At 38.6% G+C, this 57,671-nt stretch carries 47 protein-coding genes and 1 other annotated feature (2 of these 48 only partly in view); of the genes, 16 read left to right on the forward strand and 31 right to left on the reverse strand.

What is annotated here, in order from left to right; all coding sequences use genetic code 11:
• From NDQ71_RS03515 to NDQ71_RS03530, 4 genes are all read right to left on the reverse strand, one after another.
• Positions 1 to 567 carry the beginning of a TonB-dependent receptor gene (locus tag NDQ71_RS03515; RefSeq protein ID WP_301562261.1) on the reverse strand. Its footprint begins 1,785 nt before the window's first position, so only the first 567 of its 2,352 coding nucleotides appear in the window; the start codon lies at positions 565 to 567; the stop codon falls past the left edge of the window.
• Between the two features lie 120 nt (positions 568 to 687).
• A complete protein-coding gene (locus tag NDQ71_RS03520) occupies positions 688 to 1,995 on the reverse strand; it encodes an EAL domain-containing protein (protein ID WP_301562262.1) in 1,308 nt (435 codons plus the stop codon).
• Entirely contained in the window at positions 1,995 to 2,492 is a 498-nt protein-coding gene (locus NDQ71_RS03525) for a hypothetical protein (RefSeq protein WP_301562263.1), read from the reverse strand. The genes NDQ71_RS03520 and NDQ71_RS03525 overlap by 1 nt, the downstream gene beginning before the upstream one ends.
• Before the next feature lie 156 nt (positions 2,493 to 2,648).
• On the reverse strand, positions 2,649 to 3,692 hold the full coding sequence (locus NDQ71_RS03530) for an alkene reductase (RefSeq protein ID WP_192540526.1): 1,044 nt from the start codon (positions 3,690 to 3,692) through the stop codon (positions 2,649 to 2,651).
• 124 nt (positions 3,693 to 3,816) lie between these two features.
• Between NDQ71_RS03530 and NDQ71_RS03535 the strand changes: the two genes are divergently transcribed.
• On the forward strand, positions 3,817 to 4,398 hold the full coding sequence (locus NDQ71_RS03535; protein ID WP_192540525.1) for a TetR/AcrR family transcriptional regulator: 582 nt from the start codon (positions 3,817 to 3,819) through the stop codon (positions 4,396 to 4,398).
• 72 nt (positions 4,399 to 4,470) lie between these two features.
• Entirely contained in the window at positions 4,471 to 4,866 is a 396-nt protein-coding gene (locus tag NDQ71_RS03540) for a DUF2750 domain-containing protein (protein ID WP_192540524.1), read from the forward strand.
• Positions 4,867 to 4,945: 79 nt separating this feature from the next.
• Here the strand turns inward: NDQ71_RS03540 and NDQ71_RS03545 are convergent, their stop codons facing one another.
• On the reverse strand, positions 4,946 to 5,458 hold the full coding sequence (locus tag NDQ71_RS03545) for a gluconokinase (RefSeq protein ID WP_301562264.1): 513 nt from the start codon (positions 5,456 to 5,458) through the stop codon (positions 4,946 to 4,948).
• Between the two features lie 152 nt (positions 5,459 to 5,610).
• On the opposite strand from NDQ71_RS03545, the gene gntU reads away from it, so the two are divergent.
• Positions 5,611 to 6,954 (forward strand): gluconate transporter, encoded by a 1,344-nt coding sequence (gene gntU / locus NDQ71_RS03550; RefSeq protein WP_192540523.1) that lies wholly within the window; start codon positions 5,611 to 5,613, stop codon positions 6,952 to 6,954.
• Between the two features lie 41 nt (positions 6,955 to 6,995).
• Here gntU and gntR read toward each other — a convergent pair whose 3' ends face one another.
• From gntR to NDQ71_RS03615, 13 genes are all read right to left on the reverse strand, one after another.
• On the reverse strand, positions 6,996 to 8,003 hold the full coding sequence (gene gntR / locus NDQ71_RS03555; RefSeq protein ID WP_192540522.1) for a gluconate operon transcriptional repressor GntR: 1,008 nt from the start codon (positions 8,001 to 8,003) through the stop codon (positions 6,996 to 6,998).
• A 409-nt stretch (positions 8,004 to 8,412) separates the two neighbouring features.
• Positions 8,413 to 8,688 carry a hypothetical protein gene (locus NDQ71_RS03560; RefSeq protein WP_225736459.1) on the reverse strand — a complete coding sequence of 92 codons (276 nt, stop codon included), beginning with the start codon at positions 8,686 to 8,688 and terminating at the stop codon, positions 8,413 to 8,415.
• Between the two features lie 10 nt (positions 8,689 to 8,698).
• Positions 8,699 to 11,722, reverse strand: a complete 3,024-nt coding sequence (locus tag NDQ71_RS03565; RefSeq protein ID WP_192540521.1) for a DEAD/DEAH box helicase — start codon at positions 11,720 to 11,722, stop codon at positions 8,699 to 8,701.
• A 46-nt stretch (positions 11,723 to 11,768) separates the two neighbouring features.
• Positions 11,769 to 13,463 (reverse strand): EH signature domain-containing protein, encoded by a 1,695-nt coding sequence (locus NDQ71_RS03570; protein WP_192540520.1) that lies wholly within the window; start codon positions 13,461 to 13,463, stop codon positions 11,769 to 11,771.
• Positions 13,464 to 13,465: 2 nt separating this feature from the next.
• On the reverse strand, positions 13,466 to 14,224 hold the full coding sequence (locus tag NDQ71_RS03575) for an OmpA family protein (protein WP_192540519.1): 759 nt from the start codon (positions 14,222 to 14,224) through the stop codon (positions 13,466 to 13,468).
• Positions 14,224 to 16,314 (reverse strand): anti-phage ZorAB system protein ZorA, encoded by a 2,091-nt coding sequence (zorA, locus tag NDQ71_RS03580; RefSeq protein ID WP_192540518.1) that lies wholly within the window; start codon positions 16,312 to 16,314, stop codon positions 14,224 to 14,226. The genes NDQ71_RS03575 and zorA overlap by 1 nt, the downstream gene beginning before the upstream one ends.
• 96 nt (positions 16,315 to 16,410) lie before the next feature.
• Positions 16,411 to 17,082, reverse strand: a complete 672-nt coding sequence (locus tag NDQ71_RS03585) for a hypothetical protein (protein ID WP_192540517.1) — start codon at positions 17,080 to 17,082, stop codon at positions 16,411 to 16,413.
• A 120-nt stretch (positions 17,083 to 17,202) separates the two neighbouring features.
• Complete coding sequence (locus tag NDQ71_RS03590; protein WP_192540516.1) at positions 17,203 to 18,258, reverse strand: restriction endonuclease subunit S; 1,056 nt, start codon at positions 18,256 to 18,258, stop codon at positions 17,203 to 17,205.
• On the reverse strand, positions 18,255 to 19,847 hold the full coding sequence (locus NDQ71_RS03595) for a class I SAM-dependent DNA methyltransferase (protein WP_192540515.1): 1,593 nt from the start codon (positions 19,845 to 19,847) through the stop codon (positions 18,255 to 18,257). Before NDQ71_RS03595 ends, NDQ71_RS03590 begins: the two co-directional genes overlap by 4 nt.
• Before the next feature lie 51 nt (positions 19,848 to 19,898).
• Entirely contained in the window at positions 19,899 to 20,891 is a 993-nt protein-coding gene (gene rhuM / locus NDQ71_RS03600) for a virulence protein RhuM/Fic/DOC family protein (RefSeq protein ID WP_192540514.1), read from the reverse strand.
• Positions 20,892 to 24,332, reverse strand: a complete 3,441-nt coding sequence (locus tag NDQ71_RS03605; protein WP_192540513.1) for a DEAD/DEAH box helicase family protein — start codon at positions 24,330 to 24,332, stop codon at positions 20,892 to 20,894. It abuts the gene before it with no gap.
• A 70-nt stretch (positions 24,333 to 24,402) separates the two neighbouring features.
• Positions 24,403 to 25,539 (reverse strand): CRISPR-associated ring nuclease Csm6, encoded by a 1,137-nt coding sequence (gene csm6, locus NDQ71_RS03610; protein WP_301562265.1) that lies wholly within the window; start codon positions 25,537 to 25,539, stop codon positions 24,403 to 24,405.
• A gap of 323 nt (positions 25,540 to 25,862) precedes the next feature.
• Complete coding sequence (locus tag NDQ71_RS03615; RefSeq protein WP_301562266.1) at positions 25,863 to 26,393, reverse strand: hypothetical protein; 531 nt, start codon at positions 26,391 to 26,393, stop codon at positions 25,863 to 25,865.
• Between the two features lie 325 nt (positions 26,394 to 26,718).
• Here NDQ71_RS03615 and NDQ71_RS03620 point away from each other — a divergent pair, with 325 nt between their 5' ends.
• Positions 26,719 to 27,576: a hypothetical protein gene (locus tag NDQ71_RS03620; protein WP_301562267.1), complete on the forward strand. Its 858-nt coding sequence runs from the start codon at positions 26,719 to 26,721 to the stop codon at positions 27,574 to 27,576.
• A 1-nt stretch (position 27,577) separates the two neighbouring features.
• Here NDQ71_RS03620 and NDQ71_RS03625 read toward each other — a convergent pair whose 3' ends face one another.
• Positions 27,578 to 28,678 (reverse strand): ISAs1 family transposase, encoded by a 1,101-nt coding sequence (locus NDQ71_RS03625; protein WP_192543258.1) that lies wholly within the window; start codon positions 28,676 to 28,678, stop codon positions 27,578 to 27,580.
• A 264-nt stretch (positions 28,679 to 28,942) separates the two neighbouring features.
• Here NDQ71_RS03625 and NDQ71_RS03630 point away from each other — a divergent pair.
• Both NDQ71_RS03630 and NDQ71_RS03635 read left to right on the forward strand, forming a co-directional pair.
• Positions 28,943 to 30,123 (forward strand): IS3 family transposase gene (locus tag NDQ71_RS03630; RefSeq protein ID WP_192543254.1). Its coding sequence is split into 2 segments (ribosomal slippage): positions 28,943 to 29,201 and positions 29,201 to 30,123, totalling 1,182 coding nucleotides; the frame shifts between segments, so codons are not numbered across the junction.
• A 652-nt stretch (positions 30,124 to 30,775) separates the two neighbouring features.
• Positions 30,776 to 31,432: an inovirus Gp2 family protein gene (locus NDQ71_RS03635; protein ID WP_301562268.1), complete on the forward strand. Its 657-nt coding sequence runs from the start codon at positions 30,776 to 30,778 to the stop codon at positions 31,430 to 31,432.
• Positions 31,433 to 31,622: 190 nt separating this feature from the next.
• On the opposite strand, the gene NDQ71_RS03640 is transcribed toward NDQ71_RS03635, so the two are convergent.
• Genes NDQ71_RS03640 through radC form a run of 4 tightly spaced genes read right to left on the reverse strand, consistent with a single transcriptional unit; the run spans position 31,623 to position 33,370 of the window.
• Positions 31,623 to 31,862, reverse strand: a complete 240-nt coding sequence (locus NDQ71_RS03640; protein WP_301562269.1) for a hypothetical protein — start codon at positions 31,860 to 31,862, stop codon at positions 31,623 to 31,625.
• A 31-nt stretch (positions 31,863 to 31,893) separates the two neighbouring features.
• Positions 31,894 to 32,454 (reverse strand): tyrosine-type recombinase/integrase, encoded by a 561-nt coding sequence (locus tag NDQ71_RS03645; protein WP_182752854.1) that lies wholly within the window; start codon positions 32,452 to 32,454, stop codon positions 31,894 to 31,896.
• Positions 32,455 to 32,464: 10 nt separating this feature from the next.
• Complete coding sequence (locus tag NDQ71_RS03650; RefSeq protein ID WP_301562270.1) at positions 32,465 to 32,884, reverse strand: DUF2787 family protein; 420 nt, start codon at positions 32,882 to 32,884, stop codon at positions 32,465 to 32,467.
• Between the two features lie 12 nt (positions 32,885 to 32,896).
• Positions 32,897 to 33,370 (reverse strand): DNA repair protein RadC, encoded by a 474-nt coding sequence (radC, locus tag NDQ71_RS03655; RefSeq protein ID WP_010557264.1) that lies wholly within the window; start codon positions 33,368 to 33,370, stop codon positions 32,897 to 32,899.
• 125 nt (positions 33,371 to 33,495) lie between these two features.
• On the opposite strand from radC, the gene NDQ71_RS03660 reads away from it, so the two are divergent.
• Complete coding sequence (locus NDQ71_RS03660) at positions 33,496 to 33,693, forward strand: AlpA family transcriptional regulator (protein ID WP_010557263.1); 198 nt, start codon at positions 33,496 to 33,498, stop codon at positions 33,691 to 33,693.
• A gap of 35 nt (positions 33,694 to 33,728) precedes the next feature.
• Here the strand turns inward: NDQ71_RS03660 and NDQ71_RS03665 are convergent, their stop codons facing one another.
• Together NDQ71_RS03665 and NDQ71_RS03670 are read right to left on the reverse strand one after the other, a co-directional pair.
• A complete protein-coding gene (locus NDQ71_RS03665; RefSeq protein WP_301562271.1) occupies positions 33,729 to 35,609 on the reverse strand; it encodes a hypothetical protein in 1,881 nt (626 codons plus the stop codon).
• Positions 35,610 to 35,846: 237 nt separating this feature from the next.
• Complete coding sequence (locus NDQ71_RS03670) at positions 35,847 to 36,983, reverse strand: ISAs1 family transposase (RefSeq protein WP_008466968.1); 1,137 nt, start codon at positions 36,981 to 36,983, stop codon at positions 35,847 to 35,849.
• A 165-nt stretch (positions 36,984 to 37,148) separates the two neighbouring features.
• Here NDQ71_RS03670 and NDQ71_RS03675 point away from each other — a divergent pair, with 165 nt between their 5' ends.
• The 9 genes from NDQ71_RS03675 (at position 37,149) to NDQ71_RS03715 (ending at position 51,746) form a co-directional block, all read left to right on the forward strand.
• Positions 37,149 to 38,024, forward strand: a complete 876-nt coding sequence (locus NDQ71_RS03675; RefSeq protein WP_301562272.1) for a WYL domain-containing protein — start codon at positions 37,149 to 37,151, stop codon at positions 38,022 to 38,024.
• Positions 38,025 to 38,027: 3 nt separating this feature from the next.
• The gene (brxF, locus tag NDQ71_RS03680) at positions 38,028 to 38,522 is read left to right on the forward strand and encodes a BREX-3 system P-loop-containing protein BrxF (RefSeq protein ID WP_301562273.1); all 495 of its coding nucleotides are present in this window, start codon (positions 38,028 to 38,030) and stop codon (positions 38,520 to 38,522) included.
• Positions 38,522 to 42,244, forward strand: a complete 3,723-nt coding sequence (locus NDQ71_RS03685) for a DUF6079 family protein (protein ID WP_301562274.1) — start codon at positions 38,522 to 38,524, stop codon at positions 42,242 to 42,244. The genes brxF and NDQ71_RS03685 overlap by 1 nt, the downstream gene beginning before the upstream one ends.
• Before the next feature lie 63 nt (positions 42,245 to 42,307).
• Positions 42,308 to 45,127, forward strand: coding sequence for a DNA methyltransferase (locus NDQ71_RS03690; RefSeq protein ID WP_301562275.1), 2,820 nt, complete (start codon positions 42,308 to 42,310; stop codon positions 45,125 to 45,127).
• Between the two features lie 18 nt (positions 45,128 to 45,145).
• Positions 45,146 to 47,935: a DEAD/DEAH box helicase gene (locus NDQ71_RS03695; RefSeq protein ID WP_301562276.1), complete on the forward strand. Its 2,790-nt coding sequence runs from the start codon at positions 45,146 to 45,148 to the stop codon at positions 47,933 to 47,935.
• A 3-nt stretch (positions 47,936 to 47,938) separates the two neighbouring features.
• Positions 47,939 to 49,906, forward strand: coding sequence for a BREX-3 system phosphatase PglZ (gene pglZ, locus NDQ71_RS03700; protein ID WP_301562277.1), 1,968 nt, complete (start codon positions 47,939 to 47,941; stop codon positions 49,904 to 49,906).
• Between the two features lie 5 nt (positions 49,907 to 49,911).
• Entirely contained in the window at positions 49,912 to 50,622 is a 711-nt protein-coding gene (locus tag NDQ71_RS03705) for a hypothetical protein (protein ID WP_301562278.1), read from the forward strand.
• An 18-nt stretch (positions 50,623 to 50,640) separates the two neighbouring features.
• The gene (locus NDQ71_RS03710) at positions 50,641 to 51,348 is read left to right on the forward strand and encodes a hypothetical protein (RefSeq protein ID WP_301562279.1); all 708 of its coding nucleotides are present in this window, start codon (positions 50,641 to 50,643) and stop codon (positions 51,346 to 51,348) included.
• Between the two features lie 35 nt (positions 51,349 to 51,383).
• A complete protein-coding gene (locus tag NDQ71_RS03715; protein WP_301562280.1) occupies positions 51,384 to 51,746 on the forward strand; it encodes a hypothetical protein in 363 nt (120 codons plus the stop codon).
• A gap of 45 nt (positions 51,747 to 51,791) precedes the next feature.
• Here NDQ71_RS03715 and NDQ71_RS03720 read toward each other — a convergent pair whose 3' ends face one another.
• The 6 genes from NDQ71_RS03720 to NDQ71_RS03740 form a co-directional block, all read right to left on the reverse strand.
• Positions 51,792 to 52,094, reverse strand: a complete 303-nt coding sequence (locus NDQ71_RS03720) for a hypothetical protein (protein WP_301562281.1) — start codon at positions 52,092 to 52,094, stop codon at positions 51,792 to 51,794.
• A 465-nt stretch (positions 52,095 to 52,559) separates the two neighbouring features.
• A protein-coding gene (locus tag NDQ71_RS03725; protein ID WP_223230517.1) for an IS3 family transposase occupies positions 52,560 to 53,779 on the reverse strand; the annotation gives its coding sequence in 2 pieces (ribosomal slippage) (positions 52,560 to 53,491 and positions 53,491 to 53,779; 1,221 coding nt in all).
• Positions 53,385 to 53,501 (reverse strand) — a sequence feature (AL1L pseudoknot). It overlaps the preceding gene by 117 nt.
• Before the next feature lie 50 nt (positions 53,780 to 53,829).
• Positions 53,830 to 54,495 (reverse strand): hypothetical protein, encoded by a 666-nt coding sequence (locus NDQ71_RS03730; RefSeq protein ID WP_301562282.1) that lies wholly within the window; start codon positions 54,493 to 54,495, stop codon positions 53,830 to 53,832.
• Between the two features lie 19 nt (positions 54,496 to 54,514).
• Complete coding sequence (locus tag NDQ71_RS24370) at positions 54,515 to 54,769, reverse strand: YkgJ family cysteine cluster protein (RefSeq protein ID WP_182760840.1); 255 nt, start codon at positions 54,767 to 54,769, stop codon at positions 54,515 to 54,517.
• Complete coding sequence (locus tag NDQ71_RS03735) at positions 54,769 to 56,202, reverse strand: hypothetical protein (protein WP_301562283.1); 1,434 nt, start codon at positions 56,200 to 56,202, stop codon at positions 54,769 to 54,771. The genes NDQ71_RS24370 and NDQ71_RS03735 overlap by 1 nt, the downstream gene beginning before the upstream one ends.
• Before the next feature lie 73 nt (positions 56,203 to 56,275).
• Positions 56,276 to 57,671, reverse strand: the 3' portion of a protein-coding gene (locus NDQ71_RS03740) for a hypothetical protein (RefSeq protein WP_301562284.1). 101 nt of this gene lie beyond the right edge of the window; only the last 1,396 of its 1,497 coding nucleotides appear in the window; the start codon falls outside the window, past its right edge; it ends in the stop codon at positions 56,276 to 56,278.

The raw sequence follows: 57,671 nt of genomic DNA on the forward strand, positions 1-57,671 counted from the left end.
GCTGCCTGTTTCATGTTTAAAGTAATAACGTGAGGCATTATGATCGCCATTGGTATAAGCAAAGGTGGTGCTTTTTTCAAGGCTTGGATCTTTACTGACAAAGTTAAACGTACCACCTAAAGCCTCAAGTGAGGCAGAGGCGATATCTGAGGTACCTTGGCCTACTTCTACCGTGGCTAAATTTTCGCTGTCTAAATAACGGTTCGCTTTTGCCCCGCCACCATAATTAGAGCCACCATTTGGAATGCCATCAACAGTCATACCTAATTGCTGTTGGTTGCCGTCAATGCTAAAGCCACGCATGGTGATCGTGGTTGACCAATCATCACCACCAAATGCATCACCTTCGTTAATACTGATACCAGGCAAGTTATCAATCACCGCCAATACACTTGATACTGAGCTTTGTTGCTCAATCATTGATTGTTCAATCATACTATTGGCGTAACTGGTTGGTTTAGCCACTACAGTGACTTCTTCTATTTCATTATTATTGGCAAAGCTGTTAGTTGAAAAAGCCAAAGCGATAGCAAGGCTCAGAGTCGATTGTTTTGTCAAAGTACGCATTATTGTCCCATTTGCAATTGTTATTTTGGATGCGGGCACAGTATGGCGGGAATTTGTGACAAAACAGGTACGTATTCTTGACACAATGATTAAACAAATATAGAACTTTTATGGCAACTCTTAGACTTCGTTAGCATTATTGCGGGTTTGGGTAAAGCTTATCACTTCATTACGTAGCATTGCGGGAGCGTACAACCAGCCTTGTGCTGTCGTGATCCCTAAACTCCTCACCCACTGCTCTTCCTCAGGTGTTTCTATGCCTTCGGCTACAACAGCAAAGCCAAGCTTGGCAAATAACTCGGTAACTTGTTGATAAAGAATTCGCCCTGCATCTTGCTGACATTGCAATAAAAACTGGCGGTCTAATTTAACATGCTTGACCGGAAAATGAGTCAGCATAGATAAACTTGAGTAGCCTGTGCCAAAATCATCCAGCACGGTTTCGATATTATGCTCGCGCAGCTTATTTATATTCTGCGTCACGATGATTTGTTGCTCTAGATAGCTTGATTCGACAATTTCGATTTTCACTTGATCAGCAAATTCAACAAACAGCTGGCAAATTTTCTCAACCATAGCGGTGTTGGTCAGTACATCAGGATTAACATTGATACTGATGTTGGGCTTAAAACCCACCTTGCGCCACTGAGTTAAATCACGGGCTGCTTGCTTAATTACCCAGTCATCGATGATATCGGTTTGCTTGTGTATGATCAGGGTATCTAAAAAATAAGGCCCCGAGACACTGCCATCGTTATTGTGTAAGCGTAGTAATGCTTCAAAACCAATTACATGCCCAGAGTTTAAATCGATTTGTGGCTGGTAATACAAGGCAAGCCTTGCGTTTGAAATAGTATTTAGCACAGTGGTCAGTTGTGCGCTGGAAAGGTTCTGCGCTTGTTGTTGCTTGATAAAACGCTGCTCAGAGTCCGCGACAAACCGCTCACTGACATTTAATTGGCTACTGAGTTTATTGAACGCCATTTGGTAATTATTTTTTTCACTGCTTAAGCGTAAAAATGGATAATAAATACAGGCATTACAAATAATCAAAAACACTTGGTATAAAGGCGCGATTGCATCTGTGCCAACCATAGCACCATTGATGATGGTGGGCGTCATCCAACTAATGGTCACTTCTTGGTAATCTATTACGCCACTGGAGAGTAAAAAATAACTGATCAAAAAGTTAAAGCACGGCACTAAAATAAAAGGCACTAATAACATAGGATTTAGAAATACCGGCAATGCAAATAAGATAATTTCGCAAAAGTTAAATAACGAAAACGGGATTGATATTTTTGCGATACTTTTTTCATGGCTACCATTTGGCAACATGAATGCCGCTACGATTAAGCCAATAAAACACCCAGTTCCACCAATTAACACAAAAGTATCGTAAAAGGTTTTTGCCAGTAAACCCGGCACTATATCTTGTTGTAAAAACAGCTGATCAATGGTAATTCGAGCCAGTGCTTAGGCACCAGTTTATAACCCAGCATAAGCAAATAACTGGTTAAAGTTGGTACTAATACAGCGTAAGCCGATGCACCTTCACCGTTGACTGCCAATTCACCATTTGTAAATGTTAAAAAGTCACTGTGCGCACAAAAGCTCACTAACGCTAACATACTGCCAACTACTGCGCTGTTACCAAGGTTCTTAGATAAGTGAAAACCTACCGACAGTGCAACCATCAATGGCAGTAATGTAAAGATGATATTTGAGCTGTGCTCAATAACGCTGTACAGGAAATCGCTGGGGGATAAAATGGCAAAATTAACGGCAAGGTTTAATACTAGAATGGCCAGTGCTGAACTTACAAAATAAGGGATCAATGCAATAAATGCTTCGCGTAATGAAATTATATAGCGCGATTGAGCAAAAACAGAAAACAGTATATTGAGTTGCTTTAGAACCAACACAGTACTTCTCAAAATTAATTTATGTAACCGAGTATAATTTATTTACCCTGCAATTGTTAATAATTTAAAACAACGCTTTAACATGGCCGATATAACGTTGTCATGTGCAAAAAAATACCACCGATAACGGTGGTATATAACTTTTACTAACTTAGCTTAAATAAGTTCAGCTAACATACTTTCATCGTATGCAACAAGCTGTTCATTGTTGGCAATTTTGCTCACATAATCAGGATTTGCAATAAATGGCCGACCAATGGCAATTAAGTCAAATTTATTGTCATTTATCGCCGTGGTGGCACTCTCATAGTCATAACCACCCACGCCAACTAGCGTGCCACTAAAGTGCTCGCGTAAGTATTCAGAGGTAGTTTTATTGCCAAGGCTTGCAAAGCGCATGCTGTCATCAAAAATACCACCGTGTAAGTAAGCCAGTTTGCGCGTGTTTAGCTGAGCAAGTAAGTAATCAAATACACCTTGATCACGTTCATCTTCACTCATATTAAAATAAGCACCAGGCGATAAACGCAGTGCTGTTTTATCTGCACCAATTGCGGCAATAACACCATCAACTACTTCTAACGCAAAGCGTGCCATATTTTCAGGTGTTTGCCCGTATTGATCAGTGCGCTCATTGGCTGCGAAATGTAAAAACTGATCAATCAAATAACCATTGGCACCGTGGATTTCAACACCGTCAAACCCTGCTTCTACTGCATTTTCAGCCGCTTTTGCGTAATCAGCAACTAAACCTTTAATATCTTCAAGGGTGGCCGCTTTTGGTGTTTGGTAAGTTAACTCACGCATCCGTGGTACTGAGCCTTGTACACCAATGGCTGATGGTGCTAAGACTTCGCCGTCAAAAAAGTGTGGATGTGCCACACGGCCTACATGCCATAGTTGAGCAAATATTTTACCGCCGTTAGCGTGTACTGCGTCGGTTACTTTTCTCCAGCCTTGAATTTGCTCGCTGGTAAATAAACCTGGTGTATTCGGGTAACCTTGTGCATCAGGGCGAATAATCGTGGCTTCGCTGATAATTAAGCCCGCATCTGCACGGCGCGCATAATAGTCAACCATGGCTTGCGTTGGTACTAAGTTATCGTCTGCCATACAACGCGTTAATGGCGCCATCAGTATGCGGTTTTGTAATGCTATGCTGTTATTCAGTTTAAATGGTTGCAGTAGTTCTGTGGTCATTTTTTTAATCCTTATCTTGAATATACATTCAAGATAAGGGCGTGCCCTAAAATATTCAAGTCTATTTTTGAATATTTGTTCAAGATTAAGTAAACTGCCTTCACCAACACAATAAGAGAGCACTATGAGAGTAGCCGAATTTGACCGCGAGTATGTACTGCGCCAAGCGATGCTTGCTTTTATGCAATGCGGTTATGCCAAAACCAGTATGCAAAAATTAACGCAAGTTACTGCACTGCATCCAGGCTCTTTATATGCTGCGTTTGGTAATAAAAAAGGTATTTTTTTAGCGGCTATTGAGCAATATCAAACTGATCGTAACCAACAATTCACAGCGCTATTTTGTGAGCATAAACCAGTATTACCTAGCCTGCGCCTTTATTTGGATGCAATTATCAAAGAGTGCGTTTGTGGTGATGCGATGAAAGTATGCTTGCTTACAAAAAGTATTAGTGAAGTTGAAGGGCAAGATTTACAAATAAGCCAAGTACTAATGGCTAATTTAAACGCCTACGAAAACGCCCTTGCCGAACAATTTGAGCGCGCGATAAAAGAAGGTGAAATCCCAAATACACGCACAGCTGAGCATCTAGCTCGTTTTTTAGCGATGGGTCTTTACGGCTTGCGAACCTATGCACTGACTAACCGTAACGAACACGATCTAAGCCAGCTCGCCGACGATTTATACCACGCAATGTGTAATTAATTTTTAACTAATCGACATTTTGTCATAATAGTCAATATACTATACCTAAGCCATTCTAGAGAGAGTCTATTAATGAGTAATGCAACAGCAACCGCATCTGAAAAATTTGAGACTATTCTAAATTTAGGAGCCAAAAAGAGACTGGCTTTTATGTTTGAGACAGTCCACGAATTCAAGCAAGTTTGGATATTAAATGACGACGATGGCTGTGTAATGCTTGCCAACGAAGATGATGATTGTGTACCGGTATGGCCAGAACGCATTTACGCCGAAGCATGGGCCACCGGTGAATGGGAAAACTGCACAGCAAAAGCAATCCCATTAAAAGATTGGCATTCACGCTGGACACCGGGCCTTGAGCAAGACGACTTACTTATTGCCGTATTCCCAACGGAAGAAGACGACGGCACAATTTTATTTCCTGATGAATTTGATTCACAGCTAAAAGCACCTAAAAAACGTTACTAATTAGATAATGTAGAAGTCGCAGCTTACTTGGTTTTCTGCGACTTTAATTACTCCCCTCTAAAAACAAGCACTTTAAAAGTTATAGCGCGGTCGCTTTAAAACAACTTTCAACTACGTCTGCAAATGGTTGGTCTATATCAATAGTAATTACATTGTTTTCATCCGGCATTTCCAGCGTATCAAACTGGCTTTTTAACAGTTCTACTGGCATAAAGTGGCCTCTCCTATCCCGCATTCTTTCTTTCACTAATGCAAACTCACCGTAAAGATGTAAAAAAGTGATACCCACATTACCATCACATATTTGCTGGCGGTATTTTTGTTTTAAGGCGGAGCAAACAATAACAGCCACTTCATTTTTCTTTTCAATACTAAAAGCAGCATCACGAATTCTTTCTAACCACGGCGTTCTGTCATTATCATTAAGTGGCTCCCCAGCAGCCATTTTTAATATATTTGCTTTTGGATGCAGATCATCACCATCAATAAACTTAACATTCATTTTTTTCGCTAATGCTTGGCCAACACTTGATTTGCCAGTGCTTGATACGCCCATAATAATAAATATACGCCCAGTTTTTGTTTGGCTCACTTGATTAACCTCTATTTAATTTTAAATTCATTGCTGTTCAATGTATTTATTATTTTAAGTTACAGGTAGTATGTTACCCGTAACAATTGATTATGTGAAGTTAAACAAAAATTAACCGAAAAATAATTTAAATAGTATTAAGTAGGAAGTATATGTCAGATTTATCTTTAATTTTAACGGCCGTGGGATCTATCTTTTTATTACTTTTTCTCGTAATGAAAGTCAGGCTACACGCTGTTGTTGCTTTGATATTAGTCTCTATGATCGCCGGATTGAGCTCAGGCATGAGCCCTGAAACGATCACCAAAACCATTGAAAAAGGCATGGCTGGCACCCTAGGCTTTGTTGCTGTAGTGGTTGCCTTAGGTGCTATGTTTGGCAAGGTTATGGAAGAAACTGGTGCACTTGATCGTATTGCACATACTCTTTTACACAGGTTTGGTGATAAAAATGCCAATTGGGCACTGACCTTTACGGGTTTTATTTGCGCTTTACCGTTATTTTTTGATGTTGCTGTGGTTCTATTAATTGGTATTGCTTTTGCCGTGGTCAGAAAAGGCGGCGGCAGTGTCATTAAAATTGGCATTGGTTTACTGGCAGGGATCGCATCTTGCCAAGCATTTTTAATTCCGGCCCCAGGTCCTATTTTAGTAGCATCTGAACTAGGTGCTGACTACGGTTATATGATTTTATTTGGCTTACTCGCGGGTATTCCTGCAATGCTACTTGGCGGCCCTATTTGGGGATCTTTTATTTCTAAGTCTATTCATGTTGAATTACCCGAGCACGCTCAGACAGATAACGACACAAGAGCAGGCGTAGGGATACCCAGCTTTGCCCTTGCCCTTGGTTTAATCGCTTTACCTTTAATTATGATCAGCTTAAACACCTTAGGGGGTCGATTTGTGCAAAGTGACTCGAGTATCGCACACTGGCTTGCATTTATTGGTCATCCTTTTACTGCCATTTTAACCGCCTGTTTAATGGCTTTTTACCTGCTTGGTGTTAAACGAGGTGTGCCTAATAACCGAATAATGGAGATCTGCGGTAGTGCCCTACAACCCGCCGGCGTGATTATTCTGGTCACTGGTGCAGGTGGCGTGTTTAAACAAGTATTGATTGATTCTGGCGTCGGCGATGCACTGGGTAATTACCTTGCAGGTTCAGGTTTACCTATTGTTATTTTAGCGTTTGTTTTGGCTGCTGCGGTAAGAGTAATTCAGGGCTCTGCAACCGTTGCTATGCTAACCGCATGTGGCTTGATTACCCCAATGCTTGCGCCTCTTGGTCTAAGTGGTGCGCAGCTTGCTGCAATTACTATTGCTATTGGAGGTGGCTCAATCGTGCTGTCTCATGTTAATGACTCGGGGTTTTGGCTGGCCAGTCGCTACCTTGGTCTTACTGAAATGCAAACGCTTAAGACATGGACGGTGATGGAAACAATTATTGGTACATGTGGTGCGATAGTCGCAATATTGATCTCGCTATTCCTATAGCGACTAAATGCTCAAGTTTTTAGCTTGAGCACTTTTTAATACTAAGCACTTTCACCTAAATGAATTTTATAACCCACATCAAAAACCGACTCGTAATCTACTTCATCCTGTTTGCTATCAATTACGCTCAATAACCTTTCGCCTGCAAGATTACCAATGTGTTGCCGCGGCGTTATTACACTGGCCAGTTGCGGCACCATAGATTGACCAACATCGTGACCATGAAAACCAACAATAGCCATCTGCTGCGGTACTGCGATATTATTTTTTTGACACTCGAAAATCGCACCTACCGCCAAGTCATCATTGGTACAAAAAACACAGTCTGTATCTGGGTAACTCTTGAGCGTTTGCAGTATCAGCTTGGCGCCTAAACTGTATGACGATGGCTTATCTGTCATAATGTCTCTAGGTGTTAATCCCCTTTTAGTCATCGCAGCGGCATAACCTTGCAGTTTAAGCTTGGTTCTCGTATCAAGCCTAGCACCTAAATAAACAATATGTTTATAGCCTTTATCTATAAGAGCGCTGGTCATATCAAAGGCCGCTTTAATATTATCAAAGCCAATTGAATAGTGGATGGGAGGATGATTAATATCCATTATTTCGACAACTGGAATGCCTGCCATTTTTATCATTTGCCGAGTTCGCTCGGTATGAATTGTCTCAGATAATATCAAGCCATCAACATGATAAGACAATAAATATTCTACCCTTTTCTCTTCAATCTCTGGGCTATAACCATAATGCGCGAGCATAGTTTGATAACCTGCCGGTTCAACTACTTCTTCAATTCCTCGGATCACTTGCGCAAACACTTGGTTAGTCAATGATGGAACCAACACGCCGATAGAAAAGCTTTTCGCATTTGACAATAAATCGGGGGCTTTATTAGGTATATAACCAAGTAGGTCAATCGCTGCACTGATTTTACTGCGCGTAGCCTCAGATACTTTCGTAGGACTTTTTAAATAACGACTTACCGTCATTTTAGTCATACCTACAGCATCGGCTATATCTTGCAAAGAGGAGCGTTTACTTTTTTTCATTACAGATAATGTATTTTAAATGTTACCTATAACATAACAATTTCGGTTGCACTTAGCCACTGCAGCGCTCTTATTTATTGCTCATCAAGGGTTTAAAATATGTATAAGCTAAAAAGGACGTCATGAGACGTCCTTTTTTACAACTCCACTTAGCAGAAAATAGACTTATTAAAAGTTATAGCTTGCACCTAACCAATACATTCTACCAGGCTCAACACCTGAGAACCCTTCGGTCACGTATTGGTACGTGCATTAAATAAATTAGTAATATCTGCTCTTAGCTCAACATTTTGGCCTTTAATAAAGCCCCCCTCTTATTCTAGTGTTTGGCTAACCGAAAGTGCAGCACCGCAATATCATTTCGTGGAATAAGTCGGTATACCTCAAGTGTGTCTGCCATGATTAATTGTCATTCATACAGCAAGCGCTGAGTTAGTTCCTGTTGAGATAGCTTTAAACTAACCGGTATAAAAAACGTAAAGCGGCTATTAGCTTTACAAGTGATAATTGCTTTTTCACGCGATTTATAACGGTTATCAATAACCTGCAATTGCCAGTTAAAATTATCGCCGTCACTGATTAGGGTATTTACCCCCGCTTGTTTACCAAGTTCATGTGGCAGACGGGGTAAATCAGCTTTTAAGTATTTATTAAGCGTATTTGAGGCGCTTAGTTGGAGTTTCATAAATTTAACCTCATAACCCCATTGACGACATTAACTCGTGTTCACTCACAACTTCAGGCGTTACTACAGCGTCCCTTAGCATGGTTTTCTTTGCAAGTAGTTTGTCTAGGTTCACATCAAACGAATCGTACTCTGGATGTAGAAGGCAGGGTAAGTGAATAAACACAGGCTTTTTTTGACCTATTCGATATACACGGTCTGTAGCCTGAGCCTCTTTTGCGGGGTTCCAATGGCGCTCTAAATGCACTACGTGATTTGCACCAATAACCGTTAAGCCAACCCCCGCAGCTACAGGCGACATAATTATAATGTTAAAGCCGTCTTTTGCTTCAAAGTCGGTGATCATCCCTTTACGGGACAGCTGATCCTTCTTAGTTGCCATTGCTTTACTATCGCCATTAATAACATGAATATTCAACTCATAAATTTTATCTAGGCATATTTTAAGAACGGCTTGAAGTTTTTTAGTTGTCGCAAAAATTATGACCTTCTCTTGTTTGTTTTTTATATCTGACAATATATCTAACAACATGCGCAACTTTTCAGACTCTTGTAAATTGCGCTGCGCATCTTTTGCATTACTCGGTGGCTGTTTAAAAACCTCATCAAGCCTTGGATGTAAACTAACAGCCCTTAATTGCTGCAGAACTGTTAAAGCATGCCCTCCGCCCTGCTCTTTCGCTTTTTCAGCTCTATAATCTTCAACAATTTGGTTGTAGCTAAGTAATTGTCCGCCGGTCATATTACGCGCGAGTTCAGGTGCAAATGCCATATTGTCGGCTAAATCTTTATGAATGCCTGTTTTTATTGTTTTAGTGGGCATTCCGGTTAGTTCGTCTTCCTTGGTTCGACGTAACATAAACTGGCCTGCAGCATTACGTAAGTCGTTACCAACGTCTAAGCGTACCTCTGCTTTTTCTTCTTCATTAGCACTGCTTATTGGCTTAATCCACCGCTCTCTAAAATAGCCCCAATCGCCTAATAGCCCAGGTTGCGCTGTATCCATTAAACACCAAAATTCGCTTAAACTATTTTCTACAGGGGTACCTGTGGCTAGTAATTTAAAATCAGCTTTTAGTGCTTTAGCTGCGCGCGTTGCTTGCGTATTCGGGTTTTTAATATTTTGAGCTTCATCAAATATTACAATTCCCCAGTCAATAATACATAAAGAAAATTGGTAATCCCGTAGCGTTTGATAAGTTGTAATAACAACACGTTTATCCATATCTAAACGCCTTATTGCTGCATCAGCCCCAACATGCAAAGCGTAACGAATAGATTTATGATCAGCATGCAAATCATTCATTACCGTCGTAAGCTGCATAGACTCTCGTTCAGCCCCTTGAACTTTAAACTCTTTCAAATCCCTTGATGACTGCAGGACTTTAATATCTCTAAATGGGGAATCTTTAAAAGTAGCTTCAACCTCTTGTTCCCAGTTTTCCAATAAGCTAAGCGGTGCAACTATTAATATAGGCTTCTCTGATTTATTGCTTTGCTTCTGCATTGACAAGTACTCAGCCAGCATCACCAGCGTCATATAGGTTTTACCTAGCCCCATATCATCCGCTAGTAAAGCCCCCTGTACTCTATACATATCATCATGGTTATCTAATTGCGCTGACTTAAGTAACGACAGCATCCAGCTAATGCCAGACTCTTGATGAGGGAAAGGTGTTCGCGCTAAATTAGTTCTGTCAAAGTTAATACCTTTATCAAGCTGAGATACCTTATCAACAATATCTTTATTATGTTCTTCGGTGTCTTTAAGCAATAAAGAGACTTGCTCTTTTTTAACTGGCAAATCATCAGTATCAGGTATGTCAGAGTCACGGGATGGGTTTGCTAAATTTTCTCTTACCTCTGCGAGTGTTTCATTAACTCGCTGCTCATCGCGTATATCAATTGACTCATCATCAACAATAACGCTGTCGGCATTTTGCCCTTTAGCTTGCTGGTAGCTTTGCTCAAACGATACAACATCTTCCTCGCATTCAAGCAACTTAACTAATCGCTCTGGTGGTTCACTGTCTGTATTAGTTGAAAACCAGCCATTACTGCCATCGCTGTCTTGACCAAAAGGGATGTGTACCATTTTGCCAATACCAGCAACTCTGAGAGAAAACCCAAGATCGAGGTTAAGAATAGACGCATCTAAAAAAGCTGAAGGAGTTTTAATAAATTCTGCGACTTTATGTGCTGGAATGGTTCTATTTTGAAGTACTTCTTTAACAGCTTGTTTTTTATCGTCAGTCAGTAAAACAATGCGGTCTTTAATTCGCATTACTTGCCCGTCACCCTGTAGCTGAGCTAAACGATTTTGTAAGTCTTCAGGCGATGAGCCATCACCAAAGCTTGGGCTAAGTTCTAAACTTCCATCTGCGTTTTGATTAGCTGTTACTGTAATTTGGTCTGGTTGTATTAAATCAAATTTATCAAAATGTTTTAAATCTAGCTTTAATCCATCTTTAACTGCTTGTTGTAACTTAGCAACAGCCAATACATGATTCAGCTCAGTACGATCATCAGGCGTAAGCGAGGAATGTTCTTCAACCGCTAAAACAGCATTAAGCTGTTCAGGTGTCATTAAATACTGTGTTTGCTCACTAAAGACAAGTATGGGACCTTTTCTTTTTACTGGATATTTTTGCTGGTCGTGTTTTGCAAATAACTGCAGCGTAAAGCTGCTCTTAGTTGTTCTGCCTTGAATATCAACGTCAAAGTCGTTATCAAAAAAGGGCGGTAACCCTAAAACGTCTGCATCTTCAGGATCTAGTAAACATGCTTGCTCACTGTCTAATCTAAAGCCATTAGGTATAGGCTGTGCAATATCTCGCTCTTGTAGCATTTTAAGTACAACATGCTGAATAAGCTGGCAACCTCCGCCCTCACCATTATTTAAGCAATGGAATGAGGCTTCATCAGTGGCAAAATTAACGCCATACGAGTCATACACTAAGGAGTATCGTTCAGCTGCTAAATGACTATTTTTATTTTTAGGCAAAAGCCCTTTTATCAAACTAACAAGTGACATGTATTTTTAAATCCCCTTTTAATATTCCTAGTACGCAATTTACTTATTAAGCAAGTTCCCAACAGAGCCTGTCGTCTCTAGTTACTCTATTTTCAGATAACATTGAATAAAGTTTAGAATTCACAGTTGAGCGGTCAGCCTTCATATTAAACTCACTGTTTAAAACCTTAACGAGCTCTTTGGCGGTAATTGGTTGGTACACTTCTAGAGCGTTTAATAAATTGATTTCCAAAAGATTCTTTTCTTCTACTATTTTTCTTACTACAGGTAATCCATAACGATTAACATATCTTCTGTATTCGTCTTTATAAAAGAGCTTTTCTAAATCGAGCTCAACACCATTTTGAGTTAAAAAATCAATAGCATTTTTTTGCCAAGAAGTCGGCGAGTGTTGAATAGGCATTAACTCGCCTTTTGGATAGTTCTTTTTAAATTCCTGTGGAAAGCTGTGTGTTAAAGAAGAATGGTTTAACTCACTCAAAGAGTAATCGTTAAGCTTCTCACTAGGTAAACCCATATAAATCCATAGCTTAAAGTTATGCGATCCTTCAATGATATGAAAATCACCGCAATCTAAATAAATAATGGAAGTTTGAGCCATTCCTCTTAGGTTTATATAACTGGTTGTTAAACTCTTACCTAGCACTCGCTTAACTGTATGCTCTGCTTGGTTTCCAAGCATTAGTCGTGTATTGCGCACAAACCCATGTTCATAAAGCCCTTCTAAAAAACGCTTACGTGCGGGGAACATTCTATTTAACGCTTCATCGCCGGTGTAATTTGCGTACTCTTCAATGGCACCTAAAAATAATCGTAAGTCTTCTTTAGCAAGCCAGCTTGTCACTGCTTTTATTCTATTTTCACCAATAGGCTTCCACCACTGGCGGTAGTTATTTGCTGTATTAGCAATACGCGGATCACCAGCTAAATTTAGTACAAAGTGTTGCCAAGTTTCACTGGGGGCACCAGCAGAGCGGTCTATAATAATCTCAAGTGCTTTGTGGCCAATGCGTTTACCATCTTCAAACGGCATCATAGAAACACTCGGTTTTAATAGTTCATACAGTATTTCATGTTGCTCACCAACAGGTATTTCTCTTAGCGTATCTAAGTAGTATTGCGCGTGGCAAATATCTAAAAATCGCCCTTGCGGCAGCTCGTTTAAGCGTAGTTTTTTTAATTGTTCGTTTAAGTCTAAATGATTTTGTTTGGCAAGGTTAACCAAAGCCTTAGGAGCGGTTAAATCTAGCAGCCATTTAGCTTGGTTAAGCACCGATAATATTGTGTCACTTGAGTTTTTGCGATCTTTTAAACGCTGCTCTATCTGCTCTATAAGCCACTGCGATAACCGATTAAAAATATTACCATCAGATAAAGTATCAAAATAACGATAAACCAACGAAATTAAATTCATTAATGACGACATACCAAGTTTGGGGTGTTTAGCTTGAATGTAATCTATGGTTTCTTCGTTTAACGAGCCTGTTCTTACTTCCTCTTTATCAATCCATAACTGAGTTAAAACTCGCACACCTTTGCGTTTAAGTAGTGTATTTTTTAATTGCGTAATATCCTTACTTAGCACACATTGCCTGACTTGCTGCTCTAAGGCTTTAAATTCTTCGCCTTGCCCTACACCATCGGCAATTTCCTTAGTTTTTACTGTTAAGCTACTCCACTGTTGTGAAGTACGCACCCAGTCAAACTGGGTAAGTTGTACTAACGGAGGTAATTGCAGCATGGTTATTGCATCTCCAAACGGCTTCTTACCGTTTCATATTCCGCACTGGTAGGCCTGCGAATTGTAAAGCGAATATCAATTCGTCTATTTGTTCTAAAGTCATCCTCAGTTAACTCTTCAACAACCATACGCCTTGTTGCCGCATAGCCACTTACTGAAAAAAGCGGGTTACCTTCTTTGTTGGTTATACCTGCTAAATCATGTTCGCTTGGCAATAGTTTACTCCAAAGCTCCCATAAAGAGATGGCTCTAAATGTAGACAACCCCCAATTCCCTTTACCCAGCATGCCGTAAAAATTTTTACTATCGGTATGCCCTTCAATAAAAATAGTATCGAGAAATTGCTCACGGTTATCTTTATTTATAACCTCAGCAAGCACCTCACCAATTTGAAGTGCAGTGCCTTCAAACTGCGGGCTTATATTAAAAGCAGCACTATCAAACCCTAAAATATCGTTAGGAATACTTAAGACCGTCTCATTTTCACTAACCGTGACTTGTATGCCTCTTTTACGCAGTAAATCAGCGGCTTCATGTAAGATAGTTTTACGTACACCCTCAGCCATGTGCAGCATTTCTAGCTCTTGGGTAAATGCTTGTTGCTTATTTTCAAGCTCTTGTTTGGCTTCCATAAGCTCAACCATTAACACCACAGACGCTAAAACAAATAAAATAAGTAAGCCCGATAAAATATCCGAAAACGACATCCAATACGGGTTTTCTTCATCAACACTTACTTGGCCGGTTCTAAATACCCGCATTAGCTACGCTCCAACTCATCCACTAAATCAGAAATAGAACTCACTGTTCGGCGCATTTGGTCGCTAAATTCAAGCGTGGTGGTATTCCATGTTTCCATACGCTCTTTAACTTGGGTATTTACTTCTGATGAATAACTGCGTAGCCACTCATTCGTTTGCTTTTCAATATCCGACACTTGCTTAGCTAAGGTATTACTTAACCCTTCAAATGAGGCCTCAACACCACTTATAAAGTCAACTTGGTGGGTTTTCATTTCACTAAAACCACTTTGGGCTAGTTTTGCCGTATCGCCAAACTGTTCAGTGGTTGTAACAAGGGATGTTTCTAGCCCCTTCAATATTTTAGCTTGTTCAATCACATGGTTTGCTAATGTATCATTTTGAGCCGAAATACCTTTTATTGTATCCGTCATATCCCCTAAACGCGTATCAAACAATTCTGTAGCTTTTACTAAATTGCCCGATAAGAGACCTATTTGGTTTGAACTGTTACTTAAGTTTTGGCTACTTATAGCAGATGACTCGGCAACCGTTTTAAGCTCCCCTATAACGTCTTTATGCTGTGCAATAACAGAATCCATATGCGTTTGCGTACGTTTTACTGCGTCAGTCATTGAGGTAAGCATTTGGTCTTGTTGTGCTAGCCACTTACCTAACTGCGTTTGTAATTGCTCACGATATTCTGAGTCTCGTTTAGATGCTTCAAGTTGTTGGTTGTTAATTAAAGAGCCAAACGTTTCTTCAAGCGCTTGTTGGCGCTGCTCAGAGCTTTGCATAAAGCTTTGTAAACTTGCCTCTAAGCCTGTAGTAAAGGCTTGTTGTTGGATCGTAGATTTTTCATTTTGGTTCGCTTGCTCATTAAGCCAGCCACCCAATACTGATTGTAAATTATCTACATGGCTTGCTTCTCGCGCAGCTTGCGATTGTTGCTGAGATTCAAGGGCAGTAAACAATTTTTGTTCCATAAGCTGTTGGTGCTCTTGGCTTTTACTAAGCATTGTATTTAATTGTTCATTAAACTGTGTTGACGCACCAAGGTGTTGCTCAGTCATCTGCTGTGCTTGGCTGGCATTCTGCTCAATTACTGCACTCATTTTAGTGCTTAAACCACTTACAGCATCATGCATTTGTTCAGTGGTTTTTTGCATTAGTTCACCTTGATCTTTACCCGCAGCTTGCATACTTTGTGTAAAGTTACCAATAACTTGCTCTAATACGCCACTTGTTTGCTCGCTGGTATTACTCACTAACGACTGCATAGCAGGTGCCATTACATTATTAAGTGCATTGGTAAATGCCTCTTGCATGCTGTCACTTACGCCTGAAATCGTCTCTTGTAGGCGATCACCAATTCGTTCATGCAGCTCTTGAAGCGCCTCACTGCTATCGCTAGTATTTTTTGAAATATCAACTAAAGACTTTTCAGCAGGTAAACGAGGAAACAAAAAGTCTATAGTTTGCTGAATTTTTATCACTTTATTTATAATTCGACGTTCTGTGTTTTTCTCAAAAATATTAAGTAATAAACTAAGCCCTACCCCCCAAACAGAGGTAACAAATGCCATAGCCGCACCGTTAATCATACTGGCTATGCCACCTTTTAGTGCTTCAATTTCGTTACTTTCTATATGCAAGCCTTTTAAGCCCATAGTTAAGCCTAAAAAAGTACCCAGTACACCGATTGCGGTTAAAAATGAGGGAGCTGCTGCAAGTAACCTATTTGAGGTTATACCCGAAGCCAATGTTTTTGGATTAAAAAAATGTTCTGCATCAAGGGTATTATAAATTCTTTGATCACGGTGATCGGCAACTAAGCTTTCATCAAATTCACGCCATAGATTTTTAACTACTTCGTTGTTAGAAGATTTAGCCTTATCTTTGATCTCAATAATATTGTCATAAAGTGAACTGGTAGTTTGAGATGCAACAATATCCTCAACCCCTTTTATTGTTTTTTTACTACTTGCATTTAATTGGAAAACGCGCACAACAGAAAAACCAAAAAGTAACAGCATAACAATTATAAATGAACGCCCTAACCATGCACTTGGCCACAATAAATCAGCATTTAATAACAAACTATCCAACATTACCTGCTCCTATCCCATTAATATCAGGGTACTTCTTAATAACAATTAAACTCATTAAAACTCTGCAGCCGCTATTTTAAAGCAGCTAAGTGTTTATCATTTTTTGCTTGGGTTGGTTAAAAATAAATTTGTGCCGCTGCTTTCAAAGCGCTTATTCCAAATCAAATCAAAATAAATACGGTGATTTAAACCTATATTTGCCGCTTTTTCTTTTAAAAAGTTTTGTATATCTGCGTAGTGCTGTGCTGTTTCTATGTCTTTATATGTAAAGCGGCGTTTGATGCCTAAAGCCTTCGCTTCTTGAGCGGTGAATATAAATTCTGACTGAAATATTTGGCTATCAAGGGGTAAAAATAGCCATTGTGTGGCGGTTTTTCTTGCTGGTGCAAAGTCATCCCCCATTGCTACAAAGTGCTCGAATACAATATCAACGGGCTTTCGTATTTTATTAAACGACTGCAATTGCAAAGGTTTAATATTTTTACTCAGTTCAACAATAAGTTCACTACATAACTCGTTGGCAAGTTCGTTTAACTGCATTTCAGAGGTGAGATTATTTAGTGCGTGTATTAAATAATCCTTCTTTTTAGTTAACACATCTCTAAATGTGTGTGAGGCACCTAAGCAATTATTATTTTTACGATGAAAGCCGCGATAGGTATTTGATGCTAGGCTTTTTAACACCAATTCCGCGTAGCTGAGTAATGGCGTAGGTGTTAAGAAAACCGTATCGCCCACTTCATTCATGCGTTTTACTTGTGCCTGCATCTTTTATTTATCCTTACGCGTGAAATAAACGGCTTGTTTTAAAAGCTCTACGTTGATTATGTTTTTATTTAATTCTCTTTGACTCATCTAACTTCCTTGTTCTTATTTTTATAAATAGCGTTATAGTTCGCCCGCAAAGGCTTTTTGGCTTAGTGAGTTGAAAAGCTCTTTTTTATTAAAATCTAAATTTTTAAATATTAATTGACTCACCAACTTACAAATGACTTCAAACCGATCCTGCTCAGCCTTAGGAGGAACAGCAGAAACCTCTTTCAAAAATAAATTTCGATTTAAAGTTGGCACACCAGCACCCTGAACATACCTCTCTAAGTTTAAAAATCTTAAATACCATTCTATGTATTTAGGATTATTTCCATAAAAGTTAGTAACATAAAGAGCTGTATTTAATGGCCAAAAATCATTTTCTGAATAAATAACTTTACCAATAGTTCCACTTCTACCCGTAATAACTCCTGGTCCTTTAACCTTGAATTCATTATGAGTACCCGTAATTCCATTTGCTGCATATATTGGAATATTACCTTCAAGCCTACTTTGCTTGGGTAAATCATAACCTCTTTTTAATAGTGAGATCTCTTCTATAGGCTTGACAGTCCAGCCTTTGGCAATATCATTTTTATTCCAAGTTACTGGATCACCAAACATATCTAGGAATACGCTGCGTAGGAAGTCGTCGGCAAGTTGGATGGCTTGTTGGCGTTTGCGGCGGATGGTGTCGGCTTTATCTAAAATCGCGGCTATGCGTTTCTGCTCGTCCAGTGGTGGTAATGGGATAAGCTCATCATGAACTAAGTTTCGGTTAAGTGTTGGTACACCAGCCCCTTCAACAAAGCGTTCTAATTGGAAAGCTTTTAACATGTAAAAAACCCATTTGGGATCATTTCCATGGAAATTAGTCACGTATAATGATGTATTTAGCGGCCAATAATCAGTGCTAGTATAATGAACCTTGCCAATAGTGCCTGACCTACCTGTTATAACTCCTGGTCCTTTTATTTTTGCCTCATTATGACTGCCATTTTGACCATTAGCAGCATAAATAGGTACCTTTCCAGCAGTTCTGAGTTTTGTAGGGAGATCATATCCTCTTTTTAGAGTCGCTATTTCTTTTAGAGATCGCAATTGCCAATTACTTTGATTTCCAAAAAAGCTCACAACATACCCTCCAGCTCTTTTAAATCAGCCAGTATTTCATTTTCTAAGCTCACTAATTTACCTAAAATCTCTTTTGGTGGATCGTAGCTTTCTTCCTCGTATACCACTTCTTTGTAGCGGTTGATTGAAAGGTCGTATTTATTGTTGGCTATGTCGTCTTTACTGACCCAGAAATGCTTTTTCTTACCTGATATAACGCGATCATTGCTATCACTTGTCGCGGTCACTTTATCACGCGCTTTAAATTCGCTGATTAGGCTGGGTAAGTCGTTGGCTTTTATTGGCGTGCGCTTATCGTCTAGCGAGAAACCATCGGCTTGTACGTCGTAAAACCATACGTGGTCGGTGCTGCCGCCTTTGGTGAATATAAGTATGGCTGTTGATACACCGGCGTAGGGTTTAAATACACCACTTGGCAGTGAAATTACGGCTTCTAGCTGGTTGTTATCCACCAGCATTTGGCGCAGTTGTACGTGCGCTTTTGATGAGCCAAATAACACACCGTCGGGTACAATAGTGGCCGACTGGCCGCCTATTTTTAGCATGCGTTCAATAAGGGCAACAAACAGCAGCTCGGTTTTTTTAGTTTTTACTTTACGTAATAACTCGGGGCATACGTCTTCTTCGTCTAGGCTGCCTTTAAATGGCGGGTTGGCGAGTATTATGTCAAAGCCTTCTTTTGCCTTTTGCGGGTAGTGCTCTTTAAAGTTTTGGCTTAGGGTATCTTGATAATGAATACCCGGTTGTTTAATGCCGTGCATTACTAAGTTCATGGCAGCTACGCGTAGCATGGTGGCGTCAAAGTCAAAGCCGTTGAACATGTTTGTATCTATGTGGCTGCGCTGCTCTGGGGTAATTAAATCGCCTGAGTAGAGAAGGTTTTCAAGCGGTTTGCCGCTGTCATCAAGCTGTATATTGCCATTTACGTCAAGCACTGGCTCGCGCTCTATGCCCTCGGCTGAGGTGTATTTTTGTAATAGGTATTCGTAACTTACCGACAAAAAGCCACCGGTGCCGGTTGATGGGTCACATATTTGGCTGGTTACATCTGGATCCATCATTTCGACCATGGCGCGTATAATATGGCGCGGCGTTCTAAACTGGCCGTTAATGCCTGCGGTGGTGAGTTTACTTAATAAATATTCGTACAAATCGCCTTTGGTGTCTGAGTTTTCAAGGGGTAAGTCGTTTACCATTTCAACGGCTTTTACCAATAAGCTTTGCTTTTGGATCATCAATTGCGCGTCTTTCATAAACTCGTTGAATACCGCGCCTTCTGGCGATACGTCGTCTGAGGTTTTTGAAAAGTACGGAAACAGCTCATCTTTAACCAGTTTATATAACTCTTCTGCCCCTAAATGGCGCAGGTTTTGCCAACGAATATGTTGTTCGGCGTCGTTAAAGCGGCGGTTAAATGGTTTATTTGTGCGGGCGCTTCGTTTTTCGTCGGCTTGCTCGTTCATGTCGAGCATACGGGCGTACATTAAAAAAGTAATTTGCTCTACTACGGTCAGCGGGTTGGTGATGCCGCCAGTCCAAAATTCTTCCCATAGTTTGTCGATTTTACTTTTTAAAGGTCCGGTTATCATATGTTGTATTTTTCCTATTTTCGGGCTAAAGCCCGACCTACAAATTGTGTATTATTGGCTTAATAAATTTTCGATTAAGCGAATAATGGTGTCTTTTTCTTTTGGGTTTGACTCTGCTACTAATAAAGTAATAGCAGCTAAGCCTGTGTCGTTTATTACCGGTTGGTAATGCTCATTTAACAGGCGTTGATTGCGATTTAAAAAATCGACAAACAAAAACGCTGCGGTGCGTTTATTACCATCACTAAACGGATGGTTTTTAACGACAAAGTACAATAAATGCGCGGCTTTACTTTCTATGCTTGGGTAGGCAGGATCACCGAATACGGTTTGATCTAACGCTCCCCAAATAGCTGCTAAACCATCATCGCGCTCTTGTGCAAATAGCTTGGTAGCTTCTCCTTTGTTTATAAGGTTTTGCTTAAGCTGAGCAATAGCGGCTTTTGCATCATCAAGTGGTGTAAGTGCGCCGCCTAATTCACCTTTTGGAGAATTAAGTAGCCCCTCGTCGTACTGTTGTAGCCATAAAAAGGTTTGCGTGTAACTGGCAATTATATCTACAAGCCCTGCACCAAACTCACTGTTTTGTGGCAAAACAGCAATACGTTTAACGAGTTGTAATGCGTTATCTAACTCTGTTGCATTTTGCGCTAATCGCTCTTGATTTAAGGTGTAGCCTTTTAATAAGTGCTGCTTTAATGTTTTAGTTGCCCACTGGCGAAAGCGCGTTGCTTGGGTTGAGTTAACGCGGTAGCCCACGGATATGATTGCATCAAGGTTGTAAAACTTAGTTTTTGATTTTTGTGTTTTTCCAGCTATTGCACCGTGTTCAGTGGTTTGTTCCAAAATGGAACTAACCACTTCTTGCTCCAGTTCACCAGTCTTAAAAATATTAGACAAGTGCTTTGTAATAGCTGGTCGCTTCGTTCCAAATAAATCAGCCATTTGTGCTTGAGACATCCAAAGTGATTCATCTTTAAATTGAATATCAAAAGATAACGAACCATCTGGAGTTTGGTATATAACAATACCTTTGTTAGCCATTTACACCCTCAGCTCTTTTTCAACAGATTGATTTTTATCGCCCAATTTTACATCAAACTGTTTAATAAATTGCTCTATTACGTCGGCTTGTTGCTGGCTAAATACGCCATCGAGCCCCATGTCGTGTATTTGGGTAAAAGGTGCCTCGTAAAGCTGGGCTATTTCGATTGCGCCGTGGCGAATTAAGTGATTTTTTAACATACCAATAAAGCGCTGTTGTTTAGCATTTAAATGGGTGTGTATTTGCTGCACAAAAATAGTAAAGCTCTGCTCTATGGCGTTTTTATCCATACCGACTATGGTACGCAATATTTTATCAAGCGTCGCGGTTGATTCGGGAAAAAACTCTTTTAATGTATTTAAATCAACACTTGGGTTTTGCGTATGCACCAACGAGCTTAATTGCGCTAAGTCGGCCTCGGTGACTTGTTCGCCATTGCGTATTTTTTTAAGTACGCTGTCGGTTTCAAATAACGGGGTAAGTGTTTTTTCAACCTCTTGGCGATATATTTGATAATCGATAGAGACTATTTTTGTCAGCCTGTCAGCTTCGTGTATTTGATTTTCGTCTTCTTTTATATCAAGCACAAAATCACTTGTTGGCGGCGTTATGCTTTTATTACGTAAATGTATAATGCTGCGTAAATTAATGCGGCTTTGCTCAAGCGCTGCATGGGTTAAATACTGCCAATATTGCTCTGTTTGTATTTCGGCTATTGCAGGTGCTTTACTACGCACTTCGTTTAAGTGCATTTGTAGCGACTCAACCTTGTTCATTACACTTTGTTTAGCTAAATCAATTTGGTTTGCATCAATAAGTAACAACGTTTGAATAGTGGTTAGCTCAAAATCAAATTTATACGCTTCACTTTGCCCCATTATGTTACGCCATTGCATAAGCGGCGCTATTTTTTCGAATAAGTCGCTCACTGCCTGTGGTGCAAATTGATTAAGGCGTTTTAGGTCTTTATAGGTTTCGACCACATGCCAGTTGTCGCGCACAGAAATTGATTCCATTGGCAATAAGTTTATATCTTGGTGTATTAGCGCAATTGTTTGATCAAACACATCTATATTGGCTTTTTTAAGGGCGGTTTGGGCAAGGGTCACCCGCGCTTCAAATAGCTTTTGCAGTAATGATTTAGCTTGTTTTACATCTTCTTCTTCTGGGTTTTCGTCAAAGTATTCAAAGTTTGCCCAGTGGTCGAATATTAAAAAGTGAGTTTTGTGCTTGCCTGGACCATATAAGTTTTCGCATAAGCGTGTGCCACGGCCAATCATTTGCCAAAATTTCACTTTTGATTTTATTGGTTTTGCAAATACAAGGTTTACGCATTCAGGTACGTCTATGCCGGTGTCGAGCATATCGACCGATACGGCTATGCGTACGCTGTTTTCGTCGCTTGATTTAAAGTCGTCGATTAGCTCTTCAGCGCGTTCATACTTTGAGTGAATTACGCGGCAAAAATTAGCACCATGCTGCGGGTAAAGTTCACTAAATAACTGCGCCATTAATTCGGCGTGGGCTATGTTACGGGCAAATATAATTGTTTTACCTGGAAGCTGGCCGTCTTTATCGCGCAGGCCTTTTTCCATTAAGTTGCGTAGTATTAACCTGTTGGTGTCTTTATTTTTAATGGCTTCGTCTATTTGTTTTGCGTCAAAGTCGAGCTCGTTAGGATCAATCCCTTGCTCTTCTAGTTGGGCTATTTGTTCATCGGTTAGGTTGTCTTTTTTAATGCCTTCACGTAAAAACTGTGTGGTGTAACTTACAATTTTGTAAGGAACTAAGTTGCCTTGCTCTATGGCGTCTTCAAGTGGGTAATTGGCTGTTGGCATTTTGTAATCACAGCTAAACAAATCACAGGTTGAGCGCGATACCATTTCTACCGGCGTGGCGGTTAAGCCCACTTCTAGCGCGTCAAAGTATTTAAAAATATCGCCATAAATATTGTAAATTGAGCGGTGCGATTCATCAGCCACGATCAGGTCAAAGTAGCCTACGTCGTACTTGTTCATTATGCGCAGCATGCCTGGGTAAGTCGCGATAAATACGCGCGCACTCGCTGCGGTATTTTTAGCGCTTTTTCCTACAATGTGTACTGGCTCTTTAGTGTGTTCGGTAAAGGCATTACCCGCTTGTTTACGTAGCTCTTTTCGGTCACATAAAAACAGTACGCGCTTTGCCCAACCGGCATCGAGCAAACGTTTAGCAAGGGCAATAGATACGCGCGTTTTACCTGTGCCGGTGGCTTGCACTATAAGCGCTTTTCGGTGTTTGTCGCTAAAGCGCTCACATACTCGAGTTATGGTTTCCATTTGATACAAACGCCCTGCTACTGCGGTATCTATTGGCGTAGTGTTTAGATCTTTTTTAAGCGTGCGCTGCTTTATTAAGTACTGCAGAGAATCTTTTGAATAGTAACCGTATAAGCCACGGCTATTATAGCCTTGGGCGTCATCTAGGATTTTTATATCCCAGCCGTTTGAATAAAAAATAACGGGACGTTGGCCGTATTGGTTTTGCAATGCATTGGCATACAACGTTGCTTGCTCACGGCCTTTTTCGATGTTTTCACGGGCGCGTTTGGCTTCTATTACAGCAAGTGGTTTGCCGTCGTCATCCCATAAAACGTAATCTATGTAGCCAGTGCCTGTTGGCGTTGGTTGCTCATTTACCTTTACTTCTTTGCCTACTTGCTCAGTTGAGCTGGTATCGAGTGACACATCCCAACCTGCGGCGCGTAAGTCTAAATCTATAATGCGTTTGCGGGTTTCGTCTTCATTAAAGTTAAAGCTAGATGTAATTGCACTATTATTTGTTTGCAATTCAGTGAGTTTATTTTGATCAATAACACTTTTAAGTTTAGCCGCTTCTTTTTGAGCCAATTGCTGCGCTTGCTGAGCGGCTTCTAATTCATTTAACGCTTGTTTTAAGCGAAGTTTATTTTCTTCTAGCTGTTTTGATAGTTGCTTATTTTGTTTTGCAAAAGCGGCATCTGTTTGGTTAGTTAATTGAGTAAGTTCGGGTGCAATAAATTCTGGTAAGTCTTTTTGATCGCCATTGGCAAAAGCCATATAAAGATAACAAGAAATAAAGTAAGTTTCTTTTAAAATCCATACCGCTTCTTGCTGACTTACTTTGCCTTCGTGCGCTGCTCTGTTACCGCTTTTACGTATAGCATGCAGTTTATCTTGTATTTGTTGTGGTACTGCTGATTTAAAGTTGTCAGTAATGAGTTTATCTTGAAAAGTCGAATTAGGGTTGGCAGGTAAACAGAGCTCTTTGTAAATGAAGCCTACGACTTTTTCTGCAAAACAACGTAACTTGACTAACGAGCTTTGCGGATCGGTAATCGCATACTCTTCTGCAAAAGCGGCTAACTGGTGTAGTTCTGGCCATTGTTGCTTAATGTGTTCAAAGTTCATTGATTGCTTCATTCTTCGTTACTTCCTTATAAACTAATTTACCAAACTTATTTATTTTTATGCGTTTGCAAGCTTGTGAAGTTTAAACCGTTAGATTTATTTTTATGTTATGTTTTTGGGCACTCAATGCATAATGCGTTGTTAACCCGTATTTATTAGAGCTGATATTTATTTTAGTGACCAGTGCATTTGGTAACATTTTGTTTATTTTATTATTAATACGGCTGCGTGTTTGCTGCACAAAGGTTTTTTCCATGCACTTTAATGTACGGTGCAACCCATCTCTAAAATCTTCTGGCTCTATAGCGAATGTATCACGGAAAACACGTACATCACTGCTATTTTGCTGTAAATGCGTTAGGTACTCTTTGCTGTAGCTCAATGTTTCTTCAAAGTCACGGCCAACTATCAGTGCTGCTTGTTCACTTTGGCTGTATTGGTTTAGCCATAAATAAAAAGCGCATTCTTTGGCGGTAAGTTTAATTTCTACCCCTGCAAAGGTAAGTGTTTTTGCTTTAGCATTTACTTCAAGAGCTAAATCTTTTTTATGTGCTGAGTTTAAACTTGCTACTGTTTGGCTAAACGAGGCACTTTGCATATTAGCAATAAGGGTTTCGTCGATTGATTGGCGCATACGTACAAATGGTATTTCGGCAAGTGTAACTTGGGCATTTTTACAGTTCACTTGTTTGCCATTTTTACCGTCGATCATGTGGTTGTATGGTGTTGGGTAGTAAAAGTCTCTTACAAATTCAAACTCGTCGTTTACAAATACGTGACTGAGTGAATCTTGCTCACGCCCTAATAATGACATTGCATAACCTAAATAGAACGCCATAGTTTTACGTCCACCCGCAATTGAGGCATGAATACTAATGTTATTTTTATTAGTAAGCTCAAATACTTTACGGGTAATAAAATCAGCCATATAGGTTTGTTCTATTTCAGATTTTGCATCATCAATAGGTTGGCCTTTGTTGTCTTCTATTAGCCATATATTTTCATCGGGAAGTTTAATATTGGGAAGTTGGTAGTCTGCTATTAATTTAGCTAGGTGACCTTGCGTAAATAGCCCATCAGTAAGCATAGCCTTGGTGCTTTTTGTAGTAATAACAAAAACGTCTTCAGGCATAGGCTTACCCTGCTGGTGAAGTGCAAAAAGCGTTTCGGTTAATACTTGAGGGCTTGCACCAGTAACTATTAGTAGGATATGTTTCATCAAGAATCCTTTTGTTGAATATTTAGCATCATAGCCAAATTGGTAACTGAATGGAACTTGTTTGAGTTCAATGAATTAAGTTACTAGATTAAGGGTGCGTATTGATATGTTAAATTAGAAGCTTTATTGATAAGCACAAAAAAAGACGTCATGAGACGTCTTAATATTAAATAATGGCGGGAGGGAGGGATTCTTAACAGCCCAACAACCCACTGATTATAAATAAAAATACCGAAAACAATAAACACAAGGAATACCAATAGGTATACTAAAAGTTATTTATTTTTAAAAATAACCAAGGCCTAAAGAAAGCTCAGCTTGCCCTACTCCTCCCAAGCATCTAATAATCTAGTGATCTTACCATCAATAGTTGATAAGTTTTCTCTTATAGCTTTTAAATCAAGGCTATCATCAAAAGCTCTCTGTTTGTGTTTGTAAGGTACTTGTACTTTTGTATCTTTAGAAATCAGCTTAGGGTTTTTTCTAGCGTAATTTATTAGCTTTTCAATATATTTAGATTGAGATATTTCATCCGCGGCACTTAACGCCTTTAGTTTATCACGCGCTGATTTAGACACCTCGAGCTGAAGTTTACAGACTTTATTAGAGATATTCTTTAAGCCTCTTTCATAGCTTTTCCATGCTTTATAGAGCTTATCAAGACTAACTTTTTGACTATCTTCATCATCACTTATACGTTTTATTTCATCTCTAATAAAGCTATCTAATGTGGCATCTGGAGATTTAAAATAACTACTGTAACTGTCATAGCGGCATGCTAGCCAGTTACGCAAATCTTCATTATCTTCATTGACCCACGTCAAAATTTTCTTGCTAGCAATCCGATCTGTCATTAGTTCTTCCCTGTGTTTTACCGTTTGCGGATGTTATCGAAAACAATAATCCAATACCAATTTGTAAGCAACCGCTTTGCGGTCAGAATCTACCTCACCAGATATCTTTTAGATACTAATCAACATCTAAATTAGACTCCCAGCTAGCCACTCAATTAGAGTCTCAATTAGTTTTTTAAAATAAATAAAAAAGTCTAAATGAGAGTCTAATTGAGATTTTGTGTCACGCCTTATTTTTAAAATTACAAAATAACACCCTGTTATTGTATTTATTAATCTATTCTGCTCTACTAGCAGGTATACTCCCCCACATGAAAACAATCAAATGAATGAGTTTTTTACTTTCACATCTAATTTATCCCCATATACAAAGTGGGTGTTAATTCGCTTAATTACAGGGAGAGTAATTGGAGACAAATTATCTAAAGCTGACTTCCTTGAATTAGGGTGCCCACACAATAAATTTAAAAAAGTAATAGAAGGGCTACTAGAAATTAATGCAATCTCTAAGCTCGGATCTAAGCATTTTAAGCGTGGACGACCAACACTTGCATATAGTTTTATCTACGATAGACCCAACGAAATTAGTAAATTCATATCTAACGAAATGCTAACAAAGCTCGAGAAACTTAAACTAAGGGTGCCTGTTAGATTAGTGTGGTCTTTCTTTGTATTAAACCAAGATGAACTTGGGTACATAGAAGGCTTTTCAATGGCTGATATAGATAAAGCATGTGGCTTAGAATCTACTCAGCTAAAAACGGCTATATACCTGCTTAAAAATAAAAACTTAATAAGCCAGCCAGTGACAGGATGTACGATAAAAAAATATGACAATGTGAAGCCAAATGCAAGAAAAGGCTCAATGGGTAGTCAGGCTAATAATTTAAAACGTAGTTCTGTATTTAAAATAAAAAAAGACAATCAAGCATCTCATATATACCTGATGACTGTCCCTTTAACTTTAATAAACTCCCAAACTAAGAATAAAAAATCTAATTTATACACTGGGGGATTTTTACTATTATTACTCGAGGAACCTCATAAAAGAGAGACTCTTTTTATGGAATTACTTCGCTTCGAAAATGATTGGTTAGATGGTGCTCCAAGTAAAAAAAGTGAATACTTTTTCTTGAAACAGCAACCCCCTAATATTTTCAGGGCGGGAGCATACTTTGATTAATTTATAATCCAAAAAATATTCTCGCCCGATAATCATCACTCCAGCTTGCCTTTTTGATTTTGCTACGTTGACTTGGGGCCCCGCATTCGCATTGCCTCAAAATGTTCATTACAAAGCGCCTAAATAAAGCGATGTTTTCAACTGCACCCTCTAACGCTATTCTTGAATCATCTTCTTTGAAAACAACATCTAAAACATAATGCTGGCTATTTTCAATACGCCAATGTTGCCGTATATAATGCCCTAGCATTTTGTGTTTAGGTGACATTGAACTTATGTAATACGACGTGTCTATACTGCACTTATTCTTTACTGTTCTGTGGCGTTCAACTGCGATTATACTTCTTATTGTTGGCCACTTCTGTGCAAGCTCTGTCGGCAGGTTCGCTTTTAATTGATAGACGTAGCGCTCTTCTTTGCGACCATGGATCTCTTGCTTAATGTGTGTGACGACTTTTTCTTTATTTGCATCAAATACTGCTTGAAATGAATTCGATACAGCATCAAACAGTTTGGGTTGATTTTTCTTAACCTGAACAACTACATGTGCCTTTTTATCTGAAATTATTTCGAGTGTTTCACGTTGGCAATGAAGTGCATCCATCGTGATGACACTTCCTTTTACATCAAGTATATCAAGCATTTGACGAACAACACTTATTTCGCCGTTTTTTGTTTTTGTCGGTTTTTGACTCAATACTAACCCTCGCTCAGTATCGTACGCCGTTACTAATTGCAGTGCTGTTTTTCTATCATTTCGATAAGAGCCGCGTAGCACCTTGCCATCAAAGGCAATAATGGGTTTATTTAATGACTGGCGCTGTTCATTTAACCACAAGGCTAAAGCTTCTAATAAGGATTCCGCAACAACACTGCGTAGTATACGTGCTATCGTATGCCGCCGAGGGATACCATGTCTGAAAGCTCGGTACTGTCTGAGCCATGATAGCTTTTCATCACCATAAATTTCAATATCTTGCCATCCCTCACATCCTGAGGATATGGCTGTAATTATCAAGAACATAACATCAATTAGATTATGTTTTTGGTTGATATCAGAACGTGTTTCTTCAATAACAGTAAGGTGGTCTAAGATGCTCAAAATTGAATGCTATAAGTGAATTTTCTCTATTAGATCATATTTTTATTTAAAGTGCGATCCCGCCCTGCTAATATTTTTGGACACCTCGATGATATTTTATTCAAGCTAGCTTCTTGCGGTTTATTACGCTTACTGAATAAAACGGGAAATGTATTTAACCCTATTTCAGAAGAAGATGCATTCAATCTGTAGTGGTACAGTGATTTTGGCCACCCATTAAGAAAGAAATGTTATGCTAATAAGCATACAAATTTGGGTGAAAAAATGACGAAATTAAAACGCGCAACGTATTCTGCGGCAATCAAATTAGAAACGGCTCAGCTTGTAGTCGACCAAGGTTATACGCAAGAAGATGCAGCCAAGGCTATGGGTGTTGGTAAATCAACCGTAAGTAAGTGGGTTACTCAATTAAAGCAAGAGCGTAATGGTCAGTCACTATCGGCTTCACCAATGACGCCCGAACAAATTGAAATTCGTGAACTTAAAAAGCAAATCCAACGCATTGAATTAGAAAAGGACATATTAAAAAAGGCTACCGCTCTCTTGATGTCCGACTCCCTGAACAATTCTCGTTAATCGAGAAGTTAAATCAACGAGAGCATTATCCCATTAGCGTGCTATGTGGCGTATTCGATGTGCATCGCAGCAGCTATAAATATTGGGCTATACGCGATACAACGCCGACACCTGAGCAAGTAAGGTTAGAGGCTGAAGTTAAAGCAATACATAGAATGAGTGGAGGCTCAGCAGGTGCAAGGACAATAGCTACAATAGCGACAAACAATGATTTTGAATTGAGCCGTTATCGTGCTGCTAAGCTAATGGTTAAGTTAAAGCTTGAAAGTTGCCAAATTCCTCAACATTCATATAAGCGCGGTGGTAATGAACACCTTGAAATCCCAAACCTGCTTGATAGGCAGTTTGATGTTATTGAACCGAATACTGTGTGGTGCGGTGATGTAACGTATATTTGGACAGGCAATCGCTGGGCTTATTTAGCGGTCGTTATTGATTTATTTGCGCGTAAAGTGGTTGGTTGGGCAATGTCGTTGTCGCCAGATACTAATTTAACACTAAAGGCGCTTGAACTCGCTTATGAAAGTAGAGGTAAGCCAAGTGGGTTGATGTTTCACTCAGATCAAGGGAGCCATTATACGAGCTTGAAGTACCGCCAACGTTTATGGCGCTATAAAATTACACAAAGTATGAGTCGACGCGGAAATTGTTGGGATAATGCGGCTATGGAGCGATTTTTTAGAAGCTTTAAAACGGAATGGATGCCAAAGGTTGGATATGAAAACTTTAAAGAAGCTAAATATAGCGTAAGCGATTACATAAATGGATATTACAATAATGTTAGACCGCATCATTATAATGCTGGTTTAGCGCCAAATGAATCTGAGGTTAGATACCAAGATTCTAAAACTGTGGCCAAAATTAGTTGACCACTACAATCAGTTTTTAAGTCCTGCAAACTTTGAGTTGCAGGCGGCTATTCATGGCTCCTTAACGTCTGTGCTTTTAGGAAGTTTTGCGAATATACTAGTTCATTATATTCTATACACCTTTTATCTGAATAGATGTGATACGAATCTTCATAATCCCTCCAACAAACAACAGTACTTATCATGGGTAGCGGGCTTGGGTTGTACAGATAAAAATATTGACATAGAGCTCATAAGAACCCCGACCAAAGTTGAGCTTTCAGATATAAGCTCAATAGAAAATTTAGTTATTTCTTCTACTATCGATTTTAGCGATAAAGTTAACATTACCAATACGAACGTAGATTTTAGAGACCCTAAATCGAATTTAAAATCTGGTCAACACCCCGTTTTTCAATGCGTCCCTGATTCCTTTGCGCATTTTTATAAGACAGTTATAACTTCAGAGCGATTATGAGTACGCTAAACAATATCACTGTAATGCGTTAATGAAATTAGCCGTCACAAACTGAGCTGGTTTTGTTAGTGTAAATTTCGGTTTGGTAATATTTATTAGAGTTACTAGTAACGAAGTCATTATCACAACAAATACAAATTAAAAAAATACAACTCACACACCTGATATGAACTAATACATAACAGGAGAAAGATAATGAATAACCCAACCCAATACCCAGTAACCACCTACCCTACTTACAAGCAATATCAAACACTCGCTAGAGTAGATCAACCATTAGTTATTCCCTACTTAAATGCTATTGAGCAAGTCATGCATGCTGCATGTTCTGTGCATAAAAGAACGTTTGCAGTCAGAATTGATTTAAGACTACCTGCTTATTCAAATACAATTGATTTAGGTAGCAATAAAGCTATTACACGATTTATTGCCTCTCTTGAGGCACAAATTAAAGCAGATACAAAGCGTAAAGCCCGTGAGGGTAAAAACCCACACCCTTGTAGTATTCGTTATATTTGGGCAAGGGAGAAAAACACAGCACATAGACAGCATTACCATTGGGTACTACTTTTCAATAAGGATAGATACCACTGCACAGGTAAGGTTGACATCGGTAATGAAAATTTATTTACTAGAATTACAGTTGCATGGGCTAGTGCTTTAAGTTTACCTTTTCATGAAGTACTACAGTTTGTGCATTTACCAAAAAATGCTCATTACTACCTTGACGCTAACAATACAAATTTTAAAGCGGATTACAGCAGTCTTTATAAACGAGCTAGTTATTTAGCAAAGCTTAATACGAAACAATATGGCTTAGGGCACCGTTGTTTTGGTTATAGTCAAAGGTAATATTCTAATTAGGACCTGTGCTTCTCAATACTTGTTCTAACGCCCTTTTGAGACCTTCAACTAGCTTAATAAGCTAAAACCCTTAGTACATGAGGGGTGGCAGGTTCCCAAAATAGCATTACGAGAAGCACTATTTACACTACAAAAGCAAAAAAAGAACGCGCTGCAAAAATGCGTTCTTTGTTTACTTCTAATCAAATAAACTCGCTACACCAGCCAACAAGCCACTAGCAACTGCTAAAGGCACTGTGACCGGTGCTGAGGCAACACCTAGCCCAACCACAACTACTCCCGACACAGCTGCGCCAGCTACAGCACCAGAGCTTACAGCAATGACGGTCCTACTAAGTGAAGGCTCAGAACTGCCGGTTATTTGTTTAGATACTTCATTTCCTACTACACCGCACGTAACGGCTTTTTCTAACGACATAACAAACTTACTCCTATTATATGTAATAAATTTATAGCTCTAACTCTTCAAAGTCTTTATCAATTTCCTCCTGAGTTATTCCAATGTAACGCAGTGTCGTTGCTTCAGAGCTATGGCGAAGCATTTTCATTACACGGGCGATGTCTTGGGTTTTATGATAGAGGTGGTAACCTCGTGTTTTACGCATTGAGTGAGTACCTAGCTTTAAGTTAAGCTCTTCACCCACCAGCGCAAATGCTCTTGTAACAGCCCTGCGTGACAAGGGTCGTGTTATTGAACTTTTAGATTGTTGATTACGATACGATTGAAATAGGTAAACATGGTTGGGATGAGTTATGCGTACTTCGTGGATAAACGCTAATGCTTTCTGATTAAGCTTAATCTCTGCTAGCTTTCCTGTTTTACTCTCAAATATAATTAACCTGTCGTTTTGTATATCCGTAAATTTAACAGACAACAAATCAGATATACGCAATGCTAGGTTCAATCCTATATTCCAAATATGGCTCATCTGCTTAGAGCAACGTTTTTCGAGCAAGTAACTAATTAACTTAACTGTATCAAGGTCCTTAATCGCTTGTACTTCAGCCATAACCAACTCCTTAATAAGTTGTAATACTGACCTGGTAGCAACCTGTGTTGTAATACTCAACAAAGTTAGCCACAAACAAGGTTAAAAGGTCCTTCCCCTCTCGTTCATTCAACCAGCCCACCAGCATGTGATATACCCGCTTAATCACAAAGCACACATCAATCTCTTTTACTAATTCAGAATCAGGTCGGCCCTGGTATGAAAAATCAGTAATGTATATAAGCTCCCAACCAATACCCCGTTTTTCTAGCCTTACTTCGACTGGATGAAAGCCACCAGCTTTAGCACTGTAGTCTTTATCACGAAAATTAATAGTTAACTCACTAGCATTCCCTATCGACTCATCTTGTTTAGTGATGGCATTTACAATCACATCAATAAATGACTCAGGTACATTCAAACCTGGTACTTGTTCTATTTTAATAGCCATACCCTACTCCCTTTAAATTAGGCCATGTTCAGCAAAAGAATAACTGGTTTCACCAATGATGATGTGATCGACTATCGAAACATCAATAAGGTTGAGTGCTTGCTGTAATTTGGTAGTAATTAACTTGTCGGCCTGTGACGGCGTACTGACGCCTGAAGGATGATTGTGCGCAAGTATTACAGATGCTGCATTTAGCGCTAATACTTCTTTAACCACCTCTCGCGGGTATACGCTTGCTGCGTTAATAGTGCCCCTAAATAACTCTTTGTATTCAAGTATGCGGTTTTGGCTATCCAAAAACAGCACCGCAAATACCTCATGCTCAATCAACGCCAGCTTATGCCTTAAATATTCTTCACTGTCTTTCGGACATGTTAAAGCCCCATGCCTAAATTGCTTTTGAGCGATTATGTAAGCAGCAGCTTCAAGTATTTGTTCATCACTTACTGGGTGATCGAATTCGTATAGTGACTTGTTATTTTGCATTGTTATGCCCTCTTAATGGTTTATGCAAAATAGTGATGTATATGTCTAACGCTTTTGTTTCGTCTCAGTAAAAAATTACTACCCCCGGAAAGGATATGTACTAATAACCTGACCGGAGAAATCCCATGCGTTTAATCAAATTAAAAGAAGTTTTACATATCACAGGCTTAAGCCGTTCAACTGTATATCGCTTTATGAGCGCTGGTGGATTTCCAATGAAAGTTGAGTTAGGTGGTAACTCTGTAGCCTGGGTAGAAAGTGAAGTTGAAGAATGGATAAGTGAAAAGATTGGGAAAAGAGACACTGCAAGTACTGCAGCTTAAAGTGCTACCCCATAGCGGGGTAGCTTTAATAAAGCCTACTTGCTTAATTCATAGCAAAGTCTAAAGCCTGTTTTTATGCCTTTATATTTACCTGTACAATCTCGCGGACCAGATGCCCTTAATACATTAGCGTCATCATAAAAAGAGGTTAAACTTGCTGAACGAATACTTACTCCTTCCAAAAGCCATTCTGCAAAAAAGTTCGAGTCTATAAATTCCAACCCATTTTTTTCAAAATTAGTTAAACTCTCAGGAAACCGTAATGTTAAAGCATCAAAGTCACTCTCATTCATATATGGTGGGTGCCCGGGGTACTGCCTACCGTCAGGTGTATGAAAGGTCATATCACTGCCTTTATTAGAATGTGCACTTTTTCCAACTTCATTATCTCTGACAGCTAAGTACTCGTCGTATGCTAGTAATCTTAGTGGAACGTTTGTTTCTTTTTCTGCCCAGCTAATATAAGCCAGCACATCATAAAAAGTACATGTAGCAGCTAAACCTTTATCACACTCACTATTTAATGGGGGTAACGAGTCACCCTTTCTGGTAGCAAAATATTCATGGTTTTTATGTAAAAAATCATTTATTTCATCTATGGTTATAAGCTCTGAAACCATTAGCTCTTTCTCGGCTAGCTTAATCTTTTTAAAGCCATGTAAGCGCTTATTCGAGCTGCGGCTTTCAGTAATATAATCACCAGAGGTTTCATAATAATTTTGTAATATTGCATGTTGCCCTGGATAGTTTTTAGTTAAACCGCCATTAGCATAGTAATGTTGCTCTGCTAAGTGGCTGTCTAATTCACGATTACCTTTATAGTTAAAGTACTCCCAACGCTTAAATCGATAATCTTCAATAAAGCTTGGTATATCTGCCCGTTTTAGGTAATCACCGTATATTTGATGTGTAAAAACCTTATCTCTTTGGTTTTTAATTACAAAGTCATAGTTGCCACTATTGTCAGAGAGAAATATAAGGTTTTCGTTGTAAGGAATTACATTCACCCAACCATAATCACAGGCTTGAAGCCGCTCATTTAACGCTTGTGAAAAAAAATCCATTTGTTTTTTTATTAATTCAATCTCAGATTCAAGCGTGCCCTCTTCAAAATAAACTTCTACCTCTGAATCAGGGCCATAACAATAGGTATCACAAAGGTTGTCCCCGAGTAAGTTATAACAACTGGGGACAGTATTATGATTCTTAACTAATATTAGTTCTGCAGCAGTAGTTACTATTTCTTTGTGTTTAACTGCGGTTGGAGTAGCGTCTTTAGCTTTACCATTAGTGATAAAGTCTATGAAACTTGGTAGGCTTGACTTATCTACTACTCTAAAGGCTATTTTTGCTGATAAACCCTGGGATAAAAGCTGCTGTTGACGCTCATTTAATTGTGTTGTGTCATAGCCATCACGAAAAACCTTTAAATGAATATCGTTGGTAATTATACTTTCCCAATCACTATCAATCTCAAGTGCGTTATTTAGCTCTATCATATCCCAAGCTAGAACGCCTGAAAAATCGAAGTCATGCCCAGTAAATAACTTACTCGGCATCGGCCCTTTTGAGTAAAACAGTCTCTCAGATACTTGCTGGTGGGTAAATTGTGTGTAGCCTAGTTGCATTCCACGGTGTTTATGCTCAAGTAAATTAACTCGTTTATGCAAGTCATGCTTTGCCATAAATGGCTTAAGCTTTTCTTCAAACTCTTTTTCGTAGTTAGCAAACCCACCCTTAATACCGAGGCTTTTCGCTAGTATATTAAGCTTTGTGGTATGAGGGATTTTTTCTCTGTCTCTAATTGTTTTTTTAGCTGAGTATTTTAAGTTCTCTGGTGTTAAACCAGTAATTGGCACTATATGAAATTTTTCTAGAGGGATGTATGTAGTTGGAACTGTAGTATTGTTTTTCATTCTATAACCTTAAAAAATAGTTAAAGCCCCGCTGTATATTTTTAACGGCGTACTTCCGGCTACTAAGTCCAAGAATGAAGTGTATATCGTAGGTGTGATGAAAAACGATTTGAGTGCTTTGTTTTGTAAGAAGTACATTACAAACCGCAGGTAAGCCTCTGCCCTTGATATGCACATTAATTGCAAAAACTTTTAATGTCAAATACTTATTGTAGTAATTTAAGAAACAAAACACGGCTAGCGCATTTTAATCCCAGACTCTAGCAGGGTTGAGCGGTAATCATCGTCTAGCCCTGCCATTTTCTTTTTCCTCGCCATACTTGCTGACTTAGATGCATCTTGTTTAAAAAGCGCCATGGCTATCTTTCGCATTACATTAAACATTAATGGCCCTTGAAGTTTGCGTATTCTCGATTCATCTTCTCTGAAGTTCATATCAAGCATCCAATGCATGCTTTCAACCTGCCAGTGACTGCGTACTGCATTGAGTGCTTGCGCTGCATTTAAGTCTAATGAACTTATATACCAGCGTGTTTCAGTGGTATCCGACCCTGCCGACTTATCATGAACTTCAGCCCTGACCTTAATAATACTCGTTAAGCCAGGCCAACGATAATCCTTGCCTAGCCAGCTTTTATCTATAAGTAACTGCTGGCATGTACGTGTTTCAACACGCCCATGTCCTGAGCTTATTTCGGTATGTTCATCACAATTATGCTTAGTTAACCTTTCACGCTCGCACTTGTGCCACCACGCTTCTAGTTCCTTTTGCATGCCTGAATGATTACCTTTAAGTGCAAGAATATAATCTGCTTTTTGTTGGATGATTTGTTTTGCTATTTCTTGTTGGCATCCCATCGCATCTAACGTAATGATACTGTTTTCAATATCGAGCAGGGTGAGTAATTCTGGTATTGCGGTGATTTCATTTGTTTTATTATCAACAGCCGTCTGCCCAAGCACTAACTGGTGTTGGCAACTCCATGCACTGACCGTGTGTAAGGCACTTTTTCTGTCTTTTGTGGTAAATGAACGCCGTGCGGTTTTGCCATCGATAGCGATGATATCTGCACCTGTAGTTTCAATCAGTGATGATATCCAAGATTGAAATGCCCTTTCTATTTCATTTGCTTTTAACCGACACATGACGCGAGCAATCGTGTCATGTTTTGGAATTCCTGCGTTGAACGTGCCGTATTTTTTTAACCAATCAAGCTTTAGGTGCCCAAAGTCTTCAATATCTTCCCATCCTTCTGCACCAGAGAGTACAGCGCTAATAGCAAGGAGAAGAATATCGATAAGTTCATGCTTTTTACAACGTTCAATGCGAGGATCTGTAATTGAATTAAAATGTTTCAGAAAAGTAGTGCTCATATTTATGCGACCAAGTAATTATTATGCCTTGATCTGATCACTACTTGCTCTATAAGTTCAATTTATAATGATCTTGCCGTGAGAAACAAAACACATTAACTCATTTTGATTGCATCTTTAACTTTCCCTGATATAGTTACTACAAAATAATGACTTAGTATATATATGACTAATACCGCATTGGATGCACTCACACATGCGCAGAGGGAACGCCTAGCGTTCATTGACTTTAATCTGCAGTACTTTGGCCAAGTTGCAAGAGCTGATTTAATTCAGCGTTTTAAAACTGGCTTAGCCGCGTGTACTCGTGATTTTTCATCATATAAAGAACTTGCACCTCAAAATCTAGTATTAAGTCATACAACTAAAACCTACCATCGGTTAGAAAGCTATAAACCTTTATTCAAACATGACGCTGAGAGTATTCTCAGCGCTTTATGCCGTGGTTTTGGTGATGGTCTGTCTAGTGGCATTCAGCCTAGTAGCTACTGCCAAGATGCAACGCGTTTAATACATCCGAATAGTGAAGTAATCGCAACTCTTATGCGTGCTATTACGTCCAAGCTCGCTATTGAGTGCCAATATACATCATTAACTACAGGCACTACTTTAAAAGCATTAGTGCCCCACTCTATTGTTAATAATGGCAAACGCTGGCATGTGCGTGCATTTGATAGATCAAACCAAGAATTTAGAGATTTTGTTGCTACCCGTATTGAATGTCCAAAAATACTGCAGTCACTCATTAAACCTGAAGAATACGCAGATAAAGACACCCAATGGCACACCATTTACGATATAATTTTAGCGCCGCACCCACAGCTAAAATACCCAAAAGCAATAGAGCTTGATTACGAAATGGACAACGGGCAATTAAAATTAGAAATAAGAGCCGCTCTGCTTGGTTATTTACTTAGGCAATGGAACGTAGACTGTACCGAGAAAGGCACATTAAACTGTAATATTTACCAGCTGCATTTAAGCAATAAATCACAACTTAATCTTAAAGATATTGAGATAGCCCCAGGCTATGAAAAGTAATTTATGAAAATATCTAACACTAAAATTGAAAATATTAAAACTGACATTGATCAAGCGATTAAATCTGGCTCTTTTCAATCGAGTAATCTCATTTTATTGGTGCTGAACCCAAGGGAAATTGACGAAGTTATTGTAAAGCACGTTGATACTCAGTTTAAAAATCTATCTAAGCTGTTGTCAGAAAAGTTAGTAGTCTTATCGTTGAAAGATAGAGAACAATATCTACATAGTTTAGTCTCTGACTTAGTTAAAGAAGCTGTAGATATTTGCTATTTTTCAAGAATAAATTTGCTGTTTGAAGAAAGCTTACAAGCAGACCCATTAAAGCTGCTTCAACATGCGGCTAAAAAGAAACCGATTATTGTCATTTGGCCAGGTAGTTTAGACAGCATGTCATTGAGCTATGCAAAACCAGGTTTACCAGATTACAAAAGTTATAAATTAAATGAATTTCAAGATGTGCAGGTAATCACTACTTGCGAACAGGGAGTTAAGTAATGAAGAAGTACAATGAATTAATCCAATTCGAACCAGTTACAACTACTATTGAATTGGAAGATTCTGCTGATCATACCAAAGCGGAAAAATTGATATCATCATATGTGATTTCAGAAAAAATGAAATCTAAATTAAACGATATCATCATTAAGCATCTTCAGTATGAGGAGTTTACCGATCAAAAAGCCTTATGGATTGTTGGTAATTATGGCTCCGGTAAATCACATTTAATGTCTGTTATATCAGCATTAGCTGAATACCCTGATTTAATAGACAAAATCACAAATGAGGAAGTCAAGAAGTGCGCTGAAAAAATTGCGGGAAAATTTAAAGTAATTCGCTTTGAAATTGGTGCTACAAAAAGGGACTTAACAGATATCATCACTGATAATCTGACAGATGGTCTCGAAAAACTAGGTGTTTCATATGAATTCCCCCCAATGGAAGACATTAAGACCACACATAAGCCTTATATAGAAGAAATGATGGTTACATTTCACGAAAAGTATCCTGATCATGGACTATTACTTATTTGTGATGAAATACTAGATTATTACAACTCTAGAAACCAGCAGCAACTCCCTTTAGATATGGCTATCTTGAGAGTAATCGGTGAAGTTATCGAAGGAACACGATTTAGATTTGTAGCAGGAGTGCAGGAAGCTATCTTTGCTGATCCAAAATTAAGTTTTATCTCAAAAGAAGTCAAACGAATCAGTGATCGAGCTGCTCAAGTTATAATTGTTAGAGAAGATATTAAATTTGTGGTTGCTGAAAGGCTACTAAAAAAAAGCGCTCAACAAAAAGAATGGATCAGAGAGTACCTACAAAAATTTACGCCTTACTACGAAAAAATGAATGAACGCTTAGATGAGTATGTTCAAATGTTCCCAGTACACCCTGATTATATTAATACTTTTGAGCGTGTTCGAATTGCAGGGCTAGAGCAACGTCAAGTTTTGCGTAGCTTATCAAACCATATGGAAACGCTAAAATATGATGATGTTCCTGATGATGTTCCTGGCATATTTTCATACGACACCTATTGGCATGAATTAAATGCTGACTCAACTATGAAAAGTAACCCAGAAGTTGGCCAAGTAATCGAAACAGGCGAAACTTTAGTGGAACGTATAGAACAAGCTTACCCAACCCCCGGTGAAAAAGACTTTGCCAAACGTCTAGTTGCTGGTTTGGCTATTCACCGAATGGCTGTTGGTGATATATATAACGAAATGGGCGCCACCGCAGCAGAGCTTAGAGACTCACTTTGTTTATTTATTAAAACAGTTGATGTTTTACCAGGTGAAAAGAGTAAAAACCTAGAGAACCATATCGTTACTGTTTTAAAGAAAATAAGAAAGACAGTAAATGGCCAGTTTTTCTCTAAAAACAAAGCCAACGACCAGTTTTATATCGACCTTAAAAAGACTGAAGACTTTGACGCCATTATCGAAACCAAAGCTGAACAATTAGCTAATGATAATATCAACGGCGCATATCGTGCTGCAATGCTTGAGATCCTTGGGCAACCTGATGCCCAGCAAGTTCACACCATGTGGGAACATGAGCTGAAATGGATTGATAGAAATGTTAATCGCCAAGGCTGGTTATTTTTAGGCTCTCCAAATGAGCGTGAAACGGCTAAACCTCAACGCGATTATTACATGTACTTTATTCAGCCTAAAGATGCACCAAAGCAGAAAAAAGAACATATTCGTGAAGACGAAGTGCTGTTTGTATTAAAGAATAGAGATGATACGTTTGATCGTTACCTTAAATACTATGCGGCATCAGTTGAGTTACGAAGCTTAGCGACAGGTAGTGCCAAAAATACCTACAAGCTGAAAGCTGATGATTATCTTAGGGATATGCAGAAGTGGATCAGAAACCATATTGCAGATGCTTTTGAAGTTAAATACAACGGCCAATCAAAACCGATTATGGACTGGCTTAAAGGAACATCTGTTCGTGATATCACAGGCATATCAGCTAATGAGCATGGCAATGTAAAAGATATTTTTGAAGCTGTAGCGAGTTATATCTTTGAAGGTTACTTCCAATCACTTGCACCAGAATACCCTAAGTTTAGTCAGTGGTTCACTGGCGAAAACATGCAAGGTGCAGCAAACGATGTACTAATTAGCTTATCTAGTGGTGCAAGAACCAAGCGTGCTACGGCGGTTATGGATGCACTAGAATTGCTTGATGGTGATAAACTTCAAGCAACTAAGTCTCGCTTTTCTGCAACAGTATTAGGAATGTTAAAGAACAAAGGACATGGCCAAGTAGTTAACAATGGCGAATTGCTAGAGAAAGTTAATGCCAACTTTTACTTTAAGCCCGATACATATCGCCTAGAACCTGAATGGCTACTGGTTATATTAGCAAGCTTAGTTTATTCAGGTGAGTTAGAGCTTTCCGTAGTCGGTAATAACATTACGGCAAGTAATGCGGATTTACTTAAATCTCTAGATTTTAAGGACCTAGTTAACTTCAAGCATATACAAGCACCAAAAGACTTCAATACCTCAGCTATTAAAGCATTATTAGAGCTGCTTGATATGAATGAGGGCCTAGCTATTAGTATTCAACAAGGTGATGATGGCATTGTTCGTGAAATGGGCGACAAAATTGAGCAGAAAGTTAAGTCGCTTGTTACTGATAGCCAAGCAGTAAAAGAAAGGCTGCTTTTATGGGGCCAGCATGTACTTGAAGAAAATGAATCGGAGTTACTTACTGAAAAGCTAACATCCGCCAAAACTTTCTTGGAAGAAATGCAGCGCTTTAATACGCCAGGCAAGCTCAAAAACCTAAAAGCAACACCTGAAGATATTGCATTACAAAAAGAAAACTTAATCGCTTGGAATGACTATAAGCAGCTAGAACTAACAGTAAAAGAGTTTTCCGATATTACCAACTACCTAAGTAAAGCGCAGTTAGTATTAGCTGAGAATGACGACTGGCAAGAAACGGTTAAAAGTGCTCAACAAGAGTTACGTCAAGGCTTAGCTGATAAAGACGTAAGGCAATCAACAGAATTTAAGCAGAAAACGCTTAAACAACTAGCTGACGCAAAGCAATCTTATATCTCTCGCTTTGTTGCTTTATACCAACGTGCCCATTTAACGCTAGCTGAAGATAAAACTAAAGCAGCATTAATGAATGATGACAGGTTAACTACATTAAGCTTATTAAGTGGCATCGCATTATTACCAGGTAATCAAGTTAAAGACTGGCGTGAAGATTGGGCTAATTTGCAGCCTGCAACTGCTATTGATAGTAAGCTGTTAGCAGTCAATCCAAATCCCGTATCATTCAATCCTAGAACAGAGAAAGACCTTGCCCCAGCCAGCAATCGCTTGAACAGGTTAGACGATCAATTAGATGCCATGTTAACGGAGTGGACTTCTACGCTTCAAACGAACTTAGCAGACCCATTTATCCAATTAGATCTAATGAAGTCAGAACAAAAAGCCGAAGTTACTGAGTTTATCAATTCAGGATGTTTGCCAGAACCATTAACAAAAGACTTCGTTGAAGAAGTTAATAAAGTGCTGGATGGCCTAATTGCTGTAGCAATAACGTCACAAGAGCTGGTTGCTAGTCTTGGTAAAGGCACACCTCAAAGCATTGAAGATGTGCGTAAGCGTTTTGAGCAACTCATTGCTGAACGTTGTAAAGGCCAAGATATCGATAAAGTTCGTATTGTTATTGAATAAACCTTATAGAAAATAATTTACTAGAAGGCCGTTAATTAATAACAGCCTTTTAAGAGAGAATATATGCAACAAGATTCATTATTAGATGACGAAAAAATCGAATCATCAAATGGCCCTGTAGAATGTTTAGGCCAAGCTTTCGAAAACGAAGAAGCACGTAGAGATCACTTCACTAAACTTTTAAGTGAAAAGTTAAAAGATCCTGAATTTAGAAAAATAGAAGGCTTCCCAATTGGTACAGATGAAGCGATTCTTGAACTGTCTGATCCTCCATATTATACGGCATGCCCTAACCCTTGGTTAAATGACTTTGTTGAATATTGGGAATCCCGAAAAGAGAATTCTGACGAAGAGTATCACCGTGAGCCATTCGCTGCTGATGTCAGTGAAGGCAAAAATGACCCTATATATAACGCTCACTCTTACCATACAAAGGTCCCTCATAAAGCAATAATGCGTTATATCCTTCATTATACAAAACCTGGTGATATTGTATTTGATGGTTTTTGTGGTACGGGTATGACTGGTGTTGCTGCACAGTTATGTGGTGATCTCAATGTTGTTGAGTCTTTGGGGTATAAAGTAACACCTGATGGCAATATTGAAGAGAAAATTATAGATATTGATACAGGTGCAGAAACGTGGCATCAATTTTCTAAAATAGGTGCGAGAGAGTGCATATTAAGCGATTTATCACCTGCTGCGTCATTTATAGCTAATAATTATAATAATCCAATTGACCTAGAAAGATATGCTAGAGAATCGGAAAAGTTTTTAAATACAATTAAAAAATCCTGCTCTTGGATGTATAAAACTGAAGATGAAAATGGAACTGAAGGTGAAATTAATTATGTTGTTTGGAGTGAAGTATTTATTTGCCCTGAATGTACAGGCGAATTAGTTTTTTGGGATATAGCAGTTGATGCTAATAATGGCATCGTAAGAGATTCTTATCCTTGTAGTCATTGTGGTATCGAATTAACAAAACGAAAAATGTCTAGGGCTAAAACTAGCTATTTTGATGAGAAGGCAAATGAAGTTGTTAAGTATACAAAATCAGTACCAGTCAGAATCAACTTTTCTGTAGCGGGTGAAAGAAAATCATTCAACAAAAAGCCATCTAAGAAAGATCTAGAGCTTATTGATAAAATCCATAATACAAAAGTTAATTCCTGGTACCCTTCCGATGAAATTATGGATGGAGATAAAACCCCTGAAGCAACAAGACAAGGCTATTTAAAAGTTAATCATCTGTTTACGAATAGAAACTTACTAGCCTTCTCGGTTGCATGGGGAAATGCTCCGAAAACCCTCAAATGGGCAATAACGGGCAGTATTCAAAGAGGCTCTAAGCAACATCAAATAGCTATATCTAGAATCGGTGGCCCTAAAGCGGGTGTTGGAGGAGCTACTGCTGGACATAGGCGAGGTACGTTATATATACCTTCAAATCAAGTTGAAATGAGCGTACTACTGTTGATAAAAGAACGTTTAGCTCAAATTAAAAAATCGATGTCCCCAATATATAAGAAAAATTTAGTTCAAATTGCTAGTGCGAGTGACACCAAACAGACAGGGCTGAGAAATTATTTAGATTACGTCTTTATTGATCCGCCTTTTGGGTCGAACATTATGTATTCAGAATTGAGTCAAATCTGGGAAAGCTGGTTACAGGTTTATACAAATAATAAGGAAGAAGCGATAGAAAATAAGACTCAAAATAAGAACCTTGATAAATATCGACATCTTATGACTGATTCTTTTAAAAAAATATATTCTGCATTGAAACCTGGTAGATGGATGACAGTTGAGTTTTCAAATACAAAGGCTGCTGTTTGGAATACTATACAAACAAGTATTGCTGAAGCTGGCTTTATTATTGCTAATGTTGCTTCGTTGAATAAAGGAAGGGGCGGTTTGAACGCTATTGTTGGGGTAACTGCCGTTAAGCAAGATCTAGTTATTTCAGCATATAAACCTGATGCTGGTTTTGAGCGTAGATTTATTGAAGAAAGTGATGAACAAGCTGTTTGGGATTTTATTAAGACTCATTTAGGTTATCTTAAAGTTACTAAGCGTGTTGATAACGAGCTAATAAAAATTTCAGAAAGAGACCCTCGAATTTTATTTGACCAGTTGGTTGCATATTTTGTTAGAAATCATAGAACAGTGCCTATTTCTACAAAAGAATTTCAAGAAGGGCTGAGTGAGCAGTTTATTGAAAGAGATGGTATGTTTTTCTTGCCAGAGCAAGTTTCAGAATACGACAAAGAAAGGATATTAAAGCCTAGTTTACGTCAATTGACAATATTTGTAGATGACGAAGCATCAGGGATAGAGTGGCTACGCCAAGTATTACGTGGAAAACCACAAACCTATCAAGATATTCACCCTAAATTCATTAATGAATTATCTGGCTGGAAGAAAAATGAGCTTCAATTGGAGTTAATGACGTTACTTGAACAAAACTTCATTAAATACGATGGTAATGAAGATGTACCTAACCAAATCCATACCTACCTCTCTACCAACTTTAAAGATATGCGAGGATTAGCTAAAGACGATCCTGTACTTGTCAGTAAGGCAAAAGATCGTTGGTATGTGCCAGACCCAAGTAAAGCGGGAGATATCGAAAAGCTTAGACTTCGTGCATTGCTGCGTGAGTTTGATGCTTATAAAGAAGAAAAGAAAAAGATTAAACAGCCGCGTGCCGAAGCTTTAAGGGCTGGATTTAATGCTTGTTGGGAAAAACAAGACTTGCAAACAATATTAGATATTTCAGTCAAAATCCCACCTGCTGTATTGCAAGAGGATGAAAAACTGCTGATGTTCTACGATAACGCGTTAACACTAACATCTAATGATGATGACGATTGGGATTAACACTAAAAGGAAATAAGGATGTTTGATGTCGGAGAGTGGGCTTGGAGCAAGGCCCATCAACAGCATGTTAAGGTAATAGAAAACTCTGGCCTATGGGGCCAGAGTTTTTATCGTGTTTGGTTACAGCAACAAGACTCTGTTGTGAAAGTTGTTGCTGATGACTTAGTTCATGCTGATGATCAGCAAGAGCCAAGCGAACACTTTATTTCATATGTTGCAGTGGCTGCAAAAATAGCGAACGCACAGCAAGAAGATGTATTACTAGCCCCAATCGAATCCAATGTTATTCCTCTGCCTCATCAATTAAAAGCACTCAATAAAGCGATGGCTCGTAAGCAAGTACGATACTTGTTTGCTGATGAAGTTGGTTTAGGTAAAACCATAGAAGCTGGCTTAGTGATGCGAGAGCTAAAACTGAGAGGCATGGCTAAACGCATATTAGTATGTGCTCCAAAAGGTTTAGTTAGCCAGTGGGTAAGTGAAATGAGTACTCATTTTAATGAGAGTTTTCACTTACTTTTACCGGGAGAGCAAAAGCCTGTTGATGAGCATGACAATGTTTGGTTGCGCTATGACCAAGTTGTTTGCCCTGTTGATAGTATTAAACCGATAGAGAGCCGCAAAGGCTGGTCTTTAAAGCAAGTTCATGAATATAACAAACATCGATTTGATGACTTACTTGCCGCAGGTTGGGATTTAATTGTCATTGATGAAGCCCATCGTTTAGGTGGCAGTACTGAGTTAGTCGCTCGATATAAATTAGGGCAAGGGTTAGCAGAAGCTGCACCTTATTTATTGCTACTGTCGGCCACACCACATCAAGGAAAAAGCGATGCCTTCCATCGCTTAATGGCCTTACTTGATCCTGAAGTGTTCCCAGATATTGGGAGTGTAACCAAAGAGCGAGTGCAGCCATATGTTGTACGTACCGAAAAGCGGATATCTATTGATGGTGAAGGCAAACCATTATTCAAACCTAGAAAAACAGAGTTAGTCCCTGTTGCTTGGCAACAGAAGCATTCCATTCAACGTCATCTTTACGAAGAAGTAACCGAATACATTAAAGAAGGTTACAACCAAGCCAAAGCCAAAAAACAAAATGCCATTGGCTTTTTAATGATTTTGATGCAGCGACTAGTCAGCTCTAGTAGTGCCGCGATAGCCAAAACATTATCTAGACGTTTAATTGCTTTAGATACAATGGTGGTTGAAGAAGAGTTACCACTGTCTTTCGCTGATGATTGGGCAGAGCTAGATGGACAATCACAGTTAGATGAAATGATTGTTGAAAGTAAACAAGCCTTAGAGAACGAAAAAGCAGAAGTTGCACATTTACTGAAATTAGCAGAGAAATGTGTAGCCAATGAAAGTGATGCTAAAGCGGAAGTATTGTTAGATTGGCTTTATAAATTGCAACAAGAAGAGCAATCACCTGATTTAAAAATGCTAGTGTTTACCGAGTTTGTACCGACTCAAGCGATGCTAGACAAATTTTTTACTGATCGCGGTATTAGTGTTGTTTGCTTAAATGGTTCGATGGACCTAGGTGAGCGAAAAAAAGTACAAGCGTCTTTTGCGGGTGATACTCGAATCCTTATTTCGACAGATGCAGGTGGTGAAGGTTTAAACCTCCAGTTTTGTCATGTGATTGTTAACTATGACATGCCTTGGAACCCGATGCGCATGGAACAAAGGATAGGACGTGTTGATCGTATCGGTCAGCCTCATGTTGTTAGAGCTTTAAACCTTGTACTAGAAGATACTGTTGAGCATAGGGTACGTGATGTACTTGAAACTAAGCTTCAAGTTATTTTAGAAGAGTTTGGTGTCGATAAAACCAGTGATGTGCTCGATTCTGCTGAGGCTAATCACCTTTTTGACGAGTTGTTCATGGAAGCATTGACTAACCCAGAGGTAATGGACCAAGAGCTAGCCAAAGCACTACAAACAATACAAAACGCAGGAAAGGATAAAAAATCACAAGATAATTTGTTTTCTGACGGTGAGCAATTACTCGCTGAGACATATCAAAAAACGGCTAATCACCCTTTACCTCATTGGGTTTCTTCAATGGTTGAGCAATATCTTCTATGGCAAAATCAACAAGGCATTAAGGCCAGATTTGATAAATCCTTAACAGGCGGTTTAGATATTACTTGGCCAGATGGAGCTTTATGGAATGATATAACTTTTGTTGGTAAAGACGCTCAGCAAGATCTTAGACTAAAACACATTACTTTGGAGAACCCTAAAGTTAGAGGGTTGTGTACCCATTTACCTATTTGGAGTGATGTGCAATCGATACCTGTTGTAAAAGTACCAACATTACCAACAGGTGCTTCTGGCTACTGGTCTTTGTGGAGTGTTCGTTTTGCCGGGAGCGATGAGAGACAAGTTAAATACTTACCTATTTATATTAAACCTGATGGTAGCTTTTTTGCTCCAGCCTCAAACCGAATTTGGGATGCATTATGCTCCGATACGGTAGAAATTATTAGTGGCTCAAGTACGGTAAAAAATTCAGATATTTACCAAATACTGCGAGCTGTTGCAGAAGAACAAGGAAAATTAGTTTTTGAAGATATGCTAATTAATTATAAAGCTGATTTGTCAGAGAAAATTGATAAAGGAGAATATTCTTTCGCTGCGCGAAAACGAGCAATAGAGAGAATCGGATTGCCTGAAGTGAAAAATTACCGTTTACGTCAGTTAGTAGATGAAGGACTTAATTGGGCACAGCAAATAAAAGAAAAACAGCTAGTATACCCTGAGCTATCACTTCATATTGTTTTTGAGATTAAGGGGTAATTTATGGCTTGGCAAAGTGAACTGCTCAGTAAATTAGATTTCACCGCAAAACAGTGTTTTATTATTTCAGATCCTGAAAACCTTTGTTTTGAACCATTTATTGACGCACAGTTTGAAGAATCAAAAATAGAGCTTATAGATGATAGCGATCCTGTGTCGTTAAGGTTGGTATATGAGAATTGGCTTGAAGATCAAAACAGCAAGGCATTAATCATTAGATGTGCTGAAATTGATGAAAATTATATTCCTTTTGATATCTCGTTAAACGCACAAAGCGTAAATTTTCATATCAATGAAATAATACCAGAGCTAGAGAGCGAAACACTTCGAAGCCTTTCTCCTATTTACTTCCAGCCAATTAAGGAAGCCATTTCAAACTATCGGCCAGGCAAGCTGGGAAGAATTGCTAGTTTAGATTTTTTATTAAGACATATCTATAAGATTGCCCCTGAGATAATACAATCTGAAGTGGATTTAGTTAGATTACTCATTCAAAAGCATTACCTTAGTGGTGACATGCCAGAAGTAATTGAGCAAAGGTTAATTGCTTTATTAGAGCTAAATAGCGCTTTCAACAGTTGGGATTTTGATAGGTTATTGCCAAATAAGGCTGAGTTTTTTGAGTTTCTGCAAGCTCAATGGGGGCTATATCTTCAAACACTAGTACCTGTGCAAGAAATTAAAGAGCCTTCATGGCCTCAAGGTAAACTAATTGTGCCGTTTGAAGATCAGGATATTCAAGTTTATGTGGATAATTTATTCAGTGATGGTTTGCTAAAACCTATAGATTTAAAAGGAGTACCACAAGAACACTGGGCCTCTATAGGTGTTGCTAGTGATGAAGGTTTCTCTGAATTAAAACGCTTTTCTCATTTGCTCTCTCGTTTAAATAAAGTGTTTTCAAATGTAGAGGTTAATGAGCAAAACGCGGACTTTTGGGGAGAGCATGCATTTGAGCTTGGTATGCTGAATGCGTTAAGCCACAAAATAGAAAAGTTACTCCCTTCAGATGTTACATCATTAAAGCGCCTAAACGATAAAGTAGATAGTACGTTTGAGCAGTGGTTACTAGATAAGTTTGGTAGTTTGATTTCGTTACCCTCGATTCGCCACCCTAATATGTTGCATAAAATCCCTGACTGGTTAAATCGTAAGGTACAGGATGAACAAAAAGTTTGCTTGCTTGTTATGGATGGAATGGGCTTTCAGCAGTGGGCATTGTTTAGAGAGTCTTTGAACTCATGTTCAAGAGTGACAATGGAAGAACATTATAGTTTTGCTTGGGTCCCCACTATTACCTCAATTTCTCGTCAGTCGATGTTTTCGGGTAAAAAACCTTATTTTTATGCTGATTCACTTTTGACAACATCAAAAGAAGGTAAGCTGTGGCAAGCATATTGGGAAGACCATGGTTTAACTAGCAAAGAAGTCTTGTATGCAAAAAAAGTTGAAGATAGAGCTACTAATGAATCGTTTAATGACTTGATATCTAATCGCCATATTAAAGCTGCGGGCTTAGTAATCAATTTTGTTGATGAACAAATGCATGGCATGAAGGCCGGAATGTCAGGGCTAAATGCTGTTGTGACCGACTGGATAAAAACTTGGGAATTTGCAGATAAAATCAATATCTTACTTGATGCTGGTTATGAAGTTATTGTTACAGCTGATCACGGTAATCAAGAAGCTATTGGCTGTGGGGCATTAAAAGAAGGTGTTAAGGCTGAAACCAAAGGTGAGCGAGTTAGAATCTATGATTCAGAAAATGCAGCTACTAGTTCTAATGACCTTTTAGACGGGAAAGTGCTAAAATGGCCCGGCAAGAAATATGGCTTACCTGAAGGACGATTTCCATTAGTAAGTAAAGGAACTCATGCGTTTGTAAAAGAAGGGAAAAAAATTGTTGGGCATGGTGGTATCAGCTTACATGAAGTAGTTGTACCGTTAGCCGTTATAAAAAGAAAGTTGTAATAGATATGTCTAAAAGGGTTAATTATAGTCGTCATATTGAGGCTCATTGGTTAGATCAAACGGCACTTTGGGTTGCCGAAGAGTTAAACAAACAAGAATTGCACGACAAAATTAATTCAATGCTTTCACCGTTGATTAACTGCAAGGTTAATTTGGGAAAAACACGAAATCAATTAACATCATTGTGGTTTGATAAGAACGAAAATGTCAGTAGTGAGTTCTCAGCATTCGCAGTTGATTACGTGAAAGAGAGTCATGATATTCCTCTTGTTATTCATTGGGGGTTATTAATTGCGAAAAAGAAATTCTTTGCTGATGTAGCTCGATTTATTGGACGAAATTCAAAGTTTAATGACTCATTTACATATGCTCAAGTACAAAAGCGAATGGTTGAGTTATACGGTGATACTGAAACAGTAAAACGTGGGCTGCGCTCTGTATTGAAGACTATGGTTGATTTTGGAGTTTTGCTACGAAGCAACTCCAGAAGTTACCAAGTAAATCAAAATAATTTGGCAGTACCTAAAAAATTAATGAACTGGTTATTATGCGCTTTACTATTTAGTGAAGACGTAATAAGCAGAACACTATCAGATATTATTGATGATGCAATTTGGTTTCCATTTGAGATTAGTATCGAGCCAGAAGACATTGATAAGCAATGGTTTGAAGTGCATCAGCAAGGATATGAGCTGATGTTGTTTAGAAAGAAATAATAAAATAAGAGAATTAATTTGAAAGTATCAATTGGTTTTAATCGACATTTAGAGTCGAACTGGCTTGCTCAAACAGCATCTTGGGTGGCAAATGGAATTGAAGGTAAAGAGCTAAAGGATAAAATTGATACTTTACTAACTCCTGATTTTACAAGCCAAGTGGCTAAAGACAAAACACGTAATTTACTTTTCGGTATTTGGAGTAAATTACCCAAACATATCCCCAATGATTTTCAACGAGATGCAGCTAATTTACTGATGGAATATAGTGAATTGAACTTAGTTTTTCACTGGGGAATGATGCTTGCAAAGTACCCTTTCTTTAAATCTGTAGTTGAACAAATTGGTCGTTTAACCAAGTTAAATGACTCTTTTTTATATTCTCAACTTGAACAGCGAATTACCGAGAATTATGGTGATACTTCAACAATCAAAAGAAGTATGCAGTTTGTAGTAAGAACGTTGATGAACTTGGAATTACTAGCTAACCCTAAGCAAGGTATATATCAACTTAGAAAGCCTATTCAAGTTAATAATCCATCAATAAAAGCTTGGTTAATAGAAGCAAGTGTTTATTCTGAACAAGTAACAAGTCGAAGCTTAACTGCCATTAACGATGAAAATGTTTGGTTCCCATTTGAGCTATATTTTGATGAGAATGATCTGAGTCAAAATGATCGTCTTGAAGCTCATCACCAAGTCGCTGATGTGATAGTTTTTGTTTAAGAGCACTGCACCACTACACATCTAACTATATAAGCATGAGTAGATCAATTTGGAGAAGACCCGGTGTACCACATACAGGCTGGGTGCATGTCAGAGATATAGAAAATGATACTCGTAATGGCGTTTGCGAGATGTGTGGTCAGAAAAACATTAAATATCTCGATGTTTTGATACACGATAATTATGAGGGTGAGATAAAAGTTGGAAAAGACTGTTCAACTATAATGTTGATTCCAGGCAAAAATGGTTTCCGCTGGCCAGACACAGACATTCTTATATTAGAAAATGAAGACACAAAGCAATTTGGTATTATTAAAGGTAATAAAGCCTATCCAGAAAGATTTTCATCATTAGAAGAGGCCCAGAAATGGGCTATTGATAACTCAATATACTTGTAGCTTTGAAGCTGCATTATTTACGAGGCTTCAAAGGTTAAGGTTAATCTACAGCCAATGATCAGGTATTTTTAGTTCGAAGGTCTTTGCTGCATATTTGAGCATTGAAATTATCTCTTTATACCTAAGTTGATCGAAGGGCTGATTTTTATTTTTCATCTCTACTAGTTTCTGTAATTCAGGTAAGTTGAACATTTTCAATTTATATAAGTTACCCCAGGTAGCCTCACCAAAGAGATTATAGATAACTTCAGTTCCGTCACGCTCACTAGCTAGGCGTTTTTCACCAGTTATTAGTAAAACAGCTTTTTCAGCTTCATCTCTATCATCGTAGGTATTTAATAGTTTCATTGCTATTCTTCTAAGCACTTCTATATTATTTATATATGACTTTCAAGCTGAATTAAATGGCTCATTACCTAAAATTTATGAGCCAGAGACTTAGTTAAACTTGGAAGTGGTCTTCACAAACAGGGTTATCTTGCAGATAACACACTGCAGGCTTTTCGCAAAACTCGCATTCAGTACCTTCTGGCACTGTGTTTTCATCACAGTTAGGGCAGCTTTTGAGTTTATAATTAAACTTGTGCTCACACACTTCGCACTCAATTAAATCATCTTCACAATCAGGACAATTATCGTATTAATCCAAATCGAATTTTAATTTACACTCACTACACTCTACTAAATCGCTCATATTCCTTGCCTCATTTTATTAATTTAGACAGCAATGTACCTTTTAATGTACCTTCAGTAAAGCCATGATATTAGTAATTATGAATCGCCCCGAGTTCATCGGAGACCAGTTTGTTTAAGTCAGGCCACTTTACCTGACTCGTTTAAATTATCATAGTAGTCTGTTTCATATTGAGCTGGTGAAATATACCCAATTGAAGATAATAAGCGTTGATTATTAAACCAATTGACCCACTCTAATGTTGCGTATTCAACAGCATCAACATTCTTCCACGGGCCATTTCTGCGAATAATCTCTGTTTTAAATAATCCATTTATTGTTTCAGCCAATGCATTGTCATAAGAGTCACCCACACTGCCTACAGACGCTTGAATTCCAGCTTCAGCAAGTCGCTCAGTGTATCGTATAGACAAATATTGGCTGCCTCTGTCGCTGTGGTGAATTAACCCTTCGGGGTTGCCACGATGCCAAATAGCTTGCTCTAACGCATCAAGAATAAGCTCTGTGTGCATTGTCGTTGATACACGCCAACCTACAATGTATCGTGAAAAAACATCTATCACGAAAGCGACATAAACAAACCCACTCCATGTGGCAACATAGGTGATGTCAGCTACCCAAAGTTGATTTGGCTGCTCAGCAGTAAATTGACGATTAACTAAATCAAGTGGCTTATCTTGTTGCTCGTCAGGTATCGTTGTCTTATGTGCTTTACCCCGACGAACACCTTGAATTCCCATAACTCGCATCAATCGTTCGACTGTACAGCGGGCGACTTGATGGTCGTCAAGCTGTAGCTGCTTCCATATTTTTCTTGCACCATAAACTGACATATTATCCTCCCACACTTCGCGAATGAGTATTATCAGCTCAGCATCACGCTTTTTGCGGTTAGACAGTCGCTCAGGCTCTCTTTGTATCTGTTTATGAGAATAATACGTTGATGGTGCAATCGGCAATTCCTTGCAAATTGACTCGACACCGTAATGCTCTCTGCAAGCATCAATAAAATCCACTATTACTTCTGTTTGCGGTCGAGCTCCGCTTGGGCGAAAAAAGCGGCAGCTTGCCTCAGGATATCATTCGTTCGCTTGAGCTCTTTATTCTCGCGCTCTAAGACGGCAAGGCGTTCTTCAGTTGATTGCGTATTAGAAGAGGGTTTAGACGGTTGAGCTTGAGATTTCTTGACCCATGCTCTAAGTGTTTCTGGGGTACATCCCAGTTTATCTGAAATCGATACTAGCGCAGCCCAAAGAGAAGGGTATTCATGCTGTTGTGTGGTAACAAGCCTAATTGCACGTTCACGAAATTCTGATGTATAGCGATTTGATTTTTTCATAGTTCCAGTTTCTCAAGTTATTGAGTCTCTGGCAAACACGGGGCGATTCATTAATTGAGCAATTCTTTAATCAACACAGAACCTAATTGCCGTGTATTAACTGGATTTCCGTTGCTATTTAAAATTGAAACCCCTAACTCTTTAGCAATATCACGTAAGTAAGGCTTACTTGGTGTTACAAGCTCATCATTTAAAAATACTTCAATGGTGCCGTTTTCAAGCTCTATTAATTTGTAATTACGCCATATAGCTTCTTTTACATTTAATAAAATACGTGGCTTAACCGGTGGATTTATCAACTTAGTCATTGTAATACAGCTTTTACCCGTTGCTGCATCGCTCATTAGTAATCTAGCTTGTTCAACTGGCGCATCGAGTAGAGTTTCTACCTGCATTTCGTCTGTATTGATTCTTAAAATAATAATACGATCAACTAATTCAAGCGTGTTTGTATTAAAGCTTATATGGCCGCTTGTATGCATTCTACCTGTTGTTTTAACTGATATACGCTCACCAGTACTTGATACTACATCGTAGCCCGCCTGATTAACCTCCGTTGCCATACGCCCATTTGTTATAAGCGCTGCGTACAGCTCCCCTATTCTCCCAGTTAAATGCCTAAGCTCAGTTGGAGGTACATCCCAGCTCAACTCCCTTTCTAACCAACTCATTGCATCACCAAGAGACTGAATAATTTGCATTTGTGTTAAAGCCATTTAAATTCCCCTATTTTATTTACTTTTCAGGTAGCTTTTCACACACATCTAAATTTATTGCTATAAATTCGTTCCAGCTGAACCTTTCTTTATAGTATTTATTGAACTGTAATTCTATTCGGCAAATTTCAGGTCTATTGTCGTAAATTTTACAGTGTTTGGTATTATCATCAAAATGCTCACAAGTACCATCACCTCTATCCAGGTAACTGGTAATAGGTGATAAATTTACGTTTGAGCAGCATTTACCGCATTTAGTACATGGGAAATCCATCAAAAATCAAAACTCTGATCTGATTGCATTAATTGATCAAATTCGGCAAAGTTTTGAAATGGTAACTCACAGTCAAATCTTTCATTTAAAGAATTTAAAGCATCTATATACTGATCTGGTTCTGTATTACTGACCGCCAAATCCATAGCTAAAAAAGTCGAGTCAAATATATGTTTTCTTTCTGCAAAGTGTTCATCAAGTAAGCTTTGAAGCTCAGCTCTATTTTTTTGAATTTGCGGAATGGCTTCTAAACAAATAGCGCGTATTTGGTCTCTGCGCTCTTTAGATACCTTAACTACTGCACTATCACCTAAAGCAACTAAACCAGATTGATGGATCATATTTCCGATAAAATAACCAACCCCCGCCCCTACTAAGGCGCCAACTACAGGAATTGGAATCGCTAACTGGCCTAACGCACCATAATAAAAAGATGAAGTACCCGTTATAGCTGTATGACTTATATTATCGGTTAACTCTTCTAGTTCTATATCACCTTTTAAATAAGATACTATGTGCTTACTTGTATTAACTACTCCAACAGCGATTGCAACAGGCGCAGATGATCTCGTGATACTTTTAGCTAATTGCTCGCCTAGGAAATGAGAGGAAGAATGCGTGATACCTTTACTGATCGCCGTAACGGTATAACCGGTTGCAAAACCCTTTGCACTATTAATTATTGTATTTATAGAGGCTTCTGCAATATCTTTCTCACCTTTTATTACTGAGTAACCTTCTGTTAATAAAGATATCCCTCCGGTTAAACCTGCCCCTACAGCTCCTGCCTTCATACCTGATTTGTGCATATCAGTAAGAGCTGATTTGAATTTATAGTTGTTAGCAATTTTATCTGCTTGTTCTTTATTTGTTGCATCTAGTGCTTCTTGGTAGGTTGTTCCCTCTGAAGCAATATTGTCATGCTGTAATGACTTTTTTAGATTCCGGAGTGTCTGTTCATACTCTTCTGCTTTGAGCGTACCTTTTTCTATTCTTTGTTTTAATAACTCTTCTATTTTGCTGTGTTGATCACTTGGGGCCAAGCGTAGCATTTCATCGTATTTTTCTTGGGATAATGCAAATGCACTTCTCGCAGCGCTGTTACAAGACTTTGCCTGTATCTCTCGAATCGTTTTTTTACCGTTAGAAATTATAATGTCAACTGGATCTGTAGGTAAACCCATACTAGCAGTGGTTTTAGCATATAAGTCGCTATCTTTTTTTAAGGCATCAAAGTTAAATTTTAATGTCTCTAACTGCTCAAACATATGACCTTGAGACTTATCAGCAGCTACATTTTTCCATTTAGATGCAAACTGAGATAGCTGATTTGCATCATCAAATATCCGATATGTTCGCTCTGTTATTTCTTGCGTTAAATGTTGAGAGTAAATCCCACCCAAAATAGACGCTGAAGAGTTTGTATTGTCCATAAGCAGCTTATTAATTGATAATGTATTTAAAAAGATTTGGGGGAGGTTTATACCCCCCCCCTCTCATAGTAGCTTACTTGAATTGCTCTAAATATTTTTTAATTGCGTTCACAATCAATTTTATCGCTGGAGTAATTTCAGTATGTGTATAGCCATAATAGTCACCATTTATGGCCAACTCTCTGTTATCTTCATCAACCCTTATTGATTTAATTTTCTTAATCTCAATGCTAAATCGATCATTGTAAGAAGGCTTGCCATAAATATGCGTGTCAGTTATGAAAAAACCATCTTTGGCACTACCAAAAAGAGTTGTATCAATAAGCACTAATAAACCATAAGGCTCACTCTTATAGTCACTATCAACTTCATAGTCTTCATGAGCATACGATTTTACAGCTGCTGCGGTTTTATCTCTAAGCTTTTTACCGTGTGATAAAGCATATACCCACTTTTGATCATCAATATGACTACTTACCTCACGAATATAGTGCTCTAAATCCTTTTTAGGTTCAGGCTCTTTCTTTAAATCAACGTGTTCAATGTTTGATTCTAAACTTGCTAGTTCTGGATGATCTCCTTCAATAAGAGCCGTTCCAAAGCTTGCAATATTGTTTGATTGACTTGTTAAGCTGCCATCTTCATTAATTATTACAACTTCAAGTAAGTTCTTTATACTTTTTGCTGTAGCAGCTACCTTAAAAACTAGTTTTTTATCATTGTCTGCGTAACTTGAATAATCAATATTTCGCTCTACTAGGGCACAAAACTCTTTTAGCATAGGCGTAAAGAAGTTATTTAATCGTAGGAGTACATCATTAACTTCTTCAAAACGACGATGAATACCTTCAGTTACTACTTCAGCTGTTTTCATCTGTTCAGCCGCTAGTAGCGCTTTATCACGGTTTGAATAAGCATCAATTTTTGCGCTTTCAGCTTTAGAAGCGAGCATCATACCGCCAACAGCTAATACCGGACCAGCAACTAAGCCACCCAGTACAACAGCACCACCTGCCATACCGTAGCCACCTGCAGCTAATGAACCACCACCTAACCAAGCTAAAGTAGCATTAGTAGCTGCTACACCGGTTAACGACCCTATTGCGGTACCTGTTGATGCAGTGCCTAAGAAACCAACCCCACCATATGCAGCCAAACCAGCTAATCCACCAGTACCAAGAGCTGTAACACCTCCTGACAAAACATCATGAGTTGATAATACTGAACTGCTTAAACTTTCTAAATCAGCTTTATCCACACCCGGTAATGACTCTAGACCTTTTATATCACTGTCATTAAAGTTAATATTTTTAATTTGACTAAAGCTTTTAACGAAACTTAATAGTGAATTCTCATATATATCAAATTTTGTCCTTCCTAAAGCCAACATTGAGCTATTTGCTTGTTCACGCTTTGAGTTTAAAGAACTTTCTGCATCATCAAATATATTTCTAGCTCTCTTATTAATG

This window comes from Pseudoalteromonas sp. KG3, assembly GCF_030436385.1.
GTDB lineage: Bacteria > Pseudomonadota > Gammaproteobacteria > Enterobacterales > Alteromonadaceae > Pseudoalteromonas > Pseudoalteromonas prydzensis.

Bases quoted from the DNA above. Each gene is read 5' to 3' on its own strand.
- NDQ71_RS03530 (WP_192540526.1), bottom strand. From the start codon at position 3,692: ATGACCACAGAACTACTGCAACCATTTAAACTGAATAACAGCATAGCA.
- NDQ71_RS03535 (WP_192540525.1), top strand. From the start codon at position 3,817: ATGAGAGTAGCCGAATTTGACCGCGAGTATGTACTGCGCCAAGCGATG.
- NDQ71_RS03540 (WP_192540524.1), top strand. From the start codon at position 4,471: ATGAGTAATGCAACAGCAACCGCATCTGAAAAATTTGAGACTATTCTA.
- gntU (WP_192540523.1), top strand. From the start codon at position 5,611: ATGTCAGATTTATCTTTAATTTTAACGGCCGTGGGATCTATCTTTTTA.
- gntR (WP_192540522.1), bottom strand. From the start codon at position 8,003: ATGAAAAAAAGTAAACGCTCCTCTTTGCAAGATATAGCCGATGCTGTA.
- NDQ71_RS03560 (WP_225736459.1), bottom strand. From the start codon at position 8,688: ATGAAACTCCAACTAAGCGCCTCAAATACGCTTAATAAATACTTAAAA.
- NDQ71_RS03565 (WP_192540521.1), bottom strand. From the start codon at position 11,722: ATGTCACTTGTTAGTTTGATAAAAGGGCTTTTGCCTAAAAATAAAAAT.
- NDQ71_RS03570 (WP_192540520.1), bottom strand. From the start codon at position 13,463: ATGCTGCAATTACCTCCGTTAGTACAACTTACCCAGTTTGACTGGGTG.
- NDQ71_RS03575 (WP_192540519.1), bottom strand. From the start codon at position 14,224: ATGCGGGTATTTAGAACCGGCCAAGTAAGTGTTGATGAAGAAAACCCG.
- zorA (WP_192540518.1), bottom strand. From the start codon at position 16,314: ATGTTGGATAGTTTGTTATTAAATGCTGATTTATTGTGGCCAAGTGCA.
- NDQ71_RS03585 (WP_192540517.1), bottom strand. From the start codon at position 17,082: ATGCAGGCACAAGTAAAACGCATGAATGAAGTGGGCGATACGGTTTTC.
- NDQ71_RS03595 (WP_192540515.1), bottom strand. From the start codon at position 19,847: ATGATAACCGGACCTTTAAAAAGTAAAATCGACAAACTATGGGAAGAA.
- rhuM (WP_192540514.1), bottom strand. From the start codon at position 20,891: ATGGCTAACAAAGGTATTGTTATATACCAAACTCCAGATGGTTCGTTA.
- NDQ71_RS03605 (WP_192540513.1), bottom strand. From the start codon at position 24,332: ATGAAGCAATCAATGAACTTTGAACACATTAAGCAACAATGGCCAGAA.
- csm6 (WP_301562265.1), bottom strand. From the start codon at position 25,539: ATGAAACATATCCTACTAATAGTTACTGGTGCAAGCCCTCAAGTATTA.
- NDQ71_RS03615 (WP_301562266.1), bottom strand. From the start codon at position 26,393: ATGACAGATCGGATTGCTAGCAAGAAAATTTTGACGTGGGTCAATGAA.
- NDQ71_RS03620 (WP_301562267.1), top strand. From the start codon at position 26,719: ATGAATGAGTTTTTTACTTTCACATCTAATTTATCCCCATATACAAAG.
- NDQ71_RS03635 (WP_301562268.1), top strand. From the start codon at position 30,776: ATGAATAACCCAACCCAATACCCAGTAACCACCTACCCTACTTACAAG.
- NDQ71_RS03640 (WP_301562269.1), bottom strand. From the start codon at position 31,862: ATGTCGTTAGAAAAAGCCGTTACGTGCGGTGTAGTAGGAAATGAAGTA.
- NDQ71_RS03645 (WP_182752854.1), bottom strand. From the start codon at position 32,454: ATGGCTGAAGTACAAGCGATTAAGGACCTTGATACAGTTAAGTTAATT.
- NDQ71_RS03650 (WP_301562270.1), bottom strand. From the start codon at position 32,884: ATGGCTATTAAAATAGAACAAGTACCAGGTTTGAATGTACCTGAGTCA.
- radC (WP_010557264.1), bottom strand. From the start codon at position 33,370: ATGCAAAATAACAAGTCACTATACGAATTCGATCACCCAGTAAGTGAT.
- NDQ71_RS03660 (WP_010557263.1), top strand. From the start codon at position 33,496: ATGCGTTTAATCAAATTAAAAGAAGTTTTACATATCACAGGCTTAAGC.
- NDQ71_RS03665 (WP_301562271.1), bottom strand. From the start codon at position 35,609: ATGAAAAACAATACTACAGTTCCAACTACATACATCCCTCTAGAAAAA.
- NDQ71_RS03670 (WP_008466968.1), bottom strand. From the start codon at position 36,983: ATGAGCACTACTTTTCTGAAACATTTTAATTCAATTACAGATCCTCGC.
- NDQ71_RS03675 (WP_301562272.1), top strand. From the start codon at position 37,149: ATGACTAATACCGCATTGGATGCACTCACACATGCGCAGAGGGAACGC.
- brxF (WP_301562273.1), top strand. From the start codon at position 38,028: ATGAAAATATCTAACACTAAAATTGAAAATATTAAAACTGACATTGAT.
- NDQ71_RS03685 (WP_301562274.1), top strand. From the start codon at position 38,522: ATGAAGAAGTACAATGAATTAATCCAATTCGAACCAGTTACAACTACT.
- NDQ71_RS03690 (WP_301562275.1), top strand. From the start codon at position 42,308: ATGCAACAAGATTCATTATTAGATGACGAAAAAATCGAATCATCAAAT.
- NDQ71_RS03695 (WP_301562276.1), top strand. From the start codon at position 45,146: ATGTTTGATGTCGGAGAGTGGGCTTGGAGCAAGGCCCATCAACAGCAT.
- pglZ (WP_301562277.1), top strand. From the start codon at position 47,939: ATGGCTTGGCAAAGTGAACTGCTCAGTAAATTAGATTTCACCGCAAAA.
- NDQ71_RS03705 (WP_301562278.1), top strand. From the start codon at position 49,912: ATGTCTAAAAGGGTTAATTATAGTCGTCATATTGAGGCTCATTGGTTA.
- NDQ71_RS03715 (WP_301562280.1), top strand. From the start codon at position 51,384: ATGAGTAGATCAATTTGGAGAAGACCCGGTGTACCACATACAGGCTGG.
- NDQ71_RS03720 (WP_301562281.1), bottom strand. From the start codon at position 52,094: ATGAAACTATTAAATACCTACGATGATAGAGATGAAGCTGAAAAAGCT.
- NDQ71_RS03730 (WP_301562282.1), bottom strand. From the start codon at position 54,495: ATGGCTTTAACACAAATGCAAATTATTCAGTCTCTTGGTGATGCAATG.
- NDQ71_RS24370 (WP_182760840.1), bottom strand. From the start codon at position 54,769: ATGGATTTCCCATGTACTAAATGCGGTAAATGCTGCTCAAACGTAAAT.
- NDQ71_RS03735 (WP_301562283.1), bottom strand. From the start codon at position 56,202: ATGGACAATACAAACTCTTCAGCGTCTATTTTGGGTGGGATTTACTCT.